This window comes from Sulfitobacter sediminis (assembly GCF_040811725.1).
In the GTDB taxonomy this organism is placed as follows: domain Bacteria; phylum Pseudomonadota; class Alphaproteobacteria; order Rhodobacterales; family Rhodobacteraceae; genus Sulfitobacter; species Sulfitobacter sediminis.
In genome coordinates this window covers 1-43,259 of record NZ_JBFNXX010000022.1, presented here as the reverse complement: position 1 = coordinate 43,259, position 43,259 = coordinate 1, and the positions used below count along the sequence as shown (strand labels likewise).

27 protein-coding genes and 1 riboswitch are annotated in these 43,259 nt (G+C 54.8%); of the genes, 9 read left to right on the top strand and 18 right to left on the bottom strand.

Features of this window, described 5'->3' with window-relative positions:
- Positions 1-464: 464 nt before the first annotated feature.
- Positions 465-2,141, top strand: coding sequence for an adenylate/guanylate cyclase domain-containing protein (locus tag AB2B41_RS19705; protein ID WP_367879541.1), 1,677 nt, complete (start codon positions 465-467; stop codon positions 2,139-2,141).
- A gap of 153 nt (positions 2,142-2,294) precedes the next feature.
- Here AB2B41_RS19705 and AB2B41_RS19700 read toward each other — a convergent pair whose 3' ends face one another.
- The 11 genes from AB2B41_RS19700 to AB2B41_RS19650 form a co-directional block, all read right to left on the bottom strand.
- Entirely contained in the window at positions 2,295-3,515 is a 1,221-nt protein-coding gene (locus AB2B41_RS19700; RefSeq protein WP_367879540.1) for a restriction endonuclease, read from the bottom strand.
- Between the two features lie 10 nt (positions 3,516-3,525).
- Positions 3,526-4,776, bottom strand: coding sequence for a type II restriction endonuclease (locus AB2B41_RS19695; protein WP_367879539.1), 1,251 nt, complete (start codon positions 4,774-4,776; stop codon positions 3,526-3,528).
- Complete coding sequence (locus AB2B41_RS19690) at positions 4,773-5,255, bottom strand: very short patch repair endonuclease (protein ID WP_367879538.1); 483 nt, start codon at positions 5,253-5,255, stop codon at positions 4,773-4,775. Before AB2B41_RS19690 ends, AB2B41_RS19695 begins: the two co-directional genes overlap by 4 nt.
- A complete protein-coding gene (gene dcm, locus AB2B41_RS19685) occupies positions 5,248-6,474 on the bottom strand; it encodes a DNA (cytosine-5-)-methyltransferase (protein ID WP_367879537.1) in 1,227 nt (408 codons plus the stop codon). Before dcm ends, AB2B41_RS19690 begins: the two co-directional genes overlap by 8 nt.
- Before the next feature lie 154 nt (positions 6,475-6,628).
- Positions 6,629-8,047, bottom strand: a complete 1,419-nt coding sequence (gene terL / locus AB2B41_RS19680) for a phage terminase large subunit (protein ID WP_367879536.1) — start codon at positions 8,045-8,047, stop codon at positions 6,629-6,631.
- Positions 8,022-8,450 carry a DUF5681 domain-containing protein gene (locus AB2B41_RS19675; protein ID WP_367879535.1) on the bottom strand — a complete coding sequence of 143 codons (429 nt, stop codon included), beginning with the start codon at positions 8,448-8,450 and terminating at the stop codon, positions 8,022-8,024. Before AB2B41_RS19675 ends, terL begins: the two co-directional genes overlap by 26 nt.
- Positions 8,447-9,754 carry a site-specific DNA-methyltransferase gene (locus tag AB2B41_RS19670; protein ID WP_367879534.1) on the bottom strand — a complete coding sequence of 436 codons (1,308 nt, stop codon included), beginning with the start codon at positions 9,752-9,754 and terminating at the stop codon, positions 8,447-8,449. The genes AB2B41_RS19675 and AB2B41_RS19670 overlap by 4 nt, the downstream gene beginning before the upstream one ends.
- A 106-nt stretch (positions 9,755-9,860) precedes the next feature.
- Positions 9,861-10,580, bottom strand: a complete 720-nt coding sequence (locus AB2B41_RS19665) for a hypothetical protein (protein ID WP_367879533.1) — start codon at positions 10,578-10,580, stop codon at positions 9,861-9,863.
- A 440-nt stretch (positions 10,581-11,020) separates the two neighbouring features.
- Positions 11,021-16,153, bottom strand: coding sequence for an FtsK/SpoIIIE domain-containing protein (locus AB2B41_RS19660; protein ID WP_367879532.1), 5,133 nt, complete (start codon positions 16,151-16,153; stop codon positions 11,021-11,023).
- A gap of 13 nt (positions 16,154-16,166) precedes the next feature.
- Complete coding sequence (locus AB2B41_RS19655; RefSeq protein WP_367879531.1) at positions 16,167-17,465, bottom strand: hypothetical protein; 1,299 nt, start codon at positions 17,463-17,465, stop codon at positions 16,167-16,169.
- Between the two features lie 19 nt (positions 17,466-17,484).
- On the bottom strand, positions 17,485-19,338 hold the full coding sequence (locus tag AB2B41_RS19650; protein ID WP_367879530.1) for a hypothetical protein: 1,854 nt from the start codon (positions 19,336-19,338) through the stop codon (positions 17,485-17,487).
- Positions 19,339-19,632: 294 nt separating this feature from the next.
- A riboswitch (SAM-I-IV-variant riboswitch) is annotated at positions 19,633-19,736 on the top strand.
- Positions 19,737-19,782: 46 nt separating this feature from the next.
- On the opposite strand from AB2B41_RS19650, the gene AB2B41_RS19645 reads away from it, so the two are divergent.
- The 3 genes from AB2B41_RS19645 to AB2B41_RS19635 all read left to right on the top strand — a co-directional run bounded on the left by AB2B41_RS19645 (position 19,783) and on the right by AB2B41_RS19635 (position 22,768).
- Positions 19,783-20,370 carry a hypothetical protein gene (locus AB2B41_RS19645; protein WP_367879529.1) on the top strand — a complete coding sequence of 196 codons (588 nt, stop codon included), beginning with the start codon at positions 19,783-19,785 and terminating at the stop codon, positions 20,368-20,370.
- Positions 20,371-20,402: 32 nt separating this feature from the next.
- Positions 20,403-21,320, top strand: a complete 918-nt coding sequence (locus AB2B41_RS19640; protein ID WP_367879528.1) for a metallophosphoesterase — start codon at positions 20,403-20,405, stop codon at positions 21,318-21,320.
- An 86-nt stretch (positions 21,321-21,406) separates the two neighbouring features.
- Positions 21,407-22,768, top strand: a complete 1,362-nt coding sequence (locus AB2B41_RS19635) for an exonuclease domain-containing protein (protein ID WP_367879527.1) — start codon at positions 21,407-21,409, stop codon at positions 22,766-22,768.
- A gap of 186 nt (positions 22,769-22,954) precedes the next feature.
- On the opposite strand, the gene AB2B41_RS19630 is transcribed toward AB2B41_RS19635, so the two are convergent.
- The 7 genes from AB2B41_RS19630 to AB2B41_RS19600 form a co-directional block, all read right to left on the bottom strand.
- Entirely contained in the window at positions 22,955-23,905 is a 951-nt protein-coding gene (locus AB2B41_RS19630) for a diacylglycerol/lipid kinase family protein (protein WP_367879526.1), read from the bottom strand.
- Between the two features lie 304 nt (positions 23,906-24,209).
- Positions 24,210-27,479, bottom strand: a complete 3,270-nt coding sequence (locus AB2B41_RS19625) for a hypothetical protein (protein WP_367879525.1) — start codon at positions 27,477-27,479, stop codon at positions 24,210-24,212.
- Positions 27,480-27,676: 197 nt separating this feature from the next.
- The gene (locus AB2B41_RS19620) at positions 27,677-28,069 is read right to left on the bottom strand and encodes a hypothetical protein (RefSeq protein ID WP_367879524.1); all 393 of its coding nucleotides are present in this window, start codon (positions 28,067-28,069) and stop codon (positions 27,677-27,679) included.
- Positions 28,070-28,071: 2 nt separating this feature from the next.
- Entirely contained in the window at positions 28,072-32,724 is a 4,653-nt protein-coding gene (locus AB2B41_RS19615; RefSeq protein ID WP_367879523.1) for a DUF4781 domain-containing protein, read from the bottom strand.
- A gap of 622 nt (positions 32,725-33,346) precedes the next feature.
- Positions 33,347-34,975: a recombinase family protein gene (locus AB2B41_RS19610; protein ID WP_367879522.1), complete on the bottom strand. Its 1,629-nt coding sequence runs from the start codon at positions 34,973-34,975 to the stop codon at positions 33,347-33,349.
- Positions 34,975-35,388 carry a DUF2924 domain-containing protein gene (locus tag AB2B41_RS19605; RefSeq protein WP_367879521.1) on the bottom strand — a complete coding sequence of 138 codons (414 nt, stop codon included), beginning with the start codon at positions 35,386-35,388 and terminating at the stop codon, positions 34,975-34,977. Before AB2B41_RS19605 ends, AB2B41_RS19610 begins: the two co-directional genes overlap by 1 nt.
- Positions 35,385-35,648, bottom strand: coding sequence for a DUF3489 domain-containing protein (locus AB2B41_RS19600; protein ID WP_367879520.1), 264 nt, complete (start codon positions 35,646-35,648; stop codon positions 35,385-35,387). Before AB2B41_RS19600 ends, AB2B41_RS19605 begins: the two co-directional genes overlap by 4 nt.
- A gap of 532 nt (positions 35,649-36,180) precedes the next feature.
- On the opposite strand from AB2B41_RS19600, the gene AB2B41_RS19595 reads away from it, so the two are divergent.
- The 5 genes from AB2B41_RS19595 (at position 36,181) to AB2B41_RS19575 (ending at position 42,636) form a co-directional block, all read left to right on the top strand.
- Positions 36,181-36,927, top strand: a complete 747-nt coding sequence (locus tag AB2B41_RS19595) for a substrate-binding periplasmic protein (RefSeq protein ID WP_367879519.1) — start codon at positions 36,181-36,183, stop codon at positions 36,925-36,927.
- Between the two features lie 44 nt (positions 36,928-36,971).
- Positions 36,972-37,751: a substrate-binding periplasmic protein gene (locus AB2B41_RS19590; RefSeq protein ID WP_367879518.1), complete on the top strand. Its 780-nt coding sequence runs from the start codon at positions 36,972-36,974 to the stop codon at positions 37,749-37,751.
- 358 nt (positions 37,752-38,109) lie between these two features.
- Positions 38,110-40,806, top strand: a complete 2,697-nt coding sequence (locus AB2B41_RS19585; protein WP_367879517.1) for a response regulator — start codon at positions 38,110-38,112, stop codon at positions 40,804-40,806.
- A 409-nt stretch (positions 40,807-41,215) separates the two neighbouring features.
- Complete coding sequence (locus tag AB2B41_RS19580; protein WP_367879516.1) at positions 41,216-41,593, top strand: response regulator; 378 nt, start codon at positions 41,216-41,218, stop codon at positions 41,591-41,593.
- Positions 41,590-42,636: an adenylate/guanylate cyclase domain-containing protein gene (locus AB2B41_RS19575; RefSeq protein WP_367879515.1), complete on the top strand. Its 1,047-nt coding sequence runs from the start codon at positions 41,590-41,592 to the stop codon at positions 42,634-42,636. The genes AB2B41_RS19580 and AB2B41_RS19575 overlap by 4 nt, the downstream gene beginning before the upstream one ends.
- Positions 42,637-43,259: the final 623 nt, after the last annotated feature.

The window sequence follows — 43,259 nt, the reverse complement described above, 5'->3', positions numbered from 1 at the left end:
TCCGCCGCGAGAATTGCCGAAAGCCTACGTTCCATTCTCTCTTCCCTTGGGGACGAAGGCTAACTCACGCAGTCTGGCCATGCCAGAATGAAAGCAGTCGCTTTTCGTCGCTTTGCATTCCTGCACGCGGGAACTTGCTCCAAAGCAGGCAATTCGAGGACCGCTTCGTTCGCAACTGAGACATCGGAAGTAGTCAAAACGAGTGGCCGGTGTTGGCAAAGGCGGTCGTTGCAGCGCGAAAGCGGACGTTGCCGCGGCGAGAGCCAGTCATGAGTGGCCGCTGACGGCAGCTTTCCGATCATCTGATGAAAAGACTCGGATGTCACAGAAGAGCCCAAAGCACACCTTGGGCATCAAAGAAGCGGTTGATGAATCTGTTGAGCAAATCTTGCTGCTTTGAAGGGTTTTAGATCGCTCGGATTCATGCAATATTTCAAACTCTGCAGCAGCTCTAAGGGTTGACCATGAAACGTCGATTGGCAGCGATCCTAGCAGCTGACATCGTGGATTACTCTCGTATTGTCGGCACGGACGAAGCTGCCGCGCTAGCTGCCTTGCGCCTGTTCCGCGCAGAAGTCCTTGGCCCGACTGTTGCAGGTCATCGGGGTAAGATTATTAAGTCGATGGGTGATGGGTGGTTGGTTGAGTTCAGCTCTGCTGTAGAGGCTGTGAACTGCGCAATACAAACTCAGGAACGGGTCTCAGACAACAATTTAATCACGCTAAGGATAGGTGTGCACATTGGTGACATAACCCATGAGGAGGATGATATCTTTGGTGACGGAGTAAATGTTGCAGCGAGATTGGAGGCTTGGGCTGAGCCTGGAGGCATAGCAATTTCTGACTCTGTCTACCTGAGCTTGGATGGCACTCTGACACCTTCGTTTGATGATGAAGGCGATCAAGAGCTTAAGAACATTGCCAGACCCATTCGCATCTGGACAAAGGCTGCAACTACAGTCGAACGTAAGGTGCAGAACAGGCAATTACGTGCGAACGGTTACTCACAGCTGTCGATTTCACCTGTTGCGACTTCTGACGAACGTATGGATGTCCAGGAACTGGCGGAGGGTTTGACAGGTGACCTTGATGACAAGTTGACTGCGGTTCGCTGGTTGACGGTTGCCGTTCGGGAAAAACCCAATCCACAAGACTACTTTATGAAAATTGTGCTTCGAACTCGAGACGATCGCCTTCGACTGGAAGTCCGATTGTTCGAGCCAATGGGCAGGCAGATCTGGTCCAACAAGTATGATGGAAACTTGTCTGAAAGTTTCGATTGGCAAGACACAACAGGTGAAGCCGTATCACTAGAAGTCATAAGCAAACTACTGGACGCGGAAAGTGACCGTCTAGCACGTATTCCACCACAGGATCGAACCGCCGAAGAATGCCTCGTTGAGGGGTTCATGCAAATACGCATGGGCGATGCGCGTTCATTCGGTGACTCTTTATCAAGTTACACTCTTGCAATCGAAAAGGACCCAGAGCTAGCCGATGCCTACGGGGAAGCGATTTGGACAACATACGCTGGTATGACCGTAGGATTTGACTCGGTAGAACCTTTTTACAAGAAACAGTTCCAGGATTGGGTTGCTCGTGGTCGTCGCCTGGTCGGCCAAAGCACGATACTCAGCGTAGCGATCGCTCTGGCGGATTTTCAATCGAATAGGGACGCCACCCCTTTGCGGAATGCCATTGCCGGTGCTCTCCGACGCAACCCCACTGACGCAAATGTGTTGTCTATATCAGCTTGGTCTGCGATTTGGTGCGGGGAGACAGCGATCGCTCTTGATTGCTTCCGAAAATTCGAGCGGTTTGGAAAATTTCATCCTTATTCGGTTCCAGTGAGAGGTGGCAGCGCTCTGGCAGCGCTCCAGATGGGCAATGACAAGCTTGCCATTTCAGTGGCCCAAGAGGGGCTGAAACTTTCGAGTACGTACCCCACTTTCCATGCGGTCTTAGCTTCAGCTTACGCGCTTTCAAAACAGTCTGACAAAGCTGCGGCAGCGCTGGCAATGTACCGCGAACTAGTGCCAGACCGGACGATCTCTTCTTGGAAAGCCATGAACGATTACGGTGGGTCAGAAGGGGGCAAACGTTATTTTGAAGGGCTGCGAATGGCTGGTCTTCCTGAATAGCTGACATTGCTAGATTACAAAATTAGAAATCAAACAAGAGGTCTGCTTCGTCCGCAACTCGGACTTAGAGCCTGGTCCCCCGAGGGTCTGCTTTCGGCATTTAAGCAGCCATTCACGCCAGAAACTGCGCAACGAGGCTCACTGAAGCTGCATTCACCACAAAGACGTAGGTCTGAGACCGTCGGCGCGATGGCCCTCAACCTCGGCGAGGGCCAACTCCTTCCAGTCTGCCCTTATTCGTTCGCCTGAGATGCAGTCTCCGGCTCGGAGTATGTTGACAATGTCTTGCCCGGAAAACAGGCGCACAGGATAGCGATCCGCTTCAATCTCCCTCTGTGTCTGTTCTGAGTACCAAGAGGTCGTAAAATACAATCCGAACTGGCCTCGCCCAAGCCGTGCCACAAGACGTGAAACCTGATCCGGTGTGATAGCCGTCTTGTAGCGTTTGGCTTCTCCGAGGAACTCGATCTCATAGTCAATTGGATATGGCATCTTAAACATGCCGAAGAAGTCGATGCCGTGGTCACCGGTCCTTCTGGTTCGCGTAACGCGATGCTCCAGACCTGGAACGATGTCCGGGAGCTTGTCGATCAGGGCCACGGTGAACGCCTCAAATTCAGCGGGCGTGAGTGCAGCAACTTCTTCAAGGACCTTCTCATCATCTGATCCGGCAGCCGGAACCTGTTGCTGTTTGCTCCGAACCTTAGAAGACCAGACCTGCCGCCGTTCTATCTTACCCTTGATTGCCTTCTGCCAGACTTCGGGGGCAAGTTTCCTGTCGACCTCACGAACATCGCTGGCAATGACGCGTTGCCGAAGCCACTCTGCAGGAACCGTCTCGGTGTCGAGAATGGAAAGAAGTATGCGTAGATTCTTGATCGGTTTCCCTTCGTCCTCAAACCACGCATGTCTGACGTCAGATAAGGCACAAAGACCATTGAATGTCAGCCAGCCGGATTTCTGCTTTGAGAAATGCAGGATTGGTGGCATCTCATCCAGTCGGCCGGCAAGCCGCAGATTGTTGGCCGCCTCGATCCGGGCATTGCCAGGGAATTGGTTAAATAGCTTGTCCCGCGTCGAAAATTTCGCATCACCCCAATAGTAGATGTTCCCACCGACTTCATCGACGACGTCGTCCCAAGGGTTGTGATGATGGGCGGACATGTCCCGAGTAACCAAAACGAAGAAGGCAGGAATTGCTCGGCGGGTTTCCGGGTCCAACGGCCCATTTTGAACAGGATCTTTGTACCGAATGCCCCCGGTATTCTTAATAGTACCAGCCGACGTGTCGAGCCAAAATAGAAGCTCATCGCCAACCGTTCGCCGCCCAATATCCCGATGTTGATGGCCTACACGCCAGAACTCTCCGCTCATCACAATCCCTTTAAATCAAAAGACGTTGTTGCCCACGAAGATCGCGGACCGCACCGAGGAAATCCCCGACACCCATGAGCCACGCACGCTGGTCAACCTGATAAGTGCTGTGCAATGAGGCGGGCAGCACAAGCTGCAGGCCCTGACCTCGCATCTCAGCTGTCTGAATTTTGGAAATTGCAGGCTCCAAGGTGAGCAGATGCTTCTTCCGGATACGGTCCGCCTCCGCCAGAACCTGCCGCCATCGATCCTTGCAGCTTGTTTTCACGGCCAGCATAGCGAGCTGATCGTCCGGATAGCGGCGGTCGGCGTATTCATCCTCGCCGGGAAACAGAAAGTCGGCAGCATTCCGTTTCTCTGTTGTGGCTTCGCGCGTGTATCTGATCTCGTGAGCCTGCAGAATGGCTTCAACATGGTGTCCGAAGGCATAGCCTGCCCGGGATTTCCGCCGGTTCTGGACGCTCAGCGAAAAGCTCAGGAACCCGTCGACATCCGCCTTCTCTGCCTCCATGAAACCAGCCTTCAGGCGATCTGAAACAATTTCACGCTCCAGATGCCGGAAGAGCGCTTCCTCATGCTCCATCCAGGCAACAAGTGCACCATCAGGGTCGCCAAGCGGATCGACATCAGGCAAGGTTTCCCGGGCGAACACAGAGAGCGGAATGGTTCCTGGAAATGCCCGCCCAAATTTCTCAATCAGCAGATCAAAAGCATCTGGCTCCGGCTCTTCTCTCTCAAAGCCCAGATCCGCAAGTACACTTCGCGCCGCGAAGCCAAGTTCAACCGCGTCATCGCGATTGAGGCGGCGCGCGACAGATCTCCCCTCGAAAAGATCCAGCCCGAAGAGCCACAAAAGCTGCTGACCGATCGTTGCCCCCTCTGGCGTAAGCAGCACCATCAGTCTGCCATCTTTTGTCCGGGCAATCACAACCTGATCGCCGACCCGGGCCCGATGGACCACTGGCTCGGACTCCGCCGCATAATAGAGGTGGTACTCGGGGCTCCGACCTTCCTTCCCGCGACGGACGTCGCTCCAGGTGCAAAAAGAGTTCAGCTGGATGGGTTCCGCGTCCTCGTCATCTTCCAGCCAGTAGAAGGTCGCTGAGAACGTCTGCTTTTCGGCTGGCGTGCCCAGAAAGGCCCGGAAGCCGCTGACGCCCTGGAACTCGTGCTGGTTTGAGCGCTGTCGGTTAATCTCGACCTCGGTCAGCACCTTGGCCCCGGCGCCCTCAAAGAGATCTGCCAGAACACCGAATTTCATGAGGACACCACCACCGCCTCATCTTTGGGAGAACCCTGAAGGCTAAGGTCTCCATCTGGTGCATGAAGCCAATCGGATACAGCATTCAGGAGTTCATCGACCGGCCGACGCTGGCGCCCCTTCAAGGCACATTCCCAGACAACCCCGACGCGCCAACCGGACTGATGCAGCGCCGTTTTGCTTGTCTCATCCCGGGCGACATTAGCCCCTATCTTTTGACGCCAGAATTCTTCCCGCGTGCTTGGCCACTTGAAGAGATGGCAGCCGTGGCCATGCCAGAAGCAACCATGGACGAAGAGCGCGGCGTGATGTTTCGGAAAAATAAGATCCGGGCGTCCGGGCAGCTTTCGGTCGTGCAGCCGGAAGCGGAAACCGCGGGCGTGGAGCCCGCGGCGGATCATCATTTCCGGCTTGGTGTCAGCGCCCCGGATCGCCGCCATGTTTCGGCTTCGTGTCGCCTTGTCGTGAACATCAGCCAACTCTGCTTACCGGCTCCGCCTGCTTGCTGGTCAGACACAGGATATGCGGTCTCATGATCCTTGCAACCTCGGCGAAGACCGGCACCGCGACTGAGTTCCCGAACTGCTTGTAGGCCTGGGTATCGGAGACCGGGATCCGGAAATCTTCGTCGTAGCCCATGAGGCGGGCGCATTCGCGCGGTGTCAGACGCCTCGGATTTCTTCCCTCGCCGCGGCTGACGAGGATTTCCGATCCATCCTTGTAGTACCGGGCCGACAGCGTGCGAGCGATACTGTCGCCGTCAACGAGGCCAAATCCAAAGCCGTTGCCCTTTGCACGGTGTTTTGCTGCATAGTCCTGGAGATACTGCCAGAGCTTGTCTGTCAGGGTGTATTTGTCGCTGACGATGGCGTCATCGCCGACCGTGTAGTGCCGCTCCGGCGCCTCCAGACCGTTTTCCGGGTGCAGGATATCCCGCATCACACGGTGCCCACGCCTCGGAAGATCAATATCATCGAAAGAGAACGGCACCTCTTCCCGGAACCCAACAATAATGATCCTCTCGCGGTGCTGGGGCACGTAGTGTGCGGCATCGATGATACGGGTCTGGAGGGTATAGCCGAGGTCGTCCTCAAGCTTGCGGCGGATCACCTCGAACGTCCGGCCCCGGTCATGGCTTTTCAGGTTCTTGACGTTTTCGAGCAGGAAAGCTGCCGGGCGATGTGCCATCAGGATGCGCAGGACATCGAAAAAGAGCGTACCCTGCGTCTCGTCATCAAAGCCATGCAGGCGCCCCAGCGCGTTCTTCTTTGAGACTCCAGCAATCGAGAACGGCTGGCACGGAAACCCGGCCACCAGTACATCATGATCCGGAATCGCCGCAGCATCGACCTCGCGGATATCACCAACGATGGGTCGGTTGTCTGGGAAGTTCGCAAGATAGGTCTGCTGCGCGTATTTGTCCCATTCTGAGGTGAAGACACAGCGTCCGCCCGCGCTCTCCATCGCTTTCCGCAGACCGCCAATCCCGGCAAAGAGGTCGATGAAGGTGAAGCCGCCGCCGCTGTCCGGCCCTCGCCGCTGGTTGATTTCCAGCTCCAGCAGGCGGATGATCCCGTCCCGCGGCCGCTCTTCGCCCCGGATCCAGCGATAAATATGACCCTCTGAATAATCGAGGTGCTTTGCTGCCTGGGGTACAGAATAGCCTGCCTTCCGGAGAAGGATCTCAAAGTCCGTCATCACCACTCACCGCCCTGGGAATTTTTCTGACACTATGGCGGGGGCCCACACATTGAACAAGAACATTCTGCGGACATATGGTAGATTTTCTGTAAGACCATACCGCATCCAGGGCAAAAACTACGAAATCCGGCATCCAGAGCCCAACAGTGGCTCACAAAAACCGTATGCTGGGAACCGCTTTCGGTTCCGCAAGCCATCGCAAGAACTGCGAAACACTGTCGACCTGATCATCGTGCTTTCCATTGGGAAACAGCATCATCTCCCGACGGAATTCCGCCATCCATGGCGCGTCTTCCGGGATCGAAAGATTACCGCCTTCGATGAGATGGGAAACTGCCATAAGCCGCGTTGCTTTGTCATCGCGGGGTCTGAGGCCTTTTGCATTTACTTCCCGGGTGCGTGCGAATTCCTGCAGCAGTTGAAGACCGGAGCCGGCCTCCTCAATCAAGACAAGCTTTGCGTCAAACCTATGGGACTCGCTGACTATCCGGCGCCTCAGCTCTGGAAACTCCAGCCTGGCCCGGCAAACGTCGACAAGCCAGGCCATCTGGTCACGGACTAACCAAGTGGTACAGACTGACCAGTCGTTGGCTTCTTCCGCTTTGGAAGCCGTGTCCCAGCTTTGAATAATCCTGTCCCCTGAGCGACGGTCGGGAAGTGCCGAGTAGGTCTTGAACCAGTCCCATTTCACCAGCCCCCCTCCCATTGGTGCAGGACGCTGTTGGTATTGCGCCGCAAAGACGTAGGACCCAAGTTCACTGCGTCGCTGATCCAGCAAGTCCCTCGGCAACCGCGCTTCATGCAAGAGATGACCTGGAACTCTACGGACAGTTCCCCGCCAGCCAAGCGAGATTTCGACCGGCTCTTCCGCGATTGCTGGCAGATCAAGGTGAAGCCAGTCGCCCATTTCAAGCAGTGTACCGGCGAGGTCTGCTTCATGGACACGCTGCTGTATCAGGATGATCGGACCTGTTACCGGGTCATCGAGCCGGCTGAGCAAAGTGGACCGGTACCACTCGATCACGGCTGCGCGTTTTGCATCTGACTGCGCCTCATCGGGCTTGTGCGGGTCATCAATGATAATGATATCACCGCCCCGGCCAGTAAGCGTTCCTCCGACTGAGGTCGAAAAGCGCCCTCCTCCGCGCGTCGTTTCAAAGTCGGACCGTCCGCCACGCCCTTTGGCAATCCGGGTCACAGGAAACGTGGCACAGTACCAGGGCGCTTCCATCACCTTCTGACAATCGAGAGCGAACTTGTCTGCCAACCCTTCGGCGTACGAAACACAGACAATGCGCCGGCGGGGGTCCTTGCCGAGCAGCCAGGCCGGGAACGCAATCGAGGCCGAAACCGACTTCAGGGATCTTGGCGGCATGGTAATGATCAACCGCCGGATCCCGCCACGCGCAACCTCTTCAAGATGCCATGCTATCGCATCGATATGCCAGTTATGAAGGTAACTCATACCCGGATTGACCGTCAGCGCCGCCCTCTGGATGAAGCTGGACAAGTCCTGTCGCAGCAGAGGACCAAAAACCTCACGATCAGTCGGTCTGAATAGCTGCGCCATTTTCATCTCCTTTGTCGTCTGAATTTTCCAGCGCCACCTTCAGCTTTGCCTCGACAAAGCGCGCGACGATGTCGCTTTCCCCCCGAATAAGCCCCTGCTCCGCGGCACGCGCCTCATCCTCAGCGCCTATTGTCCGGGCGAGTTCCAGCAGACGTTCCATCGCCCGCGGATCACCCTTCAGGGCCTTTTCCCGCAGACGCATCAAAGTTGCGAACTGAGTTGAAACCTTGCGAGGCTTGCCATTTTCAGTGATCGAAACCTTTGCGGCAAGAACCTTACGGATATCTGTCGAGAGGTTCCGAGTTCCCTTTGGCCGCCCCTTTGGATTGCCAGACTTTCCCTTCTGAAAGCGGCCGGCTTCAGGGGGCTTACCATATCCCACTTCGTATTCTTTTTTGCTCACGCCTCACCCTCCCCGCGATCGTCTTCGATCTCTGACAGAAACCTGCCGTCCGACAGGCGCACCGGCTCTTCCCCGGTTGCATCACGCCAGCGGCGAAGAATGACATCGACATATGCGGGGTCGATTTCGAGGCCGAATGCACGTCGCCCGCTTGCTTCTGCGGCCATCAGCGTCGCACCGGCTCCCATGAACGGGTCGAGCACCAGGTCACCGCGTTTCGTGACGTCCAGCAGAGCGTCTCTGACCATCGCGACAGGTTTCGCTGTAGGATGTGCACGAAGTTCGTCCATTCGCCCTTTGCGGAACGTGTTGACACCCGGGTAGCGCCAGATGTTGGTGCGGTTGCGTCCATAGCGCCCAAGACTGACGTTATTGCGGTGTCGGCCTTTACCGGCGCGATAGACCAGAACGAGTTCGTGCTGGGACCGATAGAGTGAGCCCATACCTCCGTTCGTCTTTGCCCAGACGCAGAGATTGAGCTGGGTTTCGAATACGGACCGCCCAGCGGTGAGCATTTCCGGGAGATGGCGCCAGTCCATGCAGACGAACCAGACGGAGCCAGCCTTGCTGAATTCAGATCCAAAGCCGAGCGTGGCCTGCAAAAAAACTGCGAACTCATCCGAAGTCATTTCTCCCGAGGCGACCTCAAATTCACGATGCCGGGTCTTTCCCTTACCGCCGACATGACCGTGAATCCGGACGTTGTAGGGCGGATCTGTGAAGCCAGCATCCGCGCGCTCATCGCCCATCAGACGCAATACGTCTTCGCATGACCGCGCATCGCCGCAGAGCACTCGGTGTGGACCAAGCTGCCAGAGATCGCCGGGGGCAGTAGTCGGTGTACCGGACTCCGGTTCCGCTGCGGTTTCAGAGTCTTCGCCGTCATTCCGCGCCGCATCGAGGATGATGTCGATCTCTGCTGCCTCAAAGCCGGTGACTTCGATGTCGAAACCCAGTTCCAAGTCGCCGAGATCCGTGAGTTCGGCGGCGAGCAAATCCATGTTCCAGCCTGCGTTCAGCGCGATCTTGTTGTCCGCCAGCATGAGTGCCCGGCGGGCCGGTTCGGGCAGATGCGCGACCCGGATCACAGGCACAGTCTCAAGGTTCAGAAATCGGGCCGCTTCAAGTCGGCCATGGCCGGCGATCAGGACACCGTCGGTATCCACAAGGATCGGGTTGGTGAAGCCAAACTCCCTGATGCTTGCGGCGATCTGCTGGATTTGTTTGCGGTCGTGCGTTCTGGCGTTACGCAGATTGACGGTGAGCGCGTCCGTCGAAACGTATTGGAAATGAAGTTTCTGCATTTGTCCCTCCGTTCAGGTCATGCGGAGGAACATGGCTTTGGGGCCCGCTCGATATAACGGACAAGTTTTTCCCAAAAACGCGAAAAAATTGTCCCGAAACGTTATCTCAGGAATCTGCTCTGGATTTCATCTGCTTAAGAACATCATAAACAACCCGCGTCAGGCTACCGATCCCAATATGGTAACCGGCTTCGGAAAGTTCAGAGCGCCCTACTCCATGCACGATACGACAGAGTTCCAGAAACGGATCCTGATCGCGATTGCCCCTGCCCTTGCCAGCGATCGGCAGAGCACCGTGAGCTCGCCACCATAGGTTGGCCATTCGGCGGATCAGGTCTTTCGTCGCGGCATTTGACGGGCCGCGAATACTTAGACTTTCACCCTCGCGAGACGCAGCGAGGAGAACGCCAAGGGGCCAGTCGAGTTGCCGACGCAACAGCTCGAAATCATGGCTTATAGCGTCTTCAGCCTGGATACATCGTTCATCCTGAAAGAGCCGGAACCAGTCGTTCGTCGCGGGATCGAGCGTGTCAAGAACCTGCTCGAGCTGCTCCACGGCTTTTCCAATACGTTTCAGGTCGCGGGAAACGGCAGTTGATGGCTTTATACTATTTTCACCAAGAGTTGGCGCATGCCGACTGCTCTCGAATTTTGCCCGCTGTATGAAACTTCTGTAGGCATCCGGAACAAGTTTGCGCAACTCGGCGTGAGTCTCTTCATCCTTGCAGCCGAAACTGCCGATTACGTCTTCGAGCTGTTCTTCCGATAGCCCCTGCACCTCCGCAACCCAACCAAAGTCGGCTTCGGCACTCAAAACCTCGTCCACTTTCTGATCGCCTATCCGATCTTTCCCGGATTGCCTACCTTGCACCATCGACCTTACAGCCCTGCATCTGTTGCCTCCGATATCATACTGGTTGCCAAACAGAGCGGCCCGCAAGATGTTTCTCGTAGCGGCTAAGAATCGCTCTCCCCTGCTTCACCCGGAGCAGCGGAGTATACTCGTCATAGGGATGGTCCGAAGGCACCTACACTGTTAAGCGCTTCGCCTCTCGTACCGTGTTAACGCGGCTCCCATCCGACACCGTCAGCTGGGTAAATAGTGCTAACGAAAAAGGACGGGCAAACCTCTGCAGCAACTTGGGATCTCGACAAGGTAAGGAACGCGGTGGTGCCACAAGGGTCAGACGTCGCGCACCACCCCGCCACCGGCCCCGGCCGGGGCCGGTGGCGGGGTCAGCTTAGCAGAACGAAGATACAGAATAGTCAGATCTTTGCGCACTGAACGCGGGTCAGCACACCACTCTCCTTGAAAAATGCATCGCCTTTTCCGGTCAGGGACTCCGCCCCAGGGTCGTCCATAATAACTCGGCTCTCTGTCGCGCTTTTTACACGCAGGGCAAGCTGCGCCGGAAGGTTTGACCTGAGGTTTGTGCTAATAACCGAGGCATCTGGCTTCTGGGTGGCAATGATGACGTGAATTCCGGCTGCGCGGGCTTTCTGGGCGAGGCGCTTAAGGTGACCCTCAATCGTCTTTTTTGCCTCTGCCTCTGACGTCAGGTCCGCATATTCATCGAGTACAATAACCCACCTTGGTATTCTCGTGCCTTCCGACGCCTGGGCATTGTAAGCCCCAAGTGTTTTGACCTTCGAGCTCTTGAACTTCGCGTAGCGGGCCTGCATTTCATCAACGGCCCGCGCAAGGATCTCGATCGCGTCCTCCTCATCCCAACCGATCTCACCATCGACGTGTTCTGACCCCGAGAGATGCTCGAGTTCTGTACCCTTGGGGTCAATAAGCTGCAGTCGCACTTCATCTGGAGAGTAGTGTTCGGTAATGCCGGCGAGGATCGTATTGAGCGCTTCGGACTTGCCGCTTCCGGTTGTGCCGCCGATCAGAAGGTGCGGCGAATTCGACGACGTGAAATCGATTTCAACGACGTTCCCGAGACGGTCCTCACCAAGAGGCACTTTGAGGCCGAACTCAGGGCGTTTCCATTGAGACCAGAGGTCGGCTGCATCCACAAAATACCGATCCTCATCCAATTTGGGCACATCTATGGTCACGTATCCCTTGTCGATATCGAAACGCATGTCCTGGGACGCGTCCAGTTCCAACGCGAGTTTCAAAGCGTCATGCTGTGCAGACAGTTTGCTTGGCGGCACTCCCTTGCCAGGCCTTACACGGTACAGAATCGAAGCAGGGCCCTCGATCGCGTATTCAACATCCGCTGCCGTTTTACTCACGCTGATGCCGTACTGACCAAAAGTATCCAGAATTATCTGGTACCGGCGGTCAAGCTCGGTCTTCCCAAGATGACTCCGGCGGTCGCTCGGGGGATGTTTGACTTCATCAGACGGTAGTGTCTCATCAACCGTCTCGTGCTCAACGGATGCATCATCTGTTTTTTCAGGGGGCGCCGCGTACTCCTCGGCGGTCTCCTTTTCATCCTCCACCTTTTCCACTTCGGTGGGAGCCGTCTCGACATCTTCTTTCCTGTCCTCTTTCTCCTCCTGTTTTGCAATCGGGTCGAGAACCAGAGGATCGGCAGGGCGGTCAAGCAATGCTCCGCCACCCGTTTGCGCGATCAGCACCCTTGGATCGGCATCGTATGCCTCGACCTTCATGTCTCTTGGGTGAGAGTATTCGCATATGGAATAGAGGCCGGAGAGGTTCACTTTGGCAAAGTCACCTTCCCGAAAGAGAGTTCGGATTTCTTCCGTGACCCGCGAGCGCCGAGGCGTCTGATCTGGCTTTGTATCCTTCGGAACAAAGACAGCTTGTTCGCTGACGGTATCGACTGCTGAAAGAATTGTATCCCTCCAGAGTTCGCCATCAATTGGATCCTGTTCTCCATCCCGCGGGAATACGGCATCGAACATCTGCAGTGTTGTTCGAACCTGTTCCGCCCCGTGAGCGTCGTAGTTGGAACGTCTCAATTTACTCTCAAGAACAAGAAGATCGACTGACAGACCATCGTCGCCGAGGCTCACCCCCAATCTGATCAAGTCGGCGCGCATCGAGTTTGCCGAAGCGAACCACTCGGGGTGTTCATCAAGAGATATCCAGGCGACGAACCCTTCCTTGACAGAAGTTGGCATTTGCCGGTTGGCGACCTGTCTCGCGATGCTCAAACCGAGGATCTCCTCGGTAACGCGGGATATCCCGAGCGCGTCCAGCGTCAGCCTTGGCGCAATCTGCCTGGCCTCTTCGTAGATTTTATGGGCTAGCTGCTTTGCCTGCTTTTCGGCCAGCTCCTGTCTACCAATCAGCGACGCAATTCGCTTGAGCTTTCGGGTCAGTCGATCGATGACGAATTGCTGGCCCATGTTTGACGATACAATGAGGGTGAACATGCCGCCGGGGCCAACTCCATCGCGCAGGGAAAGGACCTCTGGTCGCGTTTCGAGCTTCTCAATCTGCTCCCTCGTGATGTGACGCTCGACCGTGATCACCCAATGCGAACGTTTATGTAGAACCCCGAAAAAGCGGGCTGTATTGTGAAAGTTGATCCGAATGTCGATGAAGTCTGTGGCTTCCGGACGATCTGCGGCGACTGGATTTCTACGTTCATGCCTGACCGCAAGTGTAGACCAGTCTGAAAGAGCTGTGTCAGTCGTCTTAGGTCTTAATGATACCCAGAGAGACGACGAGCCAGCTCCCGATGCGATATAGGTTGGGTCGTCAAGAAGTGGGTCGAACTTCGCGGGAGACGACGACTCATCTTCGGTCTTGACGTCCTTACTGAAATTGTCATCCAGAAACTGGGGGACGATCGCGAGGTCGCAAACAAGGCTGCCCAGCTCCTTGTCCGTGTCTTCCCGGACCTTCTCAAGGTCATGAAGATTGAGTTGTACTGGCGGGAAAAGTGAGCCTGCACCGGTAAGCCGATTGTCAGTGTCTACCAACTCGAAGTTGCGAGCGGCCTCATCCCAGCAGTCCCTCGGCGCAACAAGTTCAATCGTCATCGCAAGGTTCTTGAACTCGCCTTTCCTGACTTCTTGGACGATGTCCGCAGGTAGAGCGCTGGCACTGCCGGTCACAACAAGAATTCTCAAGCCGTCAGCCTTGTACGGGTGCGCGTGGACATATCCGGTTATCTGGCGGACAATTTCCGAAACCAAGCTCGCGTGTATTCTGTCACCAGATGCCGTACCACCCGATGAGACATGTTTCTGGAAATTCTCAGTCCAACCGCGCTCACCATCAGCGAATAGAATATGCCCCTCTGACGTCGTGTGAATCGATGGTTGTTGGTGCGGTGATAACCCCTGAATCCAGCTCAGATACAGGTTTTCGTTCTGATCGTTGAGCCGTAGAGTGCCCTCAATTGCGTCCGAGGCAAGCTGGGATGACTTCGCAAGGTAGCGGGCGATCCACCTCAATTTCAGAGGGTGGGACTGCAGCATCAGGACGTTCTCGCCATCAAATCCCTGCACGCAGTCAGCATTCAGAAATTCAATCATACCATCAGGAATGTCGCCATCCGGCACGAAAGCCCTGCGCGCATCTGCGAGAAGTGAGGACCACTCATCAAACACGTCGTTCAACAGCGCGGCCGACAGCCCTTCTTTTCGGGCTTCAGCCCGAAATCTTGAACGAACGTCTACCAGACGGTCGATGATTGGATGCTTTCGTAATTCCTCACGGATTGGTTTCGCCTTTCCATTCGCAAACGGGAGAAGGCGATGTGTAACTTCGGTGATCCATTGTTCGCCGTTCCGGTTTGAAGGCGCAAAAAGTTCCGCCGCGACCTCGCCACTGTCTTCCCCACAGACGGATATCCAGAACAAGGCGAGGTAGGGCAAATCTTCCGGCAGCCACTCAATGGCCAACTCGCTGTCAAGTTCAGTGCCATCCTCTTTATTTTTCAGCACGAATTCGATCGGTACTGGCAACCAGACCGTTCCCTCATCCTCCTCCGAGGAACCCGCGTCCGAACTCTCGGCCTCGGGGTCTATATCACCTTTCAGCGGCGGGACTTCAGACTGTCTGGTCAGGCGATCGTCGATTTCGAGAGTGATAGAGCCAAGACCATCCGCCACGGTGGCACGAATTTCGGTCAGCGATTTTCCGTAAAGGAATGCAAAAAGACCAAGAGTTGGAGCGTGCCGGTCGGTTGTTCCGCCGCCCGCGCGCATTTCGATCCGATACTCGCCATCTTTGAGATCCGAACTATCGCGGAAGCCCTTTGCCACTTGCGCCAGCCTGATTACCGGGTTCTGCACCCTTTCGACTGCCGGTGAAGCCAGTTTTTCGATCCTGCGAAGGGTCTGCTTCGAAAGAAGGTCCTTTAAGGGAAGAGCACCCGTGTCCGCCGACTCGCTTTCCAGAAACTTGATTGCGTCGTCGGAGGACCGGTTGTTCAACCCTTTCTCCACCGCGAGCCCATCGAACTCCGACTTCCTTGAAGGCGAATGGTCGACAATTTCCTCGGCTACACGCTTTCCGAGCGGGAGCCCCTTCACATCCTTGCTGAAGGCCTGCTCGAATATCCGGTATGGAATTCTCTCACGTCTGTCACGGGTGGGAGAAAGGCAGTATTTCGAGCATTCGTCGCGCCAGTGGGCCTGTGTATCAGGTTCATAGGGCTTGCCTTCCTCGTCCACATACTTTGTTCGCTCACAATCCTGTGCGGTCCTTTCCGCGTCGAGGTCTGAAGAGGGAGAGGCGGCGAGTTCGGATCGCAACAGGTTCAGAGAGAGACGGCGCGACAGTCGGCTGGGATTCTGACGCCAGTATTCGTCCGGGAACATATCCAGATGAACAAGGCATCGACCAACAAGCGCATTTGTTTCCTCGGGGGAGTATACGCCACGGCCGGAGACGATCTCCTCTGCCGCAGCGACTACAAAATCCGCAAATTTTCGTACCGGAACAGTCATGTCCGCAGCGTTCAGTTCTCGGAGAACCTCAACCAGACGGTCTCGCAGAAGCTCGTTACCTTCTGGGTTCTGTGAACCGGCAAAGCGGAGAGCTTGTCTGACCATTTCTTCTGGGACAAGAAACTCGCCATCTTCATCGAAGGTGCCGTCGAGAAAATTCACGTCCCGCAAAGTAAAAAGGTCCTTCAGACCCTGCTCGTCGCTCTCAACCTTTGTCTCGATATATACGAGGCCGTGCTCATTGTGGTTGCGATAGAAAGTGATGGAATTCTCCGGATTCGCTCTGAACTCCTGTGGGAACTCGTCATGTGCGTCACTGGCTACTATTAGTCTGACACGTTCGAGGTCCCGATCGGCACGTCCTTGTTGCCAGATGCGAAGAAACTCCATTGCCTCACTTCTTGTCAGGTTCTTCAACCTGAACGAATTACGATCAGAGCCATCACCCGAAGAGAAGCTCCGGGCCACGATCTCGAAAGCCGTACCGGCGATTACTTTATCAATTCCGCTCATTTCTAAATTCCGATCAGGAGGCCGTTCTTGGGCTGACCATTCGCGTAGCGTCTGAGTACTGGGTCACCAGTCCGGCGGCGATCATCTGAAGGGCCAGCTGTGCTTCGTTTTCCTCAAAAATGCTCGCATCGATCGAGTTGATTAGGCCTGAACCCTCGGCAGCGCCCCGACCGATTGCGATGTCAAGGCGGTCATAGAGGACCTCCGTCACAAAGCGTTCGAAGGGCATCTCGCTGCCTGCCGGTATCGTTGCCAGCACAATCATTTCCAGGGCATCAACCGATAATGTGAAGTGTTTCCGCCCGCGCCAAGCATTGAGAAAGCCATTTGCAGCGGCAGTTGCCCAGAAAAAGCTACGGATCTTGTTACGTTGCGCGTTGGGGAGTCTTGGATCGGCGGCAACGCTGTCAATTGCGCCAAGAATGTTTCCGAGGACTTCCTGCAAACAACGCTGCGACGCTCGCCGAAGTTGGGGACTTCCGGCGCCGCAATCGCAAATGATGGGGCTCTCTTTCAATTCCAGTTTCTGCCTGGCCCGACGGTTCTGCATCAATACCAGCCAGAGCGCCGTCCAGCCCATGACCGCACGTATCTTTGCCACAGAGGTTGCTTGAGACTGTTCAAGAATGTTGAGGATGCCATCGCGGTAAACATCTTCGAAATCGTCGATATTGGCCCGTGTGGCTTTTTCAATGTCATCGAGAACCGGCTCTGTATCCGATTTGCTCTGTTTGTTGATAAAATCTGCGAGAATTTCCAGAGGGCTTTCGAGAGTCGCCGAGTAAAGTTGGTCGAACCCGTCTGCAACTCGCTTGAGACGGGCCGCGTCTGGATCGAATCTAAGGATCTTGAAGGCGAGCGCTCCGCCACCGCGAAGATAGAGCCGCTCGAGGCGTATGTTGCCGGAGCGCTCCCTGGCGTCCCAATGTATCAGCGAAGATGTGTACGGGAAAAAATGCGCTCTCGACCACTTCGGTTCTTTCGTTCCATTGGGGATTTCAAGTTGCAAGCAGCGGAGAAGTTCTCGCAGGGTCTCTTCAGCGGAATTGTCGTCGAGCAGTACATCATGCCGTCGTTGATCATCTTTGAAGCTGCTATCCCAGACCAGCCGCCTCCCGAAATCGTGCGATCGGCGAATGATTTGCACAGTGTCTGATGATGGGAGCCTATTTCCGCCTTGTCCGCAGAAGATAAAGTTCAGAAGCTCAAGTCCCGGGTAGTGTCCGGCGGCATCGAAATCGAGGACGCCTCCGAACAGTTCGCGAGAAACTTCTGGACCTTTTCGGACAGTTTGATTGATTTCGTCCTGCATTTTCAAATCTATCCCTTGATCAGGCCCCGGCGCCGACCTGAATGGTGGTTCCATCGATTGAGATCGTGCTCGATAGGCCGTCTCTAATCAGATTGATCTGGTCGGAGCTTGCCTGTGCGGACTGCGCAATCCGGCCCAGAAAACTGGCGACACGTCGAATATCGTGCTCGTAGAATTTGGTCGGAACGTGGCCAGCAGCCGCTCGGAGAATGCAATCGAACGTCATCAAATCCATTAGCAGATCGTGAGCGTCGTCCTGTTTGTCGATGACCCGCAGGACCACGTGGCGGTCAATCCAGTCCACGCTCGACTTGACGTGATGCGGGACGTCCTCGCTATTTCCCCACTTTTCTGAAAGTCTGAGTAGGTCAACGTTTGCCGGTTTTATCCTGGCAGCCAGTATTGCCGTTCCGGACATGGAACGCCCAAATGCTGGATCGACGAGGTGGAGTATTGGCGTCTGTTGTGAAAACTGAAGACCCTGAATGTGGTGCAAACCGGCGATCACCTTTCTTTTCAAAAGGGTCCGTTCCGCGTTGTCCAACTGGTCATGGACAATTGCCAAGAAGTCAGCGCCATAGGGAAAGCCAAGGTGTGCCATATCGAGTTCTTGTCTGCCGATCCCGTCGACATATGCCCGGCGCCTGAGAGCCCTTACGACTTGCGAGACATTTTCAGCTTCATCAGCACGCTGCTTCTTGTTGCGGGGGTCTCCAATAATCTCGTCAATACCGTCCGCAGCATCGATGAAATCTTCATCTGAAGTTGGCGGTGCCGGAAACTGCAGATCCAGTTGCCCGTGTTTGAAAATCTCCTGTTCATTGACAATACGCTCGTCAATTTCGCGGATAGCGCGCCGTCCGGGATCGAGTTTCGGAAGCTGCTGCATAAGCGGCAGACGGTTCAGCTGCTCTTTCGAAAGCGTGTCGGGGGCCTCAAAGGCGAGATTGTAGAATGCGTAGGCCTGCTGCCAGCACTTCTTTCGGCCGCGTCTCATCCTGTGGACGTCCTCGCACTTCAAGCCCCCTGTCAGAAGATATGCAAATGCCATGAGCATGTCGCGGATGGTTATGACGTAGCCAATTCGCTCCAGCGTGGCGAACAGGAGTCGCAGCTTTGTCTTTCTCGTAGCGGCCGCAACCTCGTCGACGCGCTCTGAAAGCATTTCTCTGTTGCGGTTGATTGGGCAAGCTTCTCGAGCGTCACATTCGCCACAGCTTCTCCACCTCGTACCAGAAGTCCAGTCACGGATCGCGCGGTCTCCAAGCGAGAGACCGTCTTCGTCGGCTGCAGTGGACTGGTGATTGAGATTGACGATATGAACGCGCCCATCCTGGCTGGCCTTGCCATTTTCGAAGGACGCCTCGAAGCTATTCAGAAGCTGCGCACAATAGTGCCCGGCCTGGTCCGAGGCAAGAACGGCGCGAAATCTTCCCTCATTTGCGCAGATGATGGTTACAGCCTCGTCACTGTTGGACTCCTCGACCAGGTTCGCCGCGATCTCCGGTGAGAACTCTGAAAAGTCCTTAAAGATGCGTAGCCCGAGATTTGCTGAAACACCCTCCTTCGCGTAGATAACTTGCCTGCCATCGCACGCCTCGTTGATCAGCTTTCTCGCTTCCTCTTCGCCATACCCTAGGAAGCTCTCGATGATCCTCCGGCACAGGTGCGTTTTCCCGTGACCTGCATCGCCGGTTAGGACGATTACATGCGCGCCAGTATTGGCAGCTTCGAGAACATAGTTATATGCGACAGTATCTAGGTTGAGAGTGTCACCAGCTACCTGATATTCTTCATAAATCTGGTCGTGGGACGGATCGAATGGTAGGAATCTTGCCATCCGATAAACGTGAGGATTCTTCATTTCCGACATATAGCTGCTCTCTACACCGCAACACCTCTTCGGATGTTCGGATGGAATTTCTATTTTGAAGAGTAGCAATGTGGCAAGCGAATGCAATATTTGCGGAATTCATGGGTCGCCCTAAGAAGCCCATCGATTGCTTTAGGATTCGCTCTCAGTTTGCTGATAGCGCCTCCGACGCGGGATGACCTCGGCTTTGAACAGACCGTTGATAGTCTCGGCCAAGCAACCAAACCGATCCCCTACCCCCAAGAGTAACAAAGGTTGCGGCCTTGAACGTATATTGCTTCGCGTTTATATCCATAGCTGCATCAAGAGTGGGACAAGTGTCCCCACCAACCTGCCCAACCCGGCAAGGTGGTAGCCCGAAAGGGGATGCGGCCAGATCGGCAACGAAAGGGTTGGCCCCATCCACAAGCTATTGCCCTGCCGGTCCCTTAGAAGGAGACCGTCATGATCACGCGTAGAAAATTCATTGTCACAACGGCAGCAACGGCATCCAGCCCGTTTGCTGCAGAGGCATCTGCTGAACAAAGTGAGTGCCTTCCCCTGAAAGCACTGCCAAGGGTCCGCACCGTCTTCGCAAAACGAGCCGATGAAGGTCGGCTAGTTCTGTTTAGCGACGGACCGGAAACACCGCAGAAGCTGATCAGGTCAGACGTTCTCGAGCGAGCTTTCGGACCGGGGACAGACCTCCTGCTACAGCAGCGGGACCATTGGCGGATGATCGATGAGGGGTGGTTTGCAGAAGATGAACTTTTCGAACCCACTTGTATCGAAGATCCCGCCTTTCAGACTTGGCATGCTAACTACAGGCCTGAAACCGAAGCCCATGATTTTCTCTACGATCTGTTTCGGGACGAGATTGCGGGGCCGTTTGGCGCCCGGATTCCCGATCTGGGCCTTGAGCTTGGTGAACATCCGACAACACCGCGCTACGCAACCGCCAAGCTCGACGGTGAGTGGTGCATTCCGCTCATTACTTCTGCAGTAGCGGCCCGGACAACCTGGCTCGCAATTGACACCAACATCGCGCCCTGAGATGCGACCCGACCAGCGAGGCCCAAAGCCAAATGTATGATATCATTCCCGACATTCACGGTCAGGCAACAAAGCTGAAAGCCGCATTGCGCGATCTCGGCTACTCCGAGAAAAACGGTGCCTGGCGCCACAGCGACCCCAGGCGTCATGTCATCTATCTTGGGGACTTTATCGACCGTGGCCCGGACAACCGCGAAGTGATCCATATTGTGCGGGGTATGATCGAAGCCGGCACCGCCTTCGCAGTCATGGGTAACCATGAACTGAACGCGATACATTTTCACACCGCTGATGAAACCGGTCCGCTCAGAGCACACTCTGAAAAAAATATCGCTCAGCATGCATCCTTTCTGAAAGAGTTCCCTTTGGGATCACCTGAGGCCAGCGAAGCCATCGCCTGGATGAAAGAACTTCCTCTCTATCTTGAGTTTGACGGTTTCCGTGCGGTTCATGCCTGCTGGGACGAAGCCGGTATCGGACAGTTGAAACAACAAACGACGAGAGGAGTCTTGTCTGAGGGACAACTGGTCAGGGCTGCAGCCAAAGAAGATGTGTTGTTCGAACTGGTCGAGACGGCTCTCAAGGGCCCAGAACTTCAGCTGCCCGACGGTTACTTTTTTGTCGACAAAGGTGATCACCACCGAACGGAGGTACGTCGGAAATGGTGGGACAGTAACGTGACTTCATGGCGTGACGTAGCAATCTCAGTTCCGAAACCTGAGCAACTCCCTGATCAGAAACTACCCGACAGAATAATTACCTCGGCTTATCCAAGCGATGCTCCACCCGTCTTTTTCGGACACTACTGGATGCAAGGTAATCCCGTGCTTCAGGCGAAAAATGCACTTTGCCTCGACTATTCGGCAGGACTTGATGGACCACTTGTTTCATATGAAGCCCGCCCGGGCCAAAATACTTTGTCGCTCGAGTGGCTGCGGGTCCACCAATAACAGCAACACTAAATCTCCCATCAGGTGCGCTGATCTTTAATCGTGCTACTGGCAATCCGGATCATCTGAAACCAGAATGAGCGCACATGTTTGCTTTCTACGACTTTGAAACCACAGGAACCTCGCCCGCATTCGATCAGCCCCTGCAGTTTGCGGCGCTCCTGGTTGACGACGACTTGCGTGAGGTGGATCGCCGCAACCTGCGCTGTCGTCTGGAGCCTCACATCCTGCCCGCTCCTATGGCCTTGGCGATAACCGGCGTGACACCCGAACTTCTTATGGATGCCTCGCTGGACACATGGTTCGGGTTTTCCCAGGCGGTTGCCAAAACGATAATGGATTGGTCGTCGGCCACGTGGGTCGGATACAATTCGATCAACTTCGATGAGAATGTGATGCGGCAGATGTTCTACCAGAACCTTCACCCGGATCTCTATCTCACACAAACCGGCGGAAACAGCCGCATGGATGTTATGCAGATGGTCTATGCCGTGCGCGAACTCGCTCCTGAGGCGCTCGAGTGGCCGACTGATGAAAACGGTCGTTCGACGTTCAGGCTTGATCGGTTGGCGCCATCCAATGGTTTCGCCGAGCACAATGCACACGATGCTCTGGGCGACGTCAGAGCCACACTTCATATCCTGTCGCTGTTGAAGCACCGCACACCGGAAGTCTACGAGCGCTGCCTGCACAACCGAGACAAGGCAACGGTCATCGAGGACCTTCAGCGAGGCGATCCAATGCGGCTGATCCTGCGCTTTGGCGCAGCGCCACCGAGGTCATATTACGGCGTCTACGCGGGCAAAATCCCGGATAACCCCAACGCGCTGGCCTTTCTTGACCTCGACGCCTGCAATGCGGCTGATTTGCTTGGAGCAGACGACGCAACACTCGACCGCGCTGTGTCCGGTTCACCAAAACTTATCCGCACCGTGTCCGCCAACCAGGTCCCGAACCTCTTCCCGGTCGAAAACCCCAAACCAGACTGGATCGCAGCCGCATCCGCTGTCGCGGCGCACCCGGATTTCCGTTCGAGGGTCGGTGCTGCGCTGGCGCGGCGGTTTGTTGACCGTGAAGAGCCGGAGCACGTCGAAGAACGGATCTACTCAGGTTTCTATTCAGGCGATGACAAACGCGCGCTCCGCGACTTCCAGAAATCTGATTGGGCGCAGCGCGTTGAGATTGTTGAAAGCCTCGGCGATGAAAGGCTGAAACAACTGGGCAGGAGGATTATTCATTCCAACGCATCACACCTGCTCCCGGAAAGCTATCTTGAAAACGCCAAAAACCAGATACGGGCACGCTGGCATTCGAATGAAATCAATCCACCATGGACAACCCATGAAGTTGTTGAACAGCAACTGACGGAACTGGGTAAGCGGGGGGTGGTTTCACGGGAGACTTTGCGGGATTTGCGCAGCTTCTATACAGACCGTATGTCAGAATAGATACTTCGCTCCATGAGATGCGAATGCTCATTGGCGTCTGTTGTCGAATTCAGATCACAGTCTATGAACTAAGCATAATGGGCTTACGCAGTGCCACAAAATGCGAAAAGCGGACCTTCGCTTAGCTGGTCCCAAATAGCGGCAACGCGGGTGGAGCAGCCAAACAGGGAGTACGAGACCGGCGCCTTAGCTTATCGCATGGGGCACAAGCACCCGGAGTGGTTTGCTACCGATCTGCAGATTGGCCGGCAGATCGCCAAGATGCTCTCCATCTCCATAGACCAGCGAGGCCCAGAAACTGTTTGGCTCGCATGTGACCCGGCACCGCTGATGAAACTGATTTCTTACCTTGGGATGGGTCAGATGTTTCCCGGACAGAGCTTTCATCAGAAGTCCGACTGCAGCGGCTCTTCCAAGACTCGTTGCATAGAGAACATTCAGCTTATCCGGGTTTGACGTGGCTTGTGGCGCTATGTGTATGCCGCCGCCGGTATACTCAGATGCCGCTCCAATAAAGATCAATAATTCCTCGATTGTTTCACTGTCATCCAATGTCAGCGCATAATGGTGGCATCTCAGCTTCATCAAACTGATCAGCGCGGCGGCCGTGTAGAGAAGCTTCCCCTTCAGCAGTGGCAATCTTGCGGCCCTGAAACTTGCCTCGCTGAGCAAGCCTACTCCTGCACATGTCAGGCAAATTCTCGAATAGTCCGAAAACTCTACATCTACGTATCGCGCGAAATGGACTGAGCCCTTCTTGATCGCATCTTCAGCGTCTCTGATGGTTCGAATTTGCAACGAGTTAGCAAAGTCATTACCCCGCCCGAATGGCAGGATCGCCATCACTCCACCCGTCTCTACAGCCTGCTGCGCGACGATATTTTGAAATCCGTCGCCGCCACAAGCGACAACAGTATCTCCGGCCATCATCGCATCTCTTGAAAGTTGTGACGCATGGCTTTCAGACTCACTAATCAGCGTTCTCGCATTCACATGCTTTGATACCTGCGCCACCAGGTTCTTCTTTGTTGAAAGGCTGGTTTTGCCCGAATCCGGGTTAATCAAGAACAGGTAATGGGCGTGCTTGTTTAATGAGTCGGCCTTCCGATCGACAGGGCGAACTGCAGGTGTTCGCATCGAAAATACTCCATAACCAGTTCCAAAGTTGTCGGGATTGGGAACCAGCCGGGGCGGCATAGTCAAGAATAGAAGCTCTGGCGACTGGCCCACGAAGCTTTGGGCATGCCAGATGTTTGAGCTCCTACAGCGCCGCAAGATAAAGGATCTTGCCATTGAACGATGGCAAAACATCCGAAGGCGCGGTGCACTCCGCTTCTCCTGGCGGTCAGTCCGCGGTTGTCATGCCTTTGAAGACGAACTTTTTCGACTTCTTGAAATCACCCATTTCTCAGTATGCGCCCAACCATTTTCTGTCGTGGTCTTAATTCAACTTACTTTTGGCATAAGCAAGGTTGTTGGACAATAACGAGCTCTTTCCCACGTCTTCGAGCCCTCGAGTGTAGATTGCCACAACTTTCGCCCAGTCGCTTTCAAAGCTCTGTCGCGCCCACTTCTCATAGACAAAGACCTTGACGCTGTGCACGGTATCGCTGTCCAGCTCAGATGAGACAGCATTGACCCAAGCCAGCGCTTCTTCAGCATCACCGACCTTCACAGCACTTGCTGCTTTTTCAGAAAGCACGTTTTCCAGAACGTTGGGCAAGGACTTCGCATTCGGGAAGACCGCCTTCATCTGCTGTACGGCCGCAAGAAAGTCTTCCGGCCTCCCAGTTGCGAGGGCTTCGCGAGCCCATTCCTGAAAAGCAAAAGGCACGTTTCGACCGAGATCGCTAGAGTCCGGCACGATCTCGAGACCTGACATGTAAGCAGTAAGGGCACCCGACCAGTCCCTTCGGTCGATCAAGTGGTTGCCGTAATCCCGGTATAAAACGATTGTAAGCGATCTCAGTTCTTTGGGGCTTAGAAACCTTCGGGCAAGGACGAGTTGCGACTTCGCCTCCTCAAGGCGATCTTTCCTGACCATTTCGGATACCAAACGCTTTAGTGTTCGCCCCCCCATCTCTGCAACCGCCTTGTCGTGAGGGAAATGGTCGATCAGTATTTCCATTGTACGCGCAACGGCCTCCGCTCCGCCCGCTTGGCCTTCCGCCTTAGTCCATTCCTGGGCAATGTAGGCGATGTTGTTTGAGAATATCTTGGGCTCACCAATCTCTGCCCGCCCAGTTGCATAAAGCTGAGCAGCGCGTGGCCAGTTGTGCGCTTTCATTGCGCCATTTGCTTCATGATCAACGATATAGAGGCGCAAATCCCGGTAGGTTTCATCTGAGAGTAGGAGTTGCGCGCTGTTCAGGTATTCAAGTGCGGCTGCATAGTCTTTTGCATTGACACGCTTCAGGACCTCCCGCTTGAGTTCTTTCTCTCCAAAGCCCTTGTTCTGGCTGAAGGACGGAAAGAGCGTGCGTAACTGGGCGACCACAGCTTCAAGTTCCGTGTTTCCCCCAGCGGCCAGAGCAGCACGCTGCCACTCCTGCACGACAAAGCGGGCATTCTGCTTTATGTAATAGTCGTCAACGAAGCGACCAAGACCCTCGGAATAGAGCCTGGCAGCCGCTTGCCAGTCCTTTGCATCAATCAGGCGTTCGCCGTAAATTCGGTAAACGAGTGGAGCAACGGCTGTGTCCGATCCAATAGCTGCCAGTAGCTCTTCGGACCTCTTGGCCATCTCCAGTGCCGTATCCCTAGGAACTTTGTTGCCTGAGGCAGCACGTATGCGTTTAAGGACATTTCGTTCAACAACCCCATCAAGTCCTGCAAGCGGGGCAAACCTATCGGAAAATTTTCGGAGAACCGATATGCTCTCATCGTAATCTTCAGTCTGATCTGACCAAGACTGTGCCAGATAGGCCAATGCGCGAGAAACTTTCTTGCTTTCAGGATATGTAGAGCGCCCATCGAACAGAATTTCAGCCGCAGCTTCAAATCGGCTTTCATTCATTTCTTGTCGCGACTGGCGAAGGAAGAGTTGTTCTTTCCAGGAATTTACATCGGTCAGGGCCGTGTCGGTAAGAAGCGCGAGGCCCCGGTCAGCGATCTTGTGAGCCGATGTCCAGTCGCCAGATTTGATCGCGGCCTCGCCCGGTCGAATAAAGAGCGCCGAGCGAAGGGGTTCGAAATCCGCATCAGGGACACCTAATGCCCCTCTTTGCAGAATTGCAAGTCCCGCTTCTGGACCTTCAGTTTCCGCGATAGCCAGCGCGAAATCCCGCCAAACCCGCATCTCATTGCTGACTAGTGCACGGTCTTCTGGTGCCAGCTTTCGCCCAAGTGCAGCAACACGGGTTGCATCCTCCCATTCGCCTGATCTTGCCAGATCACGGCTCCATCTACCCATGGCGGCAAGCGCATTCGTCGCTGCCGATTTTAGTTCTGGATCAAGGCTTAGAGCACGGAAGTTGGCCAGAAGAGCGTTGTAGTAATCACCATCCTTCAGATAACCCACGCCGTGGTTGTAATATATCAGTGCGGCCAGACCGGCACGACCAATCTCACGCCTCTTGGACTTGTTAGACTGCGGTATGTAGGCGTAACCTGTCAGCTTCTCAAATTCTTCGATGCGCTCCCGATGCGGATTGAACCCGCGCGCCGTGGTCGTTTCGACATCAAAGTGATCGGCCCCGTCGTAGAGGATCGAAAATGCGTGATCGGGGACTTCAATTGCACGAAGGTCCAATCCTAGTCTTTGTCCAATGACATTGTAGAGAACCGCGGATGACACGCAGTTGAATCTATTGCCACTTAGTACTTCAGAGAGGTTTGTTTGACGTTCGACATAGCCTTCCGTCAGTACGGTATCGTGCAGCCATAACAGAAGTCTCTCGCCAAGCTCCTTGGGGGGCGCTGACACATCAAGGTTGCCACGTGCCTCTGCTTCCAGCGCATCTATTTGTTCAATAAACGCGTTGCGTCTTCCGGGATCACGTACACCAGATGCAATCAAAGCGATATTTTCGAAATCGCGCTGATCGAGTATGCCGTCCTTTGAACGAGAGAAAACGTCCCGCTCGTCTTCGGTCAGATCAAAATCACCACTTCCGAAAGCGGAAAGCTCAGCAATAATATCAAGCGCAGCTGCAGGGCTTTCCCCAAACTTATATTTGGTTTCAGGTGTACCGACCCGACCAAGAAGAGCGACATCGGCAAGCGCGAGCGATGCCGCCCCCTCCGCGGGATAAAGCCTCAACATGACCCAATTTGCACCGCCTACTGGCAGCTTAAATTTTTCAGAAGGCTTTAGCGCGTCTAATGGACCATCGCGAATTGTGCGATAGCCGCTAGAGGCTGAAACGGACGAATAGAGAATGTCGAAGCGCGCAGGCCGTTCACCGCCTCCAGCATCCCAATTCGTAAGAACCAGCTCTTCGGGCGCGACACCTTCTCCTGTGAAGGAGAATACGAGATCTAACGAAACCACCTCATTCGTAGGAATGTCGAAGAGCGCACCGGTCTCAGGATCATTGTCGAGAAGCTCTTGTACCGCATCACTTTGACCGCCCGGCATGAGGAAGCTTTCGAATTTTCCGATCTCCGGATCCAGCAGGTTGACGTCGCCTTCAGCTAATGCCGAAGATACAGTGACGCAGAAAGCTGCTGCGCCCTTGAAGAACTTCCGGAGGATTAATCCTGTTTTCATCTCAGGGAACTCCTTTCAGCTGGTCTGCCAATGTCGGCGCAACTACCTAAATCCCCAAAAACCCACTCCACCTTGGCAACTATACTTTAGATCATAGTCCCAATCCGTCTTGGTCTTGATGAGATGTTGTCTGCCTCTGATCGAGCTCAAAGGGCTTCACCTAGAGGAGAAAGAAGCCTGCTGGTTGGTGCGGTATTTCAATCCGGTTTCAGGGACTCTGCAAACTCAGCCATCGTGTTCGTAATTCCATCGGGCGACCAGCGATCCGGGTCTGAGTACTCGTACTGAACGCGAAAAGAAAAGTCTGGCTTGGCGATATGGATGAGGCATTGAACCCATGCCCCCTCCACTTCTTCATCCATCGCGTCACGAAGTTCCTCAAGCTTATCAAGAATATCATCAGCATTGACCGGCTCAAGGGCCTCAAATCCACCATCTGATTCATAGCGGTAGCCGACGAGCTCCTCCGCACCATCCCGAAATGTTGCGACGACTGAAATTGCCTCCCACTCCTTTCCTGCTATCCCCGGGTCCTCGACGATAAGTTCGCCCACCGCGAAGGCAAGTTCGGACTGAGTTCTGGTCGCCATGTCTATTGTCCCTCTGCAAGACCTTCGCTAACTTTGCTCTCTATTTGCTCACGGCTCAAGCGATTGAACTTTTGCTTACCGTCATTGGCAAACCGGTATGTCCGCCTGTAAACAACTTTGCCTGTCTTCTTGTCTGTGGCATTGTAAGTGACGAGTACCTTTTGGGGCCGGTCCCCTCGATATTTGCTCAGTGTGACAGACATCCTGACTTCGCAACCAGCATCAATCCACGCAGCGAACTCATTCTCCATGGCCTTGTAAGCGCCCTTATTGAAGTTCGCATCCTGCGGGAACATGTTATCTGCACCGTGGTCGAGGCCGAAGCGATGGCCAACCATATGACCACCCTCATCTGTCTCCAGGCCCTTCTTACCTGTCTGTCGCTGAGCCTCTAATTCTGCAGCAGAGCGTTCGGCACCAACGTGATATTTTCGAAGCACGGCATGGGTCTCAGCGGTTCGACCGTCCCCACGAACGAGGAAGGTCATTTCATTATCGCCAGAACCAACAACCTGGACGTCAGCATCGGGTCGTTCAGAATATCTTATGAATTTTCCCTCGCTTTCCAGGTAGTACATACGTTCCTTAGAGCCATCTTTACGTCGCAAGTGCGGTTTGTTGCCCGGCCCAGCTACCCAAATATGATCCTTTGGGGGGTCAGGCCATTTCCGTTTCTGACGCTGCATTTCGCCAGTAAGCGGTGCTGCCACGTGCCCACGACCGTCAGGAGAAGTTGACTTGTCAGCTTCCCAGGCATCTAACAACTTGCGCTCTTCAATCAGGGCTCCATTAAGCTCGTCCATACGCGCCTGCAGACGAGTCCTGTCCTCCATGGAAAGATCTTTTCGCTCAAGCTGCTTGAGTACGTTTTCAGCTTCCCCGGAAATTTTCTTCAGTTCAAATTGCGCTTCCCAAGGTGCAGTTCCTGCTTCCGGTTCCTGCCCCGACTTCACCATGGATTTGTAACGCTTTTGCAGCGCGACAGAGGCCTCCATAGCGCTGGCGGCCTGGCTGTGCAGTTCTATCATCAAGCGGCTGGGCGGCTTATCGCCGTTGTACTCAATCCGAAAGCCAGACGGGTACGGATTCTTTTCGGTCGGTGGATCGTATTTTACCTTTACCTCACCGGGACTGAGATCAGGGTTCTTATCGACGTTGAACGGCGTCCCGTGTTCGAGTTGGTTTCTCGTCCTGCGGAAATTGAAATTGTCCGCAAAACGTCCACCATTGGCTTTGTTGGAAGCGGCGTTCATACCGAACTGGAATGACAACGACAGCAATGCGTGGGACTTTTCTTCGGGCGACATCTTGTCCCAATTCTTGGACAAGGTATTGATGGTATCCCCCAGCGCCACGGCATCGACAAGATTGCCAGCATGAGTCATTCCGGCGACAATATTTGCACCGGCCCGGCTCATTTTGCCGCCCTGCTGGAGAAGTCGTGCAGCGCGCATTCCACCACCGATGGCGCCGATACTCAGGACACTGGAGCCCGCTTCAAGCCACAGTGCCCGAATTTCATCGTCTCCCAAGTCGGTAATATCATGACCAAGCTCACTTTTTTCATTGAGCTCTATTCCTGCGCGTGCGCCACCATAAGCGGCGGCTGCACCAGCAACCAGCGGAGCGGCTGCGCCGCCGGTTCCGACGAGCACAACAATACCGGCAATTGTACCGGCGATCATGGCAGCCTTATCTAGCTTGTCCCATATCCACGCTTTCGTTGAATCCGCAGGAGTTTTGCGCGACTTCAGCTTATTTCCCAGAACCAGCTCCTCGGGATACGTAATCTTTCCCGGCGGTAGTTCATTTTTTTCTTCCCACTCATTTACGGAATCAAAAGTATTATTACGGTGATCAAAAAAGACAGGGCCGTTTGGCGTCTCAAGCCGCATTACCTTAAAAACGGCTGTGCCAATCTCGTTACTCATGAAAGTAATCGGTATTGGTGTAATAGAAGCCGTGTCTATTTTCTTCTCTTCGATGAAATTGAAGAAGGCTTTGAGCGGGGCCTTTTCAGTGTCATAGTGCTCATGATTAAACCCAGCGGCCTCTCGTGCGCGTGCTTGCTCTGGTGTCTCGTTCGGATCAACTTTCAGGGTCGGAGGCATACCGAAAGCCTGACCGATTGTATTCCCAAGGGCGCCTTTTTGGTCTTTGACGGAGAAGCTAACAGGTTCCGGGAACTGGCTGAGTGCCTGCTTCTGACCTTCCTTGGCAAATGCCTTGCCAACCGCGTCGCTTTCCCAACCCTCAGAAATTTCTGAAATCTTCAGCGATTTGTGCAGTGGATCATTGGACGGAGCGAGTTGGTTTAGAGCCCAGTTGCGCAGTGGAGCGTCAATATTGTGGCGAAAAAGAAGATCTCTGCCACCTTCGGTCTTTAGAACGTTTTCGAGCTTCGCCTGAAAATCTTTCTGCGAGTTTTCGGTCAGGCAGTTGTTCCGGGCGACCGTCGACCCTAGCAGATGGGCCCAACTTTCTTGCGCAGCTTTGCTATCTTCAAGGTCGTACTCGGAGGTGCTCCCAAACATGAACGACGTGAACTGGTCCGTATCTTCAGTCGAGAGGGCGCCGTCGGCGACGTGACGCATCAATAAATTACGTCGACTCTTTCCGATCTTCTTGAAATAGGGTTCTCGAATGTCTTCGATCGGCAAAGGCCGACCCTTGTAAGGCTCCTTTTTGCGCCAACCTGATGCCCACTCCGCAAGACCCTTGCCGCCAATGGTACTTCCCAACGTTGCGGTCATCTCAGCCGGGGCTAGTTCGATCGCGCTTTCTAGCATGTAGAGTGAGAGAGAACGTTGTTCGAAGCCTTCTTTATTTGCGCCTTCTTCAAACTGATTGTTGTGCTGATAAGTGCGCCAGAATATCTCCCCACCTCTTTTTGCCCAAGCCGGATCTTTCAGCATCTCTTGGGTGAACTCTTTGATATTCTCTTTGGCCCCATCCTCACCTTTGAGTGGCGTATATAGCCATTTTCGCGAAACTCGAGATGCGAGGTAGAAGCTCTGTTGTTCGGTGAGTTCGCCCAGGTCACTTTTGCCTTTCAGTGCATCTGCGAGGCGAACTCCACCGACTTCGTCCTGGATAGACACTGGGCCAAGTCCTATGGCCGTTTCTTCGGCCATGTAATTGGTTTCAATCCAAGCCTCTAACCTTGCGACCTCTTCGGGTGACAGACCTGTATTTTCATGCATGATCTGTCGATGCTCGGCATCCGTGATTTCTGAGCCTTTGAGCTGCGCAAGCGGAATGAGGTCCCCTGCTACGCGTCTCTCCAAGGCAAAGAGGATAGAGTCCGCCAGTTCTAAATGACCGTTTTTCACCGCAAGCGAAAGGCGGGTCAGTATTCGCTTCATTGGGCCATTTTCTTCAGGAAGAAGAAGTGGTTTTAGCTGCTCCACTACCTCCTTGATGCGCGCCACTAGTTCATCTCGGTCTGGCAGATCGTTGGGCGCCTCTTGCGAGGTTTCTGTTGCTTGGCTTTCTTCTGGTCCCAGACTATCAGTGCGCGCCAGAAGTTTATTGACGGCCGCCTCAACCTTTTGAAGCTTATTGAAAGATTTGACGATATCGAGAGCCTGGTGCAATTTGTCGATTGTTGCGTCAATAGAGCGCCGATCACTGTCACTGGCTTCAGCAGGAATTCGGATGCCATAAAGCTTTTCTCGTACGTTCTCTATCGCCGCTTCGAGGTTCCCCTCGTCCTGCCCAGCAGTTGCATCAGCTTCATCCAAATCGCTCTCAATCTCGTTGCCGTCTGGATCGAGAATAACAATGTCCATGCGGATGCTTTGGGTCTTTAGGTACTTCTTCAACTTCCGGGCTATAGTGGGAAGCTGACGTTCACAAATCATCTTTATTACGCGGCCCTCAACTGTAAACGTTCCGAAGGCAACCTTGCCACCTTCGGCCAAACGTTTCGCCGCCTTACCAAGTGCTGTTGGCTTCTTTTTCCGATCGATTACAATAACATGCTCAGCTTCATCTGCAGTGGGACAATAGCCGAATGACAAAGTTCTGCGCTTGCCCTGCATTAACATGCCGCGCAGTTCGTCTCCTTCAAGGCTGCCTAGATCGAGATCGTCTTCTTCATCATCGACTCCTGACAACTCTGCTTCATTACTAGCTGTGTCCTTCTCCGCGCTTTGATCGGAGGATTCTATTGGAGTGGCGTCTGCCTTTTTCGAAACAGGTTCTTGGGTCGCTTGCGACGTTTCTGGCTGCAGGTCTTCTCCAGTTCCAATAGTGACGCTGAAGGATAGCTTTTGCGTCTTCAGATGCATTTGCAGGCCTTTGGCGAGACCTGATAGATTGCGCTCACAAATGAGGGTGATTTCTTTACCATCGACAGTAAGGTTTCCGAAGGCTACCTTTCCGCCCGAACCTTCCGCTTTGGCCAGCTTACCAAGTTCAGCAGGGCTTCTCCTGCGATGCATGACAATGACCGTATCTGCATCCTTGGACGCAAGATTGATGCCAAAAGGGATTGGTCCCTTCCTTGCCAACTGAAGAAACTTCTTGAGCTCTTCGCCAACAACTCTCGATCCTGCCATTTGACTCTCCGCATCCAAAGTATAGGCGCTTGTCAAAAAGTAGCATAAATCGCCGCATTTGTCAGACCGGCAGCATCTGACAAGATATTGCACTTCTTCCGACGGGTGTTGGAATGGCGAAGAAGCTACGTTTCTGATTATCAGTCACATGAACATTCTGCCGTTGGGCAAGGGACAAGAACTTGGCGATCAGCCTAATTCGTGATCTGGATAGGGGAGCATCGGCTTACTCGACCATCGTTTGATCATCATACTCTGAACTTCTACGCGGACCATCTGAGGGCTGATGCCGCGCATTTGCTGCTGCATATTTTCCCTGTATTCCCGCCAAATTTCCCTGTTCTAGCTTCCAATTTCCCTGTTCCAATCTCACCGAAGAACCCAGCGCAACGTTATGAAATAGGACAACTTTTCGCGAGTCAGACATTCAAATTGCCACTTTCGCTCAGGAAATCTTAGTTTTTCCTTGTATTTTCCCTGCTAACAGGGAAAATCTACCGAGACTGGATGGCTCGAGACTGCGTGCACAGCCACACACTTCCTCGATTTCAGCACGCGTCTTACCGCTGCGCATTAAGTGCGTAGGTTCAGGCGCTTAACGCTGACGGTTTCGAAGTGAGACCTCGTTTGGAGCGCAAACATGGCCATTTTCAGCCCACAGTCTCTGTTTGCCATTCCGGCGGTACGAGTTTGGTATGTGTTGAGGGGGCTTGGCTTAGAGCTTCGCGAACGTTTCGCGTTGTTCTGACCAAAGAGCCGGAACGCCCGACTTGATCAGATAGTCAGAGGTCAGGCCTTCGGGCTGCTCACCAGCTGCGATGGCATCGAGCAGATCTGGCGCGAGCATCGCCAGATCAACGACGTCCTGAACGCGCCGCTTTGATGTGCGCTCAGCTTGGGCGATCTCTGAGAAGGTCATTCCGCCAAGGATCATCGACATCCACCTCTGTGCATTGACCACATTCTGCACGAGCGTCAGGTCAATCTCGGCAGGCGCATCCCCGAGATGCAGCTTCAGCTCCACACCCCTTCTGCGCGTCTGGAACGGGCTCTTGAGGATGAGCCCCTCTGGATTGATCGTCTCCGGATCACAATCCAGACGTCTGGCAAGCTCATCAAGATGCAGACGAATGGTCAGCATGCCCGGGCTGAGGTCGGCGCGCTCCACCAATGTCAGACAGTCCTTTGTCTGCTGGATGGCATGCAATTTGGCGGATGCCGCCTCAACCTGTGATGCGTTGAGATCCCGGATCAGGCGGATCGCGATCTCATCCTGCTTCAGGTGCGCTGCGATCAGATCGGAGATCAGTCCTTCGACCTGTTCCGCAGGGAGACGCCAGGCATCCGGATGCTTCTGACAACGATCCTTTACCAGCCTGTGAGAGATGTAGTAGCGCAGGCGCTTGCCATTCTTCTTGCTGTGACTGGGTGTCAGACGGTCGCCCGTCTCATCAAAGAGCTTCCCCGTCAAAAGGGATCGGGCAGCCACCCGCTTTGTGCCGCGGGCCCTTTTAGCCCCTCCTGCGAGCATCTGCTGCACCCGCTCCCAGATGAACGGTTCTACGATCGCAGGATGCTGTCCCTCATACACCTGACCCTTGTGCCGGATGCGCCCCGCGTAGATCGGATTGCTCAGGATGTGATGGATGTGTCCCCGATCAAAGGCCGTGCCTCCAGAGATGCGCCCAGCCCCGCGCAGGCGTTGACGTGATCTGAGACCCAACGCGTCCGCGTGCTCTTTCACGACCCGGATGGCGCCATGCTCCAGGTACAAGTCAAAGAGGCAGCTGACCGTGGTGGCTTCTGCCTGGTCTATCTTCAGCGTTCGCCCGTCGGCCAAGTATCCCAGCGGCACATTCCCACCCATCCAGAGCCCCTTGCGCTTGGAGGCCGCGATCTTGTCCCGGATGCGCTCTGCTGTGACCTCTCGCTCGAACTGCGCAAAGCTCAAGAGGACATTCAGGGTCAGCCGCCCCATGCTCGTCGCCGTGTTGAAGCTCTGGGTGACCGACACAAAAGATGCCTCTGCCGCGTCCAGCCGATCCACCAGCTTGGCAAAGTCGGCCAGCGACCGGGTCAGACGGTCGATCTTGTAGACGACGATCTGATCTACGCGCTTCTCGTCTACCGCCTGCATCAGGCGCTGCAGCGAGGGACGCTCCAGATGTCCGCCGGAGATCCCGCCGTCGTCGAAGCGGTCCGGCAGCACCTCCCAGCCTTCGTGTTTCTGGCTTGCGATGTAGGCCTCGCAGGCCTCCCGCTGGGCATCGAGTGAGTTGAAGTCCTGCTCCAGCCCATCTTCAGAGCTCTTCCGGGTATAGATGGCGCAGCGGATCCGGCGCATCACTGGACCCCGAAGAAGCGCGGGCCCGACCAGTGGGCCCCGGTGATGTGCCGGGCAATGGCGGAGAGGGACCGCCAGGTCTTACCGTCCATGACATAGCCGCCGTCGGTCACCTCGACTTGATATGTCCGTCCGTTCCATTCCCGCACCAGGAAGGAACCGGGTTTAGCGGCGGCGGGTGCGGCTTTTCCGGCGGCAATCTGCTTCAGGCGACGCATTGTTTTGGCCGATACACCGCCCAGCGCTTTGTTCTGCGCCTCCCAGATCAGCACCCGCTTGAGGAACGGCAGAGATAGGTGCTTGGGCGGCGGGCGACCAAAGGCTGCGCGCCAGCGGTCCAGGCAGGCTTCCCGATCACTGGCTTCGATCTTAGCGATCAGGATCGATACCTGATCTATCTCTCCGGCGCTCACTGATCGCCCTGCCCTGCGACAATCCGGTAGACCGATCCCCTTTCCGTCACCGTTCGCGCCACGACGCAACCCGCCTTGCGCTGCGCGGATATCGCCGCCCTTGCCGTATGCGGTTGCCAGCCGAAGGTCTTCTGAAGCTGGGCGATGGTCACGCCGGACTTTCGGGAGAGTAGTCTGTGCAGTTGCGCCTGGCGCGTTGGTTTGGTCGCAGCCGTCTTCGGTTTGGCTGTCTTCTGCGGTTCTAGTTCTGACGTTGTCATGGTGGGCCTCCACTCTGTGGGCAAAGGCAAATCCCTCGCCCTGTACTGAGTGGAGCCCGGAGGTCCCGGGCGTCAGCGACACAGACAGTACCGCTCCACCACGCTCAGAAGTCCAGTCAAACCTGCAGGTCACACCCGAAAGCAGACCTTCACGCAATCTGCAGCTAATGACGGAATCGAGCCCAAAGAAAACATTCTTCGGCACTGACACTCGCAGTTGCTGTAATGTCGTTGACTGAAACCATTAGCTGCGTTGCAGCCAGAAAAGCGGACCCTGACCGCGAGTGCAACGCGGTTAAAGAGGCTTGTCATCGAGTTGCGGGACAATAGGGCCATCTGTGCAAAGCGCAAAAGTTCCTCTGGCGGCACTCTACTGTTCTTTGATGACTTTTCTGACTTCGCACTGTAGGCTTCTAGAACAACGTCCAGAAGTAAATGCTGATCGCGCATAGTCAATCTCCATACGGTCGGCAGTGAATTTCTTTGCTTTCCAGGGACCCGCGAGAGCAGAAGTCAAAAAGGGTAGAAAACAATGCTTCGCTTCATTTTGACAGTCTTTGCTTTGGGGATCGCATTGGCACACGCTCCGGTGCAGGCGCAGACGATTGTCGTTGCAATAGAGGACAAGGATTATGCGCCTTACTACACTTGGGTCGATGGTAAGCCTGAGGGGCCTTGCGTCGAGATCACGGCTGGTGCAATCCGGCTGATGGGCGCAGAAGTGGAATTCGCGCGGATGCCGTGGACCCGAGTATTGAACTCCGTCGAGACGATGCGTGCCGACGCGGCGTTGTGCGGGACCAAAACGGACGAGCGCATTTCATTCAGTCACTACCCTGACGAACCGCTCTTGAACTACGATGTGACGTTGTTCGTTCGTTCGGATTCCGAATTGACAACCTCCGATCCAGAAGCTTTGTCTGATAAGACTTTCGCGCTGGTGAAAGGGTACAGTTACGCCAGCATCGATGACCGCCTTGAGGAAGAAGGAATGATCCGGGTCGAAGCGACCGGCCGGGATAGTCTGATCAAGTTGTTGATGCTGGGGCGCGTCGATACGATCCTTGATAGCCGCTTGCCGGTTTTCACAGACGCGAAGCGCCTCGGATTTGAAGGCCAGGCTCGCGCGCTATCACCAAGCTTGGCTGAGACACCGGCATATTTGTTCTTCAGCCGGAAACCGGGCTACGAAGCGCTCGCATCGCGGTTTTCAGCGGCCCTGGAGGAATTCAAATCGACACCGGAGTACGATGTCATTCAGCAGCGATATGGGTTATAGCGGCTAATGCAAGCATTCTACGCTATTTGGGGGAAGACTTATTTATGGCAAACGGAAAGACTCGATCGGTCCCTGTGATTGCGGCGCTTTTCGCGTTTTTGATTGCGATGCCGGGGTTGGCGCAGGACAAAACGGCCTATATCTCGACGCTTGATTGGCCACCATATACTGGCGGCGACCTGCCGGGCGGTGGGGCGACATCCGAAGTTGTTCGCCAGGCTTTTGAGAAGGCTGGCTATCAGACCGATGTCGCATATCGTCCGTGGAAGCGGGCGATCGACATGGCGAAGGAGGGCAAGGAAGGAGTGGTCGCGTACTTCCCCGGCTACCATTGCCGCCATCAGGATGGTTTCATTGCGTCCGAAATAATCGGTAACGGTCCTTTGGGGTTCGCAGAGCATGCGGACGCGCCGATCATTTGGGACACCTTGGACTCGATCGGGGACCAGCAACTCAAGATCGGTACGGTACTTGGGTACGCTAATACCGATGAGTTTGATCAAAAGGTTGGAACCGGGTGGATTCTTGCGGTTCCTTCGAACGACGACCTAACGAACCTCAAGAAACTGACGCGCCAGCGCATAGATGCGGCGGTAATTGACAAATTCGTGCTCGAATACCTGAAAGCGACAGAGCCGAGCCTCAAATCGAGCCGAGACGCACTGGTTTTCAACTCCAAACCGCTCGAAGAAAAAACGCTCTATCTGTGTTTCCGTGATGACGAGGTTGGACGGGCCATGTTGTCGGAGTTCAACTCTGGCTTGGCACAGGTCGATGTGGATGCGATCGCTGAGGACTATTTTGCGACAGCGTTCTCACAGTAAAGATGCACTCGTGGCCGTGAAACATAGTCGGCTCGGGTGTAGGATGAATCTCTTTTGTCCGCGATATTGCTGACGCTGGCCGGCGAAAAACCCGCCAGCGGAACTCTCGTGCTTACCCTCTACGATTTTCCGACACTCGAGGAGCAAGCCTCGCGACGCTGGCTTGGCGGCGCCAAGAAAGGCGGCGTCGTTGGGGTGTAAAACTTTATCGCAGAGTTCCTGCTGCAGCAGGGCAAGATACGGAGTTTCTTCGATGACTTCGGTCGTCACGTCAACCCTCGGTATGTCGAAATGGCGCTCGCGTGCGAACGTCGATTAAGTGGTGCTTTAAGAACGCATTTGCGACATACTTATTAACATGAAATTCCCTTTGCAAATTTCCTCGCTCCAAACCCTGCGAGCCAAGTTCCTCGCGGTTTTGACACCCTTGGTGCTGATGTCCACGGTACTTGTTTTCGGTGTCTTCGAGTTAAGCGCGAAGCGCGAAGCGGAAAAACGGCTCCAGAACAAGCTGGAGAAGTTGGTTGCGATCCAAAGCGCTGTGGTGGCGGAATCGATGTGGAACGTCGCCGATGAGCAAATCAAACTTGTTCTTGCAGCCCTCGCAATCGATCCGGATATCTCCGGCGCGGCTGTTTACGATGATCAGGATCTTCTGGTTGCTTCGACCGGCGATGTGGAAAACTTTGAAAAATCCCAGTTTTTCGCCGAGCAGGAGATCCTTTACGTCTACGATGACAATAGCGAAATCATCGGTCGCATGGCAATTGCGCTGACAGATGCCCAGATCGAGGCCGCTGCGAGGCAGCGCCTGATGATCGCGGGCATTCTTGGGGCATTGCTTCTCGGAGCCATTATCTTGAGCACGCTCATTGCAAATCGGCGCACGATTGGGATCCCGCTCGAGCGATTGCTAAGTTCGATTAACAGCGTGCACGGTGGCGGAGAACGCGTTCCCGTCGAGTGGAGCAGCCGCGACGAGATTGGGACGGTCGTGTTGGCGTTCAACGAGATGCAGAAACGGCAACAAGCAGACGAGGCGGCGTTGCGGGAGGCACGCGACAAGCTCGAACAGCGTGTCGAAGAGCGTACAAGTGAACTGGCCAAGGCGACCCTTGCCGCGAAGCTTGCTCAGTCGCAACTCTCCCATGCGATTGAGAGCATCTCGGACGGATTCTCGCTCTACGGTCCGGACGACAGGTTGATCGTGTGCAATCGCCGGTACCGTGAGTTGCTTTACGATGGCATCGAAGAGGTTGTGGTCGAAGGCGCATCATTCGAAGACATCATCCGCAACGCGGCCAAGAAAGGTTTGATCAGTGATGCGGTGGAGGATCCGGAAGGCTGGGTTATGCAGCGGATCGACCAGCATCAAAACCCTAGCGATGCGCATCTGCAAGAGCGTGAGAATGGCCGCTGGATCCGCGTGAGCGAGCGCAGAACGGATGACAACAGTATCGTCGCCGTCTACACTGACATCACCGAACTTAAAGAGCGAGAGCAGGAAGCCGAAGAAGCAAACCGGGCGAAGAGCCAGTTTTTGGCCAATATGAGCCACGAACTCCGTACCCCGCTGAATGCGGTGATCGGGATCACCGAGATGCTCAAGGAGGACGCTGAGGAATTCGAACAGGACGATTTCATCGAGCCGTTGGAGCGTATCTCGCGCGCTGGAAAGCACCTGTTGAATTTGATTAACGAGATCCTTGATCTGTCGAAGATCGAGGCTGGCAAATCCGAGATGCATATCGAAAGTTTTGACCTGCCAAGCCTGATCGGCGAAGTCACCACTACGGTTCATCATCTGGCAGAGAAGAACGGAAACGAACTCGCTGTTGACTGCCCTGAGGACCTAGGCAGCATTTCTGCCGATCAAACACGATTGCGGCAGATCGTCCTGAACCTGCTGAGCAATGCCTGCAAGTTCACGGAAAATGGCCGGGTCTCGCTGGTGGCCCGCAATAAGGTCGACGATCAAGGCGATGCCATCTCCATAGCGGTCACCGACACGGGTATCGGCTTGAGTTCCGAGCAGATTGATCGATTGTTCGAGGATTTCAGCCAAGCCGACAGTTCCACTACCCGCCGATTCGGTGGGACGGGCCTCGGCTTGGCAATCAGTCGGCGGTTGGCACGGATGATGGGGGGGGATATCGAAGTCGAGAGTGTGCTAGGTGAAGGAGCGACCTTCACCTTTTGGCTGCCACGCGTTGCGGCCGTCAGTTCTGGTGAAGAAGAGCAACCGACCGTAGCGTCTCCAACGCCTCACACTGCAAGGCCGTCCCGGCAGGAAAGCCCTCGGGTTCTCGTGGTCGACGACGACCATGCGTCACGTGAACTGATGCGCGTAATGCTGGCAAAAGAGGGATATGATGTCGTCACCGCGGTTAATGGCAAGGAAGGCTTGGATCTCGCGCGCAGACTGATGCCGTCGGCGATCACACTTGACGTAGTGATGCCGGAACTGGACGGCTGGGATTTTCTAAAGGAAATCAAATCAGATAATGAGACAGCCGCAATTCCGGTGATCATGGCAACGATAACGGAGGAACTCGATCGCGGATTTGCGTTGGGCGCATCGGAATACATGACGAAACCGATTGATCGCGAAAAGATGAAATCGCTGCTTCTGAAATACCATCCCAAAGACAGGACGCCTGAGGTGCTGGTGGTCGAGGATGATCCGAATGTAATCGAGGTCCTGAACGGAATTTTTACAAAGAGCGGCTGGGCTGTGGCGACGGCGGAGAATGGCAGCATTGGAATCGAACGCCTGAATGGCTGCCAGCCCGACCTCATCATGCTGGATCTGCTGATGCCCGAGATGGACGGCTTTGAGTTCCTCGAAGTGCTCCGCCAGCGACCGGAATACGGGACAGTCCCGATTGTTGTTCTGACCGCTGCCGATCTAACAGCCGAGGATCGTGTTCGGCTGAACGGCGGCGTAACCCAGATTATTCAAAAGACCGAGCTTGGGCGAACTGAGCTGCTGACGACGATTCGGGATATTATCGCCGAGAACACACCGCAGCCATCACCGGAGCACGTCAGATGACCTATGCTGTCTCCAATGCGGAAAACGAAACCAAAATTCTCCCGTGCAAGTGTCGTTCAGGAAAGCCAAGCTACGAGGTGCTGATTGCGCGATGGCGCGGCGGTTCTGGCAATGGTCCGCTTGGATGAGTGCTTGGCGATGCTAGTGGACCACAGCCCGCCAACTGTCGGTGGCAGGAAAACAACCGTGCGGTTGAAGGCATCAACCAATACGCGCGATATTACTTCGACCGCGGTGTCGTCCCATACCTTGCCCGAATATCGAAGGCGCGCGATGGCAGCAGGCGGTGGCGCTCTTGTTTCGCCGCTATCTGACATTAGAACTTTCTTCTGCCGGCTCGGAGCACGTGCAGAAGACTGGTGTGCCCAGAATCCATCGGTTTGAACATAGAGGCGGAGCTTGAGCGGAAATGACGAAGATCCTTTACGTGGAAGACAACGAAGACAACGTCTATATGCTCACCAGACGGCTGACGCGGAAAGGCTTCGAAGTTGTTGTGGCGACGAACGGAGATCAAGGCGTCGCCATGTCGCAATCCGAGTCACCGGGTCTTATCATCATGGATTTGGGCTTACCGGTGCTCGACGGCTGGGAAGCTATTCGCCAGATAAAATCAAGCGCGTCTACAGGTAACATTCCGATCATTGCACTCACGGCCCATGCAATGGCAGAAGATCGTGACAAGGCATACGACGCTGGTTGCGACGATTTCGACACCAAGCCGGTCGACATGCCGCGCCTTCTGGGGAAGATTGATACGCTATTGCAGGCGGGGAAGTCGTCGTGAATTCGGCCGCGCCCGCTCTTCTCGTTGTAGATGACAACGAAGACAACCGGTATACGCTATTGCGCCGACTGAAGCGCGAAGGCTACGAGAATGTCGATGTGGCTGAGAACGGGCAGGAGGCACTGGATATTCTCGGGGAACAGTCTTACGACCTAATCCTCCTCGACATAATGATGCCAGTTCTCAATGGCTATGAGACTCTGGAGCGGATCAAGTCCGACATGCGGATGCGCGCAATACCAGTCATCATGATCTCTGCGGTCGACCAGATCGAAAGTGTCGTGCAATGCATCGAAGCCGGTGCCGAAGACTATTTGCCGAAGCCGTTCAATGCCGCGCTCCTCCGCGCCCGCATCCGCGCCAGCCTTGAGAAAAAGCGGCTGAGAGATCAGGAGGCGGAACATTTGAAGCAGATTGAGGTCGAAAAAAAGCGTGCCGATGATCTGCTCCACGCGACCCTGCCGGCCGCAGCAGTGCACGAGCTCAAGTCGACCAACTCGGTTCGACCGCGCCACTTCGAAGATGTGGTGGTCCTTTTCTGCGATGTCGTCAACTTTACGTCCTATTGTGACGAGAACTCTCCGGAGACGGTTGTTTCCCACCTGCAGGATCTTGTGACTGCCTTCGAGGAAATTTCCACGCGGAATGGGTTGGAGAAAATCAAGACAATTGGGGACGCCTTCATGGCAACCGCAGGGCTTTTGCAACATGTCGAAGATCCTGCGATCGCTAGCGTTCGAACCGGATTCGAGATGATCGATGTCTTGAAGGGTCACGCGTCCGGCTGGGAGATCCGCATCGGTATCCACCAGGGGCCCCTGGTCGGAGGCGTGATCGGCAAGAAGAACTACGCCTTCGATATATGGGGCGATACCGTCAACATCGCAGCCCGGATTGTCGATCAGGCAGGCCCCGGATCGGTACTGGTCAGTGAGGCGATATGGCGCAACTCCAGAGACGCCTTCCACGGCAAGTCGAAGGGCATGGTCGAGCTAAAGGGGCGGGGATCCCACGAACTGATCGAGTGTATACGCAAACAATAGATCGATAGATCTTGCAGCGTGATTTAGACAAAGAATTCAAGAATAGGAATATCATACCCTCCCGACTTTATTGGGTAATATGTACAGCTGTCTTCCGGTCGGACTAACGCATAGCGCACGCTGACAAGGCGCCCGGTTTCCCGTCGATTGGATGGCCTTCAATCCCGGCGAAGCATCGAGCAGAAGGGACCCTGAGTCGACCAGCGACGATACACCATCTCAAAGCACGACTGCCCTGTGAATGGCCGCTTCCGGGTCAGCATCTGAATGAGCTGCGCTTTCTTGGTTTTGGGTTTGAATTGCTTTGGCATAGGGTCTTCTCCTTGTCTCTCAGGCAGGACCGAATTGACCCTGCTACTGAGCAGAGCCCGGAGACCCGGGCGGAGAAGGCGGCACCTCGCTTCAGGTGTGTCGCTCAGACAGTACCGCTCTGTTTGGCGCCGTAGTCCAGTGGAATAGTGGCCGTTCAGCGGGGTAAAGCAGTCATCCGACAGAAATAGTCAGATGACCAGGGCGAGCCCGATGCGGTCGTGAGAACCCCGCTATTGGAGCGAGTGTTAAGCGGCACGCTAAATCAAGCAATCGGCGGAGCGGGGTTTGTGGTATGCTGAAAAAGTGCTTCT

Excerpts from the sequence above, each read along its gene's own strand:
- AB2B41_RS19660 (WP_367879532.1), bottom strand. The coding sequence starts at position 16,153 with ATGAGCGGAATTGATAAAGTAATCGCCGGTACGGCTTTCGAGATCGTG.
- AB2B41_RS19695 (WP_367879539.1), bottom strand. The coding sequence starts at position 4,776 with ATGAAATTCGGTGTTCTGGCAGATCTCTTTGAGGGCGCCGGGGCCAAG.
- AB2B41_RS19590 (WP_367879518.1), top strand. The coding sequence starts at position 36,972 with ATGGCAAACGGAAAGACTCGATCGGTCCCTGTGATTGCGGCGCTTTTC.
- AB2B41_RS19580 (WP_367879516.1), top strand. The coding sequence starts at position 41,216 with ATGACGAAGATCCTTTACGTGGAAGACAACGAAGACAACGTCTATATG.
- AB2B41_RS19600 (WP_367879520.1), bottom strand. The coding sequence starts at position 35,648 with ATGACAACGTCAGAACTAGAACCGCAGAAGACAGCCAAACCGAAGACG.
- dcm (WP_367879537.1), bottom strand. The coding sequence starts at position 6,474 with ATGACGGACTTTGAGATCCTTCTCCGGAAGGCAGGCTATTCTGTACCC.
- AB2B41_RS19635 (WP_367879527.1), top strand. The coding sequence starts at position 21,407 with ATGTTTGCTTTCTACGACTTTGAAACCACAGGAACCTCGCCCGCATTC.
- AB2B41_RS19585 (WP_367879517.1), top strand. The coding sequence starts at position 38,110 with ATGAAATTCCCTTTGCAAATTTCCTCGCTCCAAACCCTGCGAGCCAAG.
- AB2B41_RS19595 (WP_367879519.1), top strand. The coding sequence starts at position 36,181 with ATGCTTCGCTTCATTTTGACAGTCTTTGCTTTGGGGATCGCATTGGCA.
- AB2B41_RS19640 (WP_367879528.1), top strand. The coding sequence starts at position 20,403 with ATGTATGATATCATTCCCGACATTCACGGTCAGGCAACAAAGCTGAAA.
- AB2B41_RS19650 (WP_367879530.1), bottom strand. The coding sequence starts at position 19,338 with ATGTCGGAAATGAAGAATCCTCACGTTTATCGGATGGCAAGATTCCTA.
- AB2B41_RS19670 (WP_367879534.1), bottom strand. The coding sequence starts at position 9,754 with ATGCAGAAACTTCATTTCCAATACGTTTCGACGGACGCGCTCACCGTC.
- AB2B41_RS19705 (WP_367879541.1), top strand. The coding sequence starts at position 465 with ATGAAACGTCGATTGGCAGCGATCCTAGCAGCTGACATCGTGGATTAC.
- AB2B41_RS19655 (WP_367879531.1), bottom strand. The coding sequence starts at position 17,465 with ATGCAGGACGAAATCAATCAAACTGTCCGAAAAGGTCCAGAAGTTTCT.
- AB2B41_RS19620 (WP_367879524.1), bottom strand. The coding sequence starts at position 28,069 with ATGGCGACCAGAACTCAGTCCGAACTTGCCTTCGCGGTGGGCGAACTT.
- terL (WP_367879536.1), bottom strand. The coding sequence starts at position 8,047 with ATGGCGCAGCTATTCAGACCGACTGATCGTGAGGTTTTTGGTCCTCTG.
- AB2B41_RS19700 (WP_367879540.1), bottom strand. The coding sequence starts at position 3,515 with ATGAGCGGAGAGTTCTGGCGTGTAGGCCATCAACATCGGGATATTGGG.
- AB2B41_RS19645 (WP_367879529.1), top strand. The coding sequence starts at position 19,783 with ATGATCACGCGTAGAAAATTCATTGTCACAACGGCAGCAACGGCATCC.
- AB2B41_RS19610 (WP_367879522.1), bottom strand. The coding sequence starts at position 34,975 with ATGCGCCGGATCCGCTGCGCCATCTATACCCGGAAGAGCTCTGAAGAT.
- AB2B41_RS19630 (WP_367879526.1), bottom strand. The coding sequence starts at position 23,905 with ATGCGAACACCTGCAGTTCGCCCTGTCGATCGGAAGGCCGACTCATTA.
- AB2B41_RS19625 (WP_367879525.1), bottom strand. The coding sequence starts at position 27,479 with ATGAAAACAGGATTAATCCTCCGGAAGTTCTTCAAGGGCGCAGCAGCT.